The organism is Nocardia sp. NPDC059195 (assembly GCF_042754695.1).
Taxonomy (GTDB): Bacteria; Actinomycetota; Actinomycetes; order Mycobacteriales; family Mycobacteriaceae; genus Nocardia.
In genome coordinates, this window is sequence record NZ_JBHZBG010000005.1 from 115,344 (window position 1) to 173,014 (window position 57,671).

A 57,671-nucleotide genomic window follows, 5' to 3' on the forward strand; every position below is an offset into this window, starting at 1 on the left:
AAGCCTGTCACGGCCATGGTGACCATGGCCGCGACGACCGCCCCGAGGGCGCCTATCAGCAGCCCCCAACGCAGTTTCGTCGCGGACAGGTGCAGGGCGCCGCCGCGATTGGGCGCGGCGGGTCCCTCGGCTGGGTTGCTCTGCTTCTTCGACATCGACGACGAGTGTATTTGTCGTGGCGGACTGCCGGGTCAGCCCCGCAGAGCTGACACGAAGATGCCCGGAATGCGGCGCAGTTTGCCGTCGCCGTAGAAATCGGTCAGTTTGCGGCCGGTGGCGGTGCCGGTCTTGTTCGAGACGAACCACGGCGGCTTCGGGGTGAGGGCGAATTCGCCGCGCAGAATCGAGCGCGGAGCGGGGCGGAAGGGCCCGCGGACCACCGTGCGTTCGACGTCGTCGAGGAGGAAGGCGTTGTGCACGACGCCGATGCCGCTCTGGATGTCGTCGATGGTGTGGCCGGGGTAGGCGCCCCAGCTGGCACGCGGTGTCAGGAACGCGAGACCGGTCCACGCGTTGAGGGCGACGGTGCCGTACCGCAGGTTCTCGATCGCGGTGTCGAGCTTCGCGCCGAGCTCGGCGATGGTCGCGGGAGCGGCGACGATGTTGGCGCCCAGGGTGCCCATCAGCTCGTCATTGGCGAAGTCGACCGCGTTGCTGAGGAATTCGGCCCCGGTGCCGGGCAGTTCGACCACGCCGAGAACGGGCGAGAAGTACTCGGTGCGCAGCAGGGGAGTGTCGCCGGCGGGCAGGTTCTCGACCAGGAGGCGGCCGTTGGCGCGGGCGGCGTCGGGGTAGGACTCGAGTGCGCCCGCCACGCGGTTGTCGCTGCCCGGGTAGTAGGCGGTGCGCGCGGGAGCGTTGTCGATCGCGGCGCGCAGTTCGGTGAGGAACTGCTCCTTGAGCGGCCAGTCCGCGGCGAGCACCACGGTCTGCGCGGCGACACAGTTGTAGCCACCGTTGTGCAGGCGCTGGGTGGCCACGTGCTCGGCCTGGAACTTCAGATCGGCGGCCGCCCAGTCACCGGGAACCACGATGCACGGCGCGACTCCGCCGAGTTCGCTGGTGATCGGCTTGTCCAGGATGGGCTCGCCGGTCTTGTCGGCACCAGGGCCCCACACGATCGCGTCGTGGGTCGGCGCGCCGCCGGTCATGTGCACGTGCGCCACCAGCGGATGGTTCACCAGGTAGCCGCCCTCGGGGGCACCGCCGGTGAGGATGCGCACCACGCCGAGCTCGATGAACGGCGCGAAGATCGCCTGGAACACCGGCAGCAGCGGATCGGTGATCGGGTTGAGCTTGAGCGCGACGACCCGGTTGTTGGCGTAGAGCTCGTAGAGGGTGTCCAGCGGCGCGATCGACATGATGTTGCCCGCGCCGAGTACCGCGCCGACACCATTGGTCTTCGCGGGGTCGCGCTGGGCCAGGCCCGCCTTGCGACGCGCGGTCGCGGCGTCGACACCGGGCTTCAGCCACACATCGGCGCTGAACCCGCTCAGCAGCAGCTTGTCGTAGATGCCGTGCGGCAGCGCGGGCACCGCTACCCGGCCGCCGGGCGCGGTGGTGAGTTCGACGCCGTCGAGCGGGCTCGCGCCCTTTTCGAGCGCGGCCATCGACTCGCTCAGCGCCTGCGCGCCCGCGAGCATCGTCATCGGGCCCGACATCCACTCCTCGCCGAGCAGCGGGCTGTCGGCATCGAGCTTCTTGATGGTGCGGGCGGCGGCGACCCAGGCCTCGGCATCGCGGGCGGTGAGCGCGTGCAGTTCGTCGAGCAGTTCGCGGCGGCGACGCAGGTCTGTCGCGGCCCAGGTCTTTTCCCCTTGGGTGAGATCGTCGAGCGCGGTATCGATGACGGCGGTGTCGAAAGAGGTACTCACACCGTAACTATGCCCCTGTGATGCCCGATTGGCATAGGCCGAGAGATGAAGACTTGCGTAAACAACTAGGCTGTTTTCTCATGATCGACCTCCGATTCCTGCGCGAGAACCCGGAAGCTGTCCGTGCCTCGCAGCGGACCCGCGGTGAGGACCCCGCACTCGTCGACGCCCTACTCGAAGCCGACGCCGCGCGCCGGGCCGCCGTGGCCACCGCCGACAACCTGCGCGCCGAGCACAAGGCCATGGGCAAGGTGATCGGCAAGGCGAGTAAAGAGGAGCGCCCCGCGCTGCTGGCCGCCGCCACCGACATGTCCGCCAAGGTCAAAGAGGCCGAACTCGCCCAGCACGCCGCCGACGCCGATCTCGACGCCGCCCAGCGCGCGATCTCCAACGTGGTCCAGGAAGGCGCGCCCGCGGGTGGCGAGGACGATTACGTCGTGCTCGAAACCGTCGGCACCCCACGGGTTTTCGACTTCGAGCCCAAGGATCACCTCGAGCTCGGCGAGGCGCTGCACCTGATCGACATGGAGCGCGGCGCGAAGGTGTCGGGCTCGCGGTTCTACTTCATGACCGGTTACGGCGCGCTGCTGCAGCTGGGCCTGTTGCAGCTGGCTGCGCAGAAGGCCGTCGCCAACGGCTTCACCATGATGATTCCGCCGGTGCTTGTTCGCCCGGAAATCATGGCGGGTACCGGTTTCCTCGGCCAGCATTCGGCCGAGGTCTATCACCTCGAAGAAGATGATCTCTACCTCGTCGGTACCTCGGAGGTGCCGCTGGCCGGCTACCACTCGGAGGAGATCCTCGATCTGAGCGGCGGCCCGAAGCGCTACGCGGGCTGGTCGTCGTGCTTCCGCCGCGAGGCCGGGAGCTACGGCAAGGACACCCGCGGCATCATCCGCGTGCACCAGTTCGACAAGGTGGAGATGTTCGTCTACACCACCCCTGACCAGGCCGAAGCCGAGCATCAGCGGCTGCTGGCGTGGGAACGCGAGATGCTGGACGCGATCGATGTGCCCTACCGGGTGATCGATGTAGCCGGTGGCGATCTGGGTAGCTCGGCGGCGCGCAAGTTCGACTGCGAGGCCTGGGTGCCCACCCAGCAGACCTACCGCGAGCTCACCTCCACCTCGAACTGCACCACCTTCCAGGCCCGCAGGCTCTCGGTCCGCTACCGCGACGAGAATGGAAAAGCGCAGGTCGCGGCCACATTGAACGGCACGCTGGCCACCACGCGCTGGATCGTGGCGATCCTGGAGAACCATCAGCAGGCCGATGGTTCGGTGCGCGTGCCCGCGGCGCTGGTCCCGTTCGTCGGCACGGATGTACTGACGCCGTAGGATGCTCATTGTTTGCTGAGATCCATTTGTCGGATGTGGCAAACACCCTGACCCATCAACATCTAGGCTGGTGCTCGTGCGAGGAATCGGGGCGCGCGGCGATACCCGAACCCGGGTACGGGCGGCATCGGCGTTGGCGACGGCAAAGGTCATGGCCAGGACAACGGGGGCGTTCTACGTTCTCGGTGGTGTCCTCGGCCTGACGATCACTGCCGTCGCGCCGGGCGAGGACGGTAATCGCGCTGTGGTCGGCACCGCGGCGGCCATCTCGGTTCTGCTCGGGCTCACGATGCTCGCGTGGGGCCCGCGGATGCCGCACCGCCTGCACCACGCCTACCTCGCCACCGCGGCCGTGCTCGTCGCGATCGCGGTCTACGACTTCCCCGATGTGGTCGGCGCCATCACCCTGGCCTCGTTCTTCGTGTTCGTCGCCTGTGACGCGGCGCTGTTCTTCGCCTGGCCCCAGGCCGCCGCGCACATCGGTTTCGCGATGGTGCTGTGTTTGCTGGTGTTGCCGACGCGCGGGTTGCCGTGGTGGTCCGGGTTGATCCCGGCGGGTGTCACCTTCGGCGCAGGCGTAGTGGTCGGCATCCTGACCAGGATGGCGTCGGAAGCCGATATCGATGTGCTCACCGGCCTGCTCAACCGTCGCGGTTTCGAGAAGCAGCTCAATCCGGCGATCGATGCGGCCGGTCGTGGCGGTCAGGGCATGGCCCTGGTGCTGGTCGACCTCGACCGATTCCAGAAGATCAACGACCACCTCGGCCACCGCGCGGGCGACGCCGTCCTCCAGCGGGTCGCCGATACCTGGCTCGACCTGCTCGCTCCCGGCCAGGCGCTGGCCCGTTTCGGCGGCGATGTGTTCGCGCTGCTGTTGCCGGGGACCACCGAGCAGGCCGCGATCCTGCTCACCGAGCAACTGCGCGCCGCGGTGACCATGGGCTGTTCGGCCGGTGTCACCTCCTGGCAGCCGGGCGAGTCCGGTTCGCTACTGGTCAGCCGTGCCGATGTGGGCCTGTACCGGGCCAAGCAGGCGGGTCGCAACCGCACGGTGCTCGAATCGTCGCGTCAGCTCCCGCTGGCGGTGGAGCTGCGCGAGGCCATCGACCGCGGCGCGCTCGACGTGCACTACCAGCCGATCGTCAGCCTGACCGAGGACGGCGGCCAGGCGGTCGGCGTCGAGGCGCTGCTGCGCTGGTCGTCGAGCGCGCAACCCGAGGTCACCACCGAGGGCCTGATCCGCGTCGCCGAGGAATACGACCTCATCTCCGACCTGGACGAGCTGGTCCTGCGCCGCGCCTGCGCCGACGCCGCGCGCCTCCAGGAGAGCTTCGCCTCGCTGAACCTCACCCTCAACGTGAACGTCTCCGGCCTCGAACTGGCCGAAACCGAATACGCCGAGCGGGTCGCGACCATCCTGTCCGATACCGGCTGGCCCGCCGACCAGCTCGTCCTCGAGGTGACCGAAAGCGAACTGGCCGCGGAATCCCAGACCGCGATCACCAACCTGCACACCCTGCGCGACCGTGGCGTGCGCATCGCCATCGACGATTTCGGCACCGGCTACTCCTCGCTGAGCCGCCTGGCCACCATCCCCAGCGACATCCTCAAGGTCGACCAGTCCTTCGTCGCCGCCATCCGCTCCGATTCCCCCGCCCCGCCGCTGCTGAGCGTCATCGCCGCACTCAGCAAATCGCTCGACCTGCAGGTCATCGCCGAGGGCGTGGAAACCGAATACCAGGCCGCCGTCCTCACCGAACTCGGCTTCGCCCTGGCTCAGGGCTACCACTACAGCGACTCCCATCCGGTGTCCGAACTCATCAACGACCTCAACGACGGCCGCCCCCTGGTTGGCGCCACCGACGAAGACGATTCCCTCGCCGCCAACGGCTGGATCCCGCTCGGATAGCCGGATGCTCGCCGTACAGTAAACCTGTACAGTTTGTACTTATGAGGCAGATCAGCTACACCGAAGCACGTGCGACTCTGGCCAGCGTGCTCGACGCTGCCACCGATGACCTCGAGGAGGTCGTCGTCACCCGAGCGGGCCACGAGGCGGCGGTGGTGGTGTCGCTGCGTGAGTACGAAGCGTTGAAGGAGACCGCGCATCTGCTCGGCACGCCCGCGAATGCCCGACACCTTCAGCGTGGCTTGGAAGAGTTCGCGGCCGGTGGTTTCGCTCCGCGGGAGCAACTCGAAATCCCTGACGACGACGGGACCGGCGAGACGGCCGGTGTGGCGTGAAACTGGACTTCTCCAGCGAGGCATGGTCCGACTACGCCTGGACGGTCACCAACGACCGTGCGGCCGCTCGAAAGATCAACCGCCTGTTCGATGACATCGCGGTCAACGGGCAAGCGGGCGGAATCGGCAAACCCGAGCCCTTGCTGCACAACCTCGCCGGCTGGTGGTCACGCCGGATTACGCAGGAACACCGGTTGGTCTACCGCGTCGACGAGGGGGTCATCCGCGTACTGTCGTGCCGTTTCCACTACGAGTGATCGCGTGCGGATAATCGCTTGACGATGGCTCGTGCGCGGCGAAATATTGGCTGCATGCGGATGCTCTACTACGGCTGTTGACCTTCCCCGCTCCGGCACGCGGTGGCCTGGTTGAGGCGTGAACCGACCGGTGTCCGCGACCTCACGGTGCGCGCGGTCCTGTTCAAGGGCACGCGCGACCTGTTACCGATCTATGCGCTCTACGGCGTTCTCTTCGCCGACCACGGGCTGAGTACCGCACAGATCTCGCTGCTGCTGGCGATCTGGTCGGTGACCGCGTTCCTGCTCGAGGTGCCATCGGGTGCTTGGGCCGACACAGTGTCCCGCCGCCGCCTGCTTTTCCTGAGCTCGCTGTTGCAGACCGCGTGTTTCGTCCTGTGGATGCTGGCACCGTCATTCGCCGGCTTCGCGCTCGGCTTCCTCGTCTGGGGTATCGCGGGCGCCCTGGAATCGGGGACCTTCGAAGCGTTGATCTACGACGATCTGGTCGCGCGTGGTGAACCGTCCGCCTATGCGCGAATCATGGGCTGGGCGCGCGGTGCGCAGGAGAGCACCGTCCTCGTGGCGATCCTCGCCGCCGCACCGCTGTTCGCCGTCGGTGGCTATGCGCTGGTCGGTTGGGTCAGCGTCGGTGTCGGTCTCCTGCACGCGCTCACCGCGCTGGCTCTGCCCAGCGCGCCGGTCGCTATCTCCGCCACCGCCGTCGACGATCTGGACGATGAGCCCACCCCCGGACCGTTGGGTCCGCACGTCAAGTCAGGAGCGGTGTCGGGCGTCGACCCGGGAACCAGCGGTTCCACACCGTCCCGATACCTGTCGATGCTCAAAACCGGTATCTCGGAGGCATTCCACGTCCGCCGGGTCCGCCGCGGTGTGCTGCTCGGCGCTCTCCTCTACGGCGTCACCGCCTTCGACGAGTACTTCGGGCTGCTCGCAGTGTCCGGTGGAGCGTCTACCAGCACCTCGGCCCTGCTGGTCGGCGTCACCGTCGCGGGATCGCTGATCGGTTCGCTGCTGGCGGGCCGCACCGAATCCCTCTCGTCCCGAACCCTGGCAGCCGCCCTGTTCCTGGCCGGAATCCTTTTCATCGCAGGTGCACTCGCCGTCGGTGCGACTGGGGGACCGGCCATGATATGGATCGGATTCATCAGCATCGGCGTCGCCTACGGAATCGACTTCAACGCTGAAGTCGTCGCGGGCGCGCGCCTCCAAGACGCCATCGAAGGACCAGCCCGAGCCACCGTGACCTCGGTCTCCGGCTTGCTCTCCGAGATCGTCGCCCTAGCTGTCTTCGCGTTCGTAGCGGCTGCGACCCACTACCTTTCGATGTCCACCACCATCGCCCTGCTCGGCACGGTCCTACTCGCGGCCGCTCTACTGACCCCCACCTGGATGCCGCCGCGGCGACCCGAGTAGCGGGGTCCGGTGTTAGATTCGGGACGCACGGCCGGTGAGCGGTAACCCTGCCGTGGTGAGCGCGATCGGGGGAGTCGGACAGCAGTGATCAAGGCGCTATCTGTCGATGACCCGAATACGGTGTCCCACTACCGGATTCTCGGATTGTTGGGTGCGGGCGGAATGGGGCGCGTGTTACTCGGCCTCGGTCCGGACGGTCGCTTCGTCGCGATCAAGCAGATCCATTCGAGACTGCTCGACGACGGCGACTACCGGGCCCGATTCCATCGCGAGGTCGCCATCTCGACGCGGGTTTCCGGTGCGTTCACCGCCGCTGTGGTTGATTTCGACACGACCGGCGAAATTCCCTGGCTCGCTTCGGTATTCATTGCCGGCGTACCCCTCGAAAGTGCGATTCAGCAGTACGGTGCGCTGCCCGTCGCCAGCGTACGAATCCTGGCCTCCGGGCTCGCTTCGGCGCTGCATTCGATTCATACGACAGGCCTGATACACCGAGACCTCAAGCCCGCCAACGTCATTCTCGCGAAAGACGGCCCTCGGGTGATCGATTTCGGCATCGCGCGAGCCGCGGAATCGGATGAGTCGCTCACCGAGGTAGGCAGCGTCCTCGGTTCTCCGGCGTTCATGTCGCCAGAGCAAGCGGGCGCCGACTCCATCACCGCCGCCAGCGACGTCTTCTCCCTCGGTTCGCTGCTCTACATGGCGGCAACCGGCGTGAGTCCCTTCGCCGCGGCCTCGGCGCCGTTCACCCTGTTCAACATTGTTCATGCCGAACCCGACCTCGCACCGGTTCCCGAGCCACTGCGAGAGCTCATCGCGGGCTGCCTGCGCAAGGACCCCCGCAATCGTCCGACCGCTGCTCAAATCCTGGATTATCTAGGCGTTCTCGCCATCCACGCCACCCCGTGGCCGGTGCCGATACATCGGGACATCGAGGCGCAGGTAGCAAGGATGCGGGAGCTGACCGCCGATCCGGAACGCACCCAGATAATCTTGGCCGGACCGCGACGTGGTGGGGTGCCAGTCGATCAGCCGAAACGCCGCCGTGGACTCGTCATCGGCACGGCTTGCGCTGTCGTCATGATGATTCTCGCCGCCTCCGTGGCGGTGGTGCTGTTTCGCGGCACCACACCCGCATCACCGAAGGTGGCAGGCCCGGCGGCGGTCATGCCCACGTTGGCGCAATTGCGTGAAGTCGATGCCTGTGCGTGGTTGCGACAATCGCTCGGCCCGACACTGCCTGAAGCGGTCGCCACCGGTGTTCGCCGGGAAACCAGCGCTTGGATGTGGACGACGACATCGTCATGGGGATGTGATGGCAGTTCGGGGACGGGTCGAATGACCATCGAGATAGGTCGAACCCTCACGGGGTTCCTGTCGACACAGCGCGAAGTCGGCCAACTCGACCTACTCAGACGCGGTCGCGACTGCGCGTTCGCCGTCGCCGGAAGCGGGCCCGCGTCATGGGGAATCAGTGTCGATACCGGCGTGGCCGTCGACTGCGCACTGGCTGAATACTCCATCGAGCGCCTGGTCGCGGCACTGCCAGCTCTTGTTGTGGATCAGGCCACCGCACGCTCGTTGGCATCGGTCGACCCCTGCGCCCTCGTCACCGAAGACGAGATCAGGGCCGCAGGCTCATCGGGGCCGGGCGTGCCGACGGCGCATAGCTGTACGTGGGGCGGGGCTGGGCGAGTCCAGGTGGACCTCGGTCGGCCGAATGACATGGACTCCGGCACGATTTCGTCCCACAATGCGGTCGATATCGGCGATGGCACAGTGGTTTACAACGCGGACCTATACCAGGCAGGCAGTGATCGAGGCTGTGCCAGCACCTACCGGTTCCGCGCGGTCGACTCGAACCATCACGAGTCGGTCACCGTGCAGGTATCCGGTGCCCTGCCCAAGGACCGTCGGTGCCCGGCGGGTGAGGCGATCATCGCGGCATTGATCACCCGGCTGCCGAATCGGTAGCCGGCTCCGGCGCGAGATGCTAACTTTCGCAACAGGTTTGACATGGCCAGTTACGTTTGACCACTGGTTATAGGGGGAGCGATCGTGCGGTTCGAGCTGCACCGCACAGCGGTGCTGTCACTACTCGTGGTCGGCTTGCTTGTCGGGTGTGGTGACGCTCCCGTCCAGCCGGATCATGGCAGTTACTCGACGGAACATATCCCGGCTGACTACGACGCGGGCACGAGCCGTGCCCGCGGAATCTTGGTGGAGTCGCTGCGACTGGGTGAGCGAGTGAGCTTCGCCGACCGGATAGATCCCGACCTCACCTGGACGCGTGGTGGTGGGGTGCTGGGCGATCACCGAGGCCTGGTGCCCGGCATGAACATTCTCTCCGGTGTCCAGAGCAATGCGGCGGGCAAGCACGGCGTACTCGCCTCGTTCGGTGCGATCGCCAGCAACGGTCAAGCGGCAGGTATGAACGAGAAGCTCGTCTCGATTTCGCTGCTGGCCTTTTCGAGTGAGGACGTCGCACGAGCAGCCGCAGCGGACATGGCCCGCGCGGACTTCGAGCAGGGCACCGATAATGTTCCGATCGCGGTTCCGGATTACCCCGGGGCACTGAGTCATTGGCGTCCATCGGTGCCGACCGTCGGCAGCTGGCTGACGTGGAAGAACCTGGTGATCCGCGTGTATGCCAAGGTCCTCGAACCACGCGCCGAGCTCCTGGTCGACGTATTGACCAGGACCTACCGGACCCAACTCGCCGATCTCGAAGGGTTCGTCCCCACCGCCGAGGCAGATCTGCCGAATCTGCACATCGATCCGGACAAGCTGCTCACCCGAATCGTGCAGACCGGGGAACCACAACTCGATGGCAAAACCGGACCCGACACCTTCTCGGTCTACGGTCCGCGCGCGTTCGCGTTGCTATCGGAACGCCCGGCCGCGTTCTTGGCGGCGCTGCGTGCCGCCTCGGTGTCGCAGATCGCGGTGGCACACAACCAGTACCTGCGTCGCACGGCCAGCGCTGAGGCCGCGGCAGCGGAAGCTGGCCGACTGGCCAGCGAAGGTGAACGCGACTACGCCTCGATACCAGGCATAGCCTCGCTGCCGAAAGTCTCCTGTTGGCAGGCGAAACTTCCGAACGCCCGCGGTGTTCTCCCGGACCGCTTCAAATGCATTGTCTATCGCGGCGCTGACGTGGTTGTCGTATTCAGCTACTTGGAAGCCGACGTCCGACACCTCGCCGCGGCTCAATACGCGCTACTCGCCCAGGATCGGTGACCGGCCATGCAACTTCGCGATCGGACAGACCCCGAGCTGCTCGGCCGGTATCGCATCCTCGCGGTGATCGGCAGCGGCGGGATGGGTCGAGTGTTTCTCGGTCAGGCACCCGACGGCCGACTCGTCGCGGTGAAGCAGGTCCATGCCGATTTGACCGACGACGCGGAGTTCCGGGCTAGGTTCGAACGCGAAGTCCTCGCCACCGGTAGGGTGACCGGCGCCTACACCGCCGGCGTCGTCGGTCATGATGTCGCTACCGAAAAACCCTGGCTGGCTTCGGAATACGTGCCCGGTCCGTCGCTGCAGGAGGTGATGAACGACTTCGGGCGACTCACCCCGAGCGGACTCAAACTGCTGGCCATCGGGCTGGCGATGGCTCTGCTCGAGATCCATCGCACAGGGTTGGTACACCGTGACCTCACACCGAGCAATGTGTTGCTCACCAACGAGGGGCCACGACTCATCGACTTCGGCATCGCGCGTGCCCTCGATGACGACATCGGCTTGACGGCCACCGGTGCGGTGATCGGATCACCGGCCTATATGTCACCGGAGCAGGCCGAGTGTCGCACGCTGACAACGGCATCCGATGTGTTCTCGGCGGGTGCGGTCCTCGCGATGGCCGCGACGGGGTTCAGTCCGTTCGCGGCGGGGTCGACCCCGCAGACGCTGTACAACGTGCTGTACATCGAGCCGGATACCAGCGCGGTGCCACAGCCGATTCGCGGCATCGTCGATGCCTGTCTGGCCAAGGATCCGGCCGAGCGCCCGACCCCGAGCGAATTGCTGGCCGCGGCGCAGCAGCTCGAGACCGAACCGGTGTGGCCGGTGCGGGTACGTCGGCGGGTGGCCGAGTACGAGCGCGATGCGATCGCCTGGGCCGCGGGCAACGCCGTGCTGACACCGGAGTTGCCGCAGAAGCCTCAGCGCGACAAACGCGCGAGGGGGATCCTGGCAACCGCTGCCGTCGCGATGGTTTCAGTAGCGATATTGATCGGTTCGATGCTGGTTGGCATCGGCGTGCGGGGGAACGCGGTCGCGATGGCCGATCCGCCCCTCGCGCTCACCGAGCGGGAGTCGATGCTGCTCGACATGTGCGCGCTGTTGGGCCCCGAAGTGTTGGGCGACCTCGGGACGTATCGGTCGGCCCCGAATGGGATCTATGAGAGCACTTGCTCGGTGGGGATGACCGATCCCGCCGGAATGAAACTGAGTCTCGAGCTGTCCATCGGGTACGGGTGGGCATTCGACGACCCGTCTCCGATGGGGAGCACGATCGCGTGGCTGCCGGTTCAAGGAAACCGTAAGGAGGGCAAGTCGTGTGACCGCTTCGTCGAGACGCAGGTCGGCCTGCGGATGCCGCTGAACATGCAGGCATCAGGCCTGACCGACAGTTGCCCGCTGGCGGAGCGCGCACTGGCCGCGGTCGTCCGCCGCCTCTCGGTCAACCCACCGCTGCGGAAGGTCGCTGCCGGCTCCATCCACCTGCTGAACGCCTGCGCGATCATGGACCGCGACACGAACCTCCGGATCGTCGGTGACCCCGCGAAGAAGAACCCAACCGGCAGTAGTAGTTGCTGGGTCAGCGGGGCCAACGGAGAATTCCACCTGAACCTGCACGAACAGACTCGAAACGACAACCAGATGCCGAACAACAGGTTCGAGAAGCTGACCACCATCGACGGTTGGCCAGGCACCATCGACGACCGTGACGGCTGGTGCGAGTTCACGCTCACGATTCGGCCGACACGTGACGACCTGGCCGAGGTGGCCCGCGCTACCTACATCCCTTACGACAAAACAGCGACCGGCGGCTGTGACCGTCTACGGACTCTGCTGACCCCGGTCCTCGCGAAGTTGCCGAAACCATGACCCGGCCGTCGTCGACCGATCCAACCCAATTGGGCCGCTACCGAGTGCTCGGCCTGCTCGATCCGCAGCCGAACTTCCGCCTGCTGTTGGCCGCCGCGCCGGACAATTCGCTGCGGGTGGTCGAGCAGTCGTTGCCGCGCTTGCTCGAATTGCCCGATCTGCGGCTGCGCCTTCGACACGGTGCGGTATCGGCGATGCGGGTCAGCGGTGCAGGTAATGCCACGGTGCTCGACGTCGATGCCGACGACGAATTACCTTGGCTGGCACGCACGTACGAGCCGTCATTGCGGCTCGACCGTGCTGTCGCGGATTTCGGTCCGCTCCCGATCGAGGCCGTTCGCGGGCTGGCGACGGCGCTCGCACATGCGCTGCAAGGCGTGCACGCGGCCGGACTTGTCCATCAGCGGGTGCGACCCGACACGGTGGCACTGACCAAGGACGGCATCGAGCTGGCCGGAATCGATGTCCTCGCCGGTGAGCGCGGCACACTGCTGGCGCCACCCGACTACTTGTCGCCCGAACAGTCCGTGCACGGTGAGTTGACTGTCGCGTCGGATATTTTCTCGCTCGGATCGGTGCTCGCCTTCGCCGCGGGCGCGAGCGCACCGTTCGCTGCCCCGTCGGTTCCGTACACGCTGTTCAATATCGCGCAACGGGACCCGGATCTGTCCGCGGTCCCCCAGGCGTTGCGCGAACTGATCGCAGCGTGTCTGCGCCGGGACCCGGCCGCGCGACCCTCGCCCGCGCAGATCGTCGCCTACGTCGGTGCTCGGCGCCAGCCCTGGCCCCCGGCAATCGTGGACGAGATCGACCGTACGGAACGGGCAGCGGCGGCACTGCTCGCGGCTGCCCCCGCCGCTGCCTCCGTCGCACCCGTGCGCCCGCCTTCAGTCGGTTCCGCGCTCGCGGTGGCGGCCAGGTTCGGTCGCGACCGGTGGATGGGCCTGCGTAGCCGGGTCGAGGGTTCCTCGGTGCGGACTCGTGGAGTGTTCGCGGCGGCGCTCGCCGTTGCCGTGGTCGCGTCGGGATCATTGTGGTTGTCGAGAACCGGCGACCTCGTCGACACGGCGCAACCGAAGGCCCTTTCGCCGGCCGAGATCCGCCAACTCGATTCCTGTGCGTGGCTGCGGTCGGCACTGGGCGAGAGCGTCGCATGGCGAGAAGGGCCGACTCGGACCGAATCGTGGCAGTTCGAGCTCGATAAGAACTGGAATTGCGAGGCGGATCAGCAACAACAGGTCTACGGCGACGGAATCCGGCTGAGCCTCGGCGTCGACCTGGGGGAAATCCCACCCAATCGCAAGCTCGTCGAGGGAATCGCTGTGCTCGAAGGCGATGCCGAACACTGCCGCCGGGCGATCGCGAGTGCCGACAGTGGCGGCAGAACCGGAATTCTGATCGAGTTCGACACCGGCCTCGCCGAAAAGCAAGGGTGCGCCGTCGCGGATCACGTGGTCGCGCAGCTCGCTCGGACTCTCCATACCGCACCGCGCAGGCCGGACGCCGCGATCTCGCTCTCGTCGATAGACCCGTGCGCGATCTTGGTCCGCGCCGAATTATCGGCGGCGGTCGCTCGATTGACCCCGGAACCGGCCACCCCGGAATACACGCACGCCTGTGAGTGGTACGGCAGCGCGCGAGTGACATTGCAGGTCGTGCGGACGTCCTTCGAGCCGGTGAGGTCTGTCACCGTAGACGGCATAACGCTGCTCACGGGAAAGGAACCAGATGGTCCGGTACTGGGGTGTTCGCGGATCTATCGACACCGAACGATCGATGAAAAGATTTATGAAGCAATGGAGTTGGTGATTCAGGGCCCACATGTCGACAGTGACTCGATCTGTCGGACCGTGGAATCGCTGATCGTGAAGGCGGTGCGGCAACTGCCCGAGGCGTGAGGCGCGGCTGGCATGCTCTTACCGACATGCGGGACGTGGATCGGGGTGAGGAGCGGGCAATCGGGCGCAGTGGTGTCGGGCTGGTGTTCGGGTTCTGTATCGGGGCAGGTGTCGCGGTGCAGGGTCGGATCAATGGGGCGTTGGGGGCCCGACTGGCTGATGGGATCGCGGCAGCGACCATCAGTTTCGGTACGGGTCTCATCGTCTTGCTGGTTGCGTTCGCTCTCAGCCCCGCGCTGCGAGCGGGTGTCACGAAGGTGCGTTCCGCGGTGTCAGAGCGCAGGTTGCCGCCGTGGCAGTTGCTCGGCGGGTTGTGCGGCGCGTTCTTCGTGGCGGCGCAGGGGCTCACGATCGCCGCGATCGGTGTCACCGCCTTCACTGTCGCGGTGGTCGCGGGTCAACTGCTGAGCAGCCTCGTTGTCGACCGTCTCGGCCTCGCTCCGAACGGCCGAACCCCGATCACCGGGTGGCGGATCTTCGCGGCTGCCCTCGGCATCACCGGGGTCGTGCTCTCGGCCGGCGGCAGTTCGATCCCGACCACGGTCGCCACCGGCGTCCCGGACATCCCCGCCCTGCTCATCGTCCTTCCTGCCCTCGCGGGTATCGGCCTGGCCTGGCAACAAGCGATCAACGGCCGCGTCGGCGCAACCGGCGGTCCCTTCACCGCCACCCTGATCAACTTCGCGGTGGGCCTGACAGCCCTGCTCCTCCTCGACCTCTACACCCTGTTCACCACGGGCCTGCCCACCGAATTCCCCACCGACCCTTGGCTTTACACCGGCGGCCTGATCGGCGTGGCTTTCATCGCCCTGGCTGCCGTCACAGTCGGCATGATCGGCGTTCTGCTACTCGGCCTCACCTCGGTGGCGGGCCAGCTCGTCGCGGCGATGCTGCTCGACGCGGTCGACGCAAAGCTCTCGCCCATTGCGATGATCAGCTGTGCGATCGTGCTGTGCGCTGTGGTCGTAGCGAGCAGAGCGGGCCGCTAGCGCCTTCCCGCCAATCGGGAGACCGCGCCCGCTCGTCGCCGACCGAGTACGGAGACGTCGACCGGCAACCGGAACCGGGATGCTAGGTTGCTGGCGGACCGGGCGCTCGTCGGATGAGCGTCTCGGGCACGCCCGCCGTGGTGGGTATGGACCGGGGGAGTACCGCATTGATCGAGCCGCTGTCGACGAGTGACGCGCCGATGATCGGGCGCTACCGGGTGCACGGTGTGCTCGGTGCGGGCGGGATGGGCCGGGTTGTGCTGGCCACCGGGCCCGACGGGCGGTTCGTCGCGATCAAGCAGATTCATTCGCATCTGCTCGACGATCGGGAATTCCGGGCCAGGTTCGAGCGTGAGGTGGCCATCTCCGCCCGGGTGTCGGGGGCGTTCACCGCGGCGGTGGTCGACTTCGAGACTACTGGCGAAACGCCCTGGCTCGCTTCGGTATTCATTGCGGGGGTTGAGCTGGACAAGGCGGTGCGCGAGCTGGGTCCGCTGCCGATGCCCGCGCTGCGCACACTGGCCTCGGGAATGGCCTCGGCACTGCATTCGATCCACAGCACCGGCCTGGTACATCGAGATCTCAAGCCCGCCAACGTGATTCTGGCCGCCGACGGGCCGCGCGTGATCGACTTCGGTATCGCGCAGGCAATCGGCACCGGTGCGCAGCTCACCGAAGTGGGTGCCGTGGTCGGCTCGCCCGCGTACATGTCACCGGAACAGGCGAACGGCCAACCGGTGACCTCGGCGAGCGACGTTTTCTCCCTCGGCTCGCTGCTGTGCATGGCCGCGACGGGAACTGCCCCGTTCGCGGCCTCCTCCGCGCCTTACACCCTGTTCAATATCGTCCACAGTGAGCCGCAACTCGATCAGGTCCCCGCACCGCTGCGCGATCTGATCGCGGGCTGTCTGCGCAAGGATCCGATGGCCAGGCCCACACCCGCGCAGATCCTGGACTACCTGGGGGTTCTGCCCGTTCAGTCGCAGCCGTGGCCCGCACCGGTGCACGCCGAAATCGCCGACCAGACCCGGAAACTTGTCGCGCTGACCTCGGATCCTGAAGCGACGCAGATTATTCCAGCGCACACCCCGATCGCAGCGCCGCCCGCCGGAGCGCCGGTCGAGAAACGGCGGACCGCGCTCCGGGTGGGGATCGCCGCGGCGACCGCGGTGGTGATCGCGGGAGCGCTCACGGCCGTTGTGTTGCGCGGCGGCGAGTCCGCGACAGGACCTGAGGACACCCCGCAGGCGATCCCGACCGCGACCCTCCCCGGTCTGGACCGGATGCGTGGCACCGACGGATGTACCTGGGTGCCAAAGGCTCTCGGCGAGACACTACCCACCGAGGTCGCTGAGAAGGCATCGACGGACGTCTCGTCCTGGCGCTGGCAGCCGACCTCGAGCTGGGGGTGTGACGGCAGCTCGGGTGGCGCGCGCGTCGTCGTCGAAATCGGCACCGCGCTGGATGGATTCGAGTCCGGCAAGCAGGTCGTCAACGGCTATGCGGTCGCGCGCCGCGGCGATGACTGTGCATTCGCTATCGAGGGCGGCGACCAGGGTAGCCGCTGGGGGATCATCGTTGACACCTTCTCCCGCGCCGAGTGCCCGCTCGCCGATCACGTCGTCGAACGGCTCACCACCGCACTCGACGACCTGCGCCCCGACCCCGCCGCACAGCAGTCCCTGTCGTCGGTAGATCCCTGTGCCCTGGGGGACAATTCGGCCTTCGCTGCCCTCGGCCCAGCCGTCGCGAAGTCCGCGCACACCTGCGAATGGGCGGGAGATTCCACCGTGCGGATCACCTTGTCGCAGCCACGGCAGCGGGCGACCTCCGCGTACCAGAAGATGATCGACATCGGCGATGGCGTGATGGTCGAGGAACTCGGTATCGGCATGGTGGGAGCGCACGAATGCCGCCGGGTGTATTGGTTCCGTAAGGTGGGCGAGACGTATCGCGAGGAGGTCGAAGTGCTCGTCAGCAACCCAGCACAGCGCGAAGACCAACTGTGCGCGATCGCCGATCCGCTCGTGAAACAGGCGGTCGCACGATTGCCCGCGCGGTAGCGGCGCCGAACAGGCAGGTGATAGTTTCACGGCAGAGTTCGGGAGGGGCCCGGCGTTTCACGCCGTGGTCGGAGGGGAATGTTCGTGCGTAACCGGTTGTGTTGGCTGGCGGCGTTGGTGTCGCTCACCCTGCTCACCGCGGCATGTGGTGACAGCGCCGCCCTCGATCACGGCGACTATGCCCTCGAACCGGTGGCGGGCGATTACGACGACGCACCGAACCGGGTGCGGGGAACGCTGGCGGAATCGGTGCGCATCGGCGAGCGGTTGCTGTTCGCCGACCGCATCGACCCGGAGCTCACCGAGGGCAACGGCGGCGGCCTGATCGTCGGGGTGCGTGGCGTCGACGACATGCTCTCCGGCGTACAGCGGACCGCGCTCGCGCCGTTCGACGTGCTGGCAGGCTACGGCGCGATCGCCGGCAACGGCCAGCAGGACAACGAGCCCAAGTACAAGCTCCTGTCGATCTCGATCCTGTCGTTGCCCGATGAGGCGCAGGCGACGGCCGCCGCGCAGGCGATGGCTGCCGCCGACTTCACCGCCAACACCGAGAACGCGCCCCTGGCGATCCTGGAATACCCTGCGGCGCTGACACATTGGCGACCCGGCGTGCCGACGGTCGGGAGCTGGCTGGTGTGGAAGAACCTGGTGATCAGGTTGTACGCGAAGATCATCGATCCGCGCCCTGAACTGTTGACCGATCTGCTCGCGCGCACCTACCGCGCGCAACTGGCCGAACTGGATACCTTCGTTCCCACGCCCGCCGCCGACCTGCCGAAGTTGAAACTCGACAGCGACAAGCTGCTCACCCGCGTGGTGAAGACCGGCGACTACTGGCCGGACAAGTGGGATTTCATGGTCTACGGCCCCCGTTCCTTTGCCCTGCTGCGCGATAAGCCCTCGGTCGACATGCGCGAGTTCGAAGCGAGCTCGATCGATGCGATCGCGGTGTCGTACAACAAGTTCCTGTACCGCGCGGGTAACCACGATGCTGCGCGGATCTTCGCCGACGCCGAGGAAAAGCTGTCGCTGGCAGCGGATTACACGCCGATGACGGGAGCACCGGAACTCGCCGGTGTTTCCTGCTATCGCGCGGCCAGGCCGAACAACACGTCGGTTCCCGCCCGGCGGTTCTCCTGCCTGGTCCGCCACAACGAATTCGTGGTCCGCCTCTACAGCAACCAGGAAATCGATATCCGCCAGCAGGCGGTCGCGCAGCATGCGCTGCTGAGTGGGTCACAGTGAGTGCGGGAGACGCGACGATGAAACCGCTTGGTCCGCAGGATCCCGATCAGCTGGGCCGCTATCGCCTGCTGGCAGTGATCGGCCGCGGCGGAATGGGGCAGGTGCTGCTCGGCCAGGGGCCCGACGGCCGGCTGGTCGCGGTGAAGCAGATCCACCGCCAGTTCACCGGAAACCCGGAGTTCCGCGCGAGGTTCCGGCGGGAGGTGCTGGCATCACAGCAGGTCACCGGTGCCTACACCGCGGGTGTGGTCGACCATGACGCGGAATCCGAAACACCCTGGCTGGCCTCGGAATACATCGCAGGCCCCGGCCTGCAGGACATGATCGGCGAGTTCGGGCGCCTGAATCTGAACGGGCTGAAACTACTCGCCACCGGCTTGGCGATGGCGCTGCTCGAGATCCACCGCACCGGCCTGGTGCACCGCGACCTCAAGCCGAGCAACATCCTGCTCACCAATGACGGTCCACGGGTGATCGACTTCGGTATCGCCAGGGCGCTCGAGGACGACGTCGCCCTCACCGCGACCGGCACCGTGATCGGCTCGCCCGCGTACATGTCGCCGGAACAGGCCGAATGCCGCACGCTCACACCGGCTTCCGATGTCTTCGCGGTCGGCGCGATCCTCGCGATGGCGGCTACCGGAGCGAGTCCGTTCGACGCCGCGTCCACCCCGCAAGTCCTCTACAACGTGCTCTACAGCGCCCCGAACACCACCGGCATTCCCGAGCCGATCCGCACTCTGGTCGATGCCTGCCTGGCGAAGGACCCGTCGGCCCGCCCGACTCCGGAACAGCTGCTCGATGCGGCGAGCCGGATCCAGGCCGAACCCGTCTGGCCGGTCCGCATCCGCAGGCGCATCGCCGAGTGCCGTGCCGAGGCGGGTCGCTGGGCCGACGGGACTGCCTCGGCCGCACCGGCGGTCGTGCCCGAGCGGCCGAAGAGTCTGTGGTCGCGCCTGATTCCCGCCGCCGCGGTCACCTCGACGCTGGTGCTGGCCGCTATCGCGTGCTGGGGGATCGGTGTCGAGGGCAATGCGGTGGCGATGGACGACCCGCCACTCGCGCTGACCGACGACGAATCCCGCCGACTCGACATCTGCGCCTTGCTCGATCCCGCGGTGCTCGGCGAGCTGGGCACCGCGACAGCTGAATTCGTGCCGGGCGGGGTCGGCGGTTGCGCCATCGCCTACCGCGATCGGGCGGGTCGCAAGGTGTCTTTCAACTTGGACACGAGTTCGACGGTCGCCGAGATACGTGATGACAAACTGCCGTTGGGCAGCACCATCAACTGGATGCCGGTGCTCGGCACGTACAAAGAGGCCGACTCCTGTGACCGCATGGTGGTGACGCAGAGCGGCCTGCCGATGGTGGTGAAGATGAATGCGAGCGCCTTCCCGCAGGTGGGCGACCTCTGCCCGTTGTCCGAGCGCGCACTCGCCGCGGTGGTCCGGCGGCTGTCGGTCAACCCGCCACTGCGAACCTTCCAGCAAGGCTCACTGCTCGGGCTCGACCCCTGCACGCTGATCGACGTCGCTGCCACTCGTTCGGTGGTCGGCGACCCGGTGCGCTCCTCGAGGCCACACGGCTGTGCGTTGACCGGTGCCGATGGTTCGTACACGATCGATATCGACGAGCGCATCCGGCCGGACAGCCTGGCGGGCGGAAAGATCCGCCCGACGAGGAAGGTCGCGGATCGCACCGTCTACCTCGACGGCAGCGGCCCCAACTACTGCACATTCGTCGTCATGGTCCAGCCGACCGTCGACGACGAGGCCGAGCAGGTGCGGGCCACGTACTTCTCGGGCCGACCGCAGGCCCGTGACCACTGCGACACCGCAGCCACTCTGCTCGAACCCGTACTCGAGAAGTTGCCCCCATCATGACGATCCATCCGCCCGGTCCCGGCGATCCGTCTACCATCGGCCGCTACCGGGTGATCGGTACGCTCGAAGCCGAGGCCGGATTCCAGTCGGTGCTCGCCATCGGCCCCGATGACTCGTTGGTCGTGGTGCGGCAGCCGCAGCCGGAACTACTCGACGAGCCGGAGTTCCGGATCAGGATGCGGCACAGCGCGATTGCCGCGATGCGCGTCTCCGGTTCTGCCAACACCACCGTGATCGATGTCGATGCTGACGCCGAAAGGCCTTGGCTGGCTTCGGTATTCGTGCCGAGCGTGCGACTCGACGTCGCGGTAGCCGAACACGGACCACTGCCCGGGCCGGCCGTTCGCGCCCTCGCCGCGGCACTGGCCTCCGCGCTGCGGACCGTGCACGGTGCGGGTCTCGTGCATCAGCGCCTGCGCGCCGACAGCGTGCTGTTGGCAAGGGACAGTGGCCGTCTCGGCGAAATCGGTATCACGCCGGTCGCCGGACCCGCGACCACCGGCACCGCGGCAACCCTCGGCACGCCGGACTTCCTGTCACCGGAACAGTCGCTCGGGCACACTGTGACGGCGGCTTCGGATGTGTTCTCCCTCGGTTCCGTTCTGGCCTTCGCCGCCTCCGGCGTCGCACCGTTCGCCGCGCCGTCGGTGCCGTACACGCTGTTCAACATCGCCCAGCGCGAACCAGACCTGAGCCGGGTGCCCGAGCCGCTGTTCGAGATGCTCGCCGCCTGCCTGCGCAAAGATCCGGCCGCTCGCCCGACGCCCGGGCAGATCCTGGACTATCTCGGTGCCCAGCCGAGCGGACCGCCGCCGTGGCCCGCCCCGGTGCTCGACGACATCGGACGGCAGCAGCACGAGGTCTCGGCGCTGCTCGCCGCCCTGCCCGCGGTCACCGCGCCCGCGCCAACGCCCGGACGCCCGTTACCGGAGGTCGTTGCCGCGGCTGGGCGAACGGCGATCGAATATGGCAGGCGCACACTGGAGTCCGGCCGCAGTCGGTGGAGCGCGGCGAGCCCGCGGGCACAGCGCGGCCTGGCGGGTGGACTGGCGGCGTTGCTCCTGGCGCTCGCGGGCATCACCTACTTCGCGACGCGTGCGGGAACCGAGCCCGAACCGGTCACCGGGTTGACGCTCGCCCAGTTGCGGCAGCTCGACGCTTGCGCCTGGCTCACCTCGGCCATCGGCGACGCGGTGCCCGTCGCCCCGGCACCGCTGGCCGCCGATACTTGGAAGTTCAATCCGTCCCTGAACTGGGGTTGTATTGCCAGCTCCAAGAAGTACAGCATCAGGTTGAGCCTGGGGGAGGAATACGAATACCTGACCCCGAATCGCACGATGGTCGACGGCGTCCCGGTCATCGACGGCAGCTCCGCGGGCTGTACGAGGGCCATCGCCAGTCCGGGCGCCGAGCGTGACGCAGGCATTGTCGTTGTCCTCAGCAACCCGTCCGAGGTGAAGGAATGCGCGGGCCTCGACTACCTCGCGGCCAACCTCGCCCGCTCGCTGACTACCGCCCCACGCGCCGAGCGCCGGGAGTCTTCGCTGGCATTGCTGGAACCGTGCGCACTGCTCGACCGCACTGCTGTCGCCGAGAAGATCGGCGTACTGGCGCCCGAACCAACGATCGCCGACGCACATACCTGTCAGTGGGACGCCCGCGTGCGATTGAGCGTGAAACTGGTGCGGACCAGCACGGTCACCCAGGGAAAAGACCTGGAGATCGTCACCGTCGACGGGATTCAGATTCACCTCGGCAAGAACGGTTCGAAGGCGATATGCACCCGCGCCTACCTGATGCCCGATGAAGGGGAGGAGACCATCGAGGTCGAAGTGCATGGCTCCGAGGGCGCCCGCGACGAGAACTGCGCCATCGCCTCGGCCCTGCTGCGCCATGCGGTCGGGAACCTGCCCAACAGCTGACCGGCTACGGAGCGAGCGCCTCGACCTGCACGGCGACCACACCGGTGAGGATCGCCCTGGCCACCGCGAGCAGTTCGGCGACCTGCGGCGAGGTGAGCGCATAGGTCACCGCGAGCCCTTCCCGGCGGGCGGTGACCAATCCGGCCCGGCGCAGCACCGCCAGCTGCTGGGAAAGGTTCGCCGCCTCCACGCCCACCTCGGGCAGGATCTCCGAGACCGCGTGTTCTCGCTGGCTCAACAGCTCCAGTACCCGGATACGCACGGGGTGCCCGAGGGTTTTGAAGAAGTCGGCCTTCATGTGATAGAGCGGCTGCTGTGTCCCCGGCATTCCGGCTGGCACTTCCCTTCCCCGACTTCACTTCTCGCATCGACATCGGTGGCGGGACCGGCCGAGTGCGACCGAGCCTAGTTGAAACCCCGTGCGGGAAGAGATGATACGAGCGTCTAGATTTCCAGCTGGGCGTCGATGTCGGCGAGGCGGCGGCGCGCGAGCGCGAGATTGCCGCGAGTGCGGTCCAGCGCGAGGTAGAGGAACAAGCCCTTGGCCCGGCGGGCCTGGGCGGGCCGGATCAGGTGGTACTGCTGGCCCAGGGTGATCAGCATGTCCTCGATGTTCTCTTCGAGTCCGAGCTGCTCCATGGTGCGCATCTTGGCCCGCAGCACCTCGGTATTGCCCGCGGCGGCGATCTGCAGGTCCAGATTCTTCGACCCGCCGATCGCGCCGAGCGTCATTCCGCTGGTGTAGTCGACGATGCAGGCCCCCAGCGCGCCGTCCAGCAACATCATTTCCTTCAGCGCGATATCCATGTCCGCCATGGGTTTTCCTCTCGAGTTCAGATCCCGTTGATCGTCGATCGTGAGGTTACCGAGCGCGATGGTCCCCATCGCCGGAATCGATCCGGAATTCTCCGAAGATTGGCAATTTGCAAGTTATGCAAACAGTGAAGACGAAAAAACGGCCGGTACGAAAGGCGTACCGGCCGTTCTATTTTGGGTGTCAGAGCTTGCGCGAGCGCAGCTCGTGTCCCTTGGACGTCTTGCAGCGACCCGATTCCAGGTCCCACTGCCAGCCGTGCAGGTTGCAGGTGAGGTTATTGCCTTCCACCACACCGAATGTGGAGAGGTCGGCCTTGAGGTGGGGGCAGCGGCGCTGGACTTCCCAGCCGTCGAGTTCGGTGACGGCGGAGTCGTCGTGTGCCTCGGAGAACCAGCCGTCGGCGTAGGCGATCCGCTCGTCGGTGAGGCACTTGAAGAAGGTGTAGAGGAACTCGTTGTAGCCGCCGATGCGCCATGCCTGGAAGCGGGTGGACAGGAAGATCGTGTTCACCCAGTCCGGCTCGTCGTCACGCAGCACGGTGCGCACCAGTTCCGGGGCGATCCGGAAGCCGTAGCGGTAGCGGCCTTCGCTCTCCAGCGGCGCGCGCACGGTGCGGTGCGGGAAGTCGAGAACGATGGTCTCCTCGCCGATCACCAGGCCAACCGGGTAGCCGATGCCGTCGCTGATCAGCGCGCTCTGCTTCATGATCGGCTCGAACAGCTCACGCAGCGGCTCGAGCAGCGAACCCTCGCCGATCTCCCACGATGCCTTCTCCGCGGCGAGCACCGGCGCGAAACGCTGCGCCATCTCCTCGATGTAGGCGGCCTTGTCGCCGTAGATCCGATCCGGGTCGAACGGGTGCGCGAGATCGAGCTGCTTGCCACGCACGTCGGCGACCGAACCGGGGATCATCAGGATCCCGCCTTCGTTGCCGTGGATGTTCATCTGGTCGAGGAACACCATCTGATCAGGGAAGATATTGCCTTCGTCGCCGCGATCGTCGTTGAGATAGCGCAGTTCGGCGTCGAGGAACACCGGCGGACCGGCCGAGGGCACCACCCAGGTCGCGCCGACCTGCTCGATGTAGGAGCGCGCGCGATCCATCCCGCGCTGACGCTTCTGCTTGCCGAAGTTGGCCTTGGTCCGGGCCGGGATGTCGTACACCGCCGGGTACCAGATCGCGCCCGAGTACTGCAGCAGATGGATGTCGATATCGCCGAACGCGTCGTGGATGACGTCCATATCCACCGGTCGGGCGTCGTTCATGTTGAAACAGGTGGTCTCACCGTCGGAGATGAGAATGCCGGAGTCGCCGATCGGACCGTCGGCGGGCGCGCGCAACGCCACGATCATGATGTCGACGGACCCCTTCGGCCCGGTGATCGTGTGCTTGACCGAGTCCTCGGTCTCGAAGAACTTGGTGAACCCCAGCGCCTCGAGCTCACGGCGCAGGTCGAGCACCGGGTAGTCGGGCAGCAGGATGGTCGCGTCCTTGTTGACGTACTTCGCCAGGTGCGCGGCGTCGAAGTGATCGCGGTGCAGGTGCGAGACGTACAGGTAGTCGACATCGCCGAGGGACTCCCAGTCGAGCTGAGAGTTGTCCGGGAACGGGAACCACGACGCGAAGTACGCGGGGTTGACCCAGGGATCGCACAGGATCGTCCCGGCCTCGGTTCGGATATGGAAGCCGGCATGTCCGACGCTGGTGATCTGCACGAGCTGTTTCCTCCTACCAGGATCTGATTCGCCGGATCAATGGCGAGCTACCGCCTCAGGCCCCCTGACTGCTTCGGCGTACCAGCCAACCAGGGTAGTGGCTAAATCGTTACGTCACCGATGCAATAGCCCTCAGCGGTCGCGACAACCGTGAAAGTGCGTGTCCGCGTGCCCCCCGGTGAGGTGGTCACCGGGACGTGAACTGCCAGGTAGTCGCCACGAACCTGCTCGGATCGTAGCTCCTCGCCGGTGTAGGAGGTGACATTGCCTACTTTGCCCGAGTCGCCTGTCAAGGGGGCTGCTGTGGGGTTGCCGGTGCCCTCTGGGTCCCAGTTGGCGGGCGAGGCCTTGCAGGTCAGTGGATGGTCTGCTTCGATGTCGGCCGGGTCGAGGGGTTTGCCGGTGGCGCGGGCGAGGTAGCGGCGGACGGTGTGGCGCGCGTCCGCGTCGTCGTAACCGGGCTCGACGCCCGCCGCGGACACCCGTCCGCAGGCATATCCGGACGCGACGGACTCACGGTCGACGGTGACAGCGACGGTTCGGTTACGCCAGGTCACGGTGTCGGCGGTCGCGGTGCCCGGCGCGGTGAGGGCGGCCAGCACCGACTGCGGATCGGCGTACATCTCGGCGACGGTGGCCGGTGGGATGGTCCAGCATTTCGCTTGGAGTTCGGCGGTGGTGCCGGTGGCTAGGTCGGCGGCCCAGCGGCGCACGGCGGTGACGGCGTCGGCATGCCCCGCGACTGTGCCGACCTGCGGTGCGTCGGCGGGGAGCGGGCTGGTCGGTGCCGGTTCGCCCGGTGCGATGGCCTGGGTCGCCGTAGTCGTCGGCGCGGTCGTCGTGGTCGGCGCGGCGGTGGTCGCCTCGACCGGATCTCCCGGGATGCCCGACACCGAGTCACACCCGGTGACCAGGGCCGCGGTCACGGTGAGTCCGGCAACCAGCGCGTAGGCGCGGCGCGGACGAGCCGCGGCGATCGGGGTCGACTGAGCGCGTTCCACTTCGACGTTCCTCAATTCCTAGGTCGTGGCACCCGCGGGCGATGCGGGCGGTGACTGTCGGGGCGAGCGGACTCGCCGGGTGTAGACCGGTGTGCGCGAAGCGGATTGGCTGCGCGGGCGAACGCCGCGATTCTACGGTGACCGCGCCCACCGGGCGCACCCCTGCCGACGAGGGGATCTAGGACTACGCTTGCGTAATTGTGGAACCCCTCTACTTCTCGATCATCGGCGTGGCCCGAACCCTGTTCTTCCTCGAAGGTCTGAAGTTCACCGTCAAGGGAGCGGAAAACATCCCCGCCACCGGCGGTGCCGTGCTGGCGGTCAACCACACCGGCTACATGGACTTCACCTACGCGGGTCTGCCCGTTCGCACCCCTCGTCGCTACATCAGGTTCATGGCCAAGCAGGAGGTGTTCGACAACAGCATCTCCGGCCCGATCATGCGCACCCTCAAGCACATCCCGGTCGACCGCACCGCGGGCGCCGACTCCTACCAGTCGGCGGTGCAATACCTGCGCGACGGCGAGCTGGTCGGCGTGTACCCCGAGGCCACGATCAGCCGCAGCTTCGAGATCAAGGAATTCAAGTCCGGCGCTGCCCGCATGGCGCTGGAAGCCGATGTCCCGATCATCCCGATCACCATCTGGGGCGCCCAGCGTGTCTGGACCAAGGGCTTCCCGAAGCGCCTCGGCCGCACCAACACCCCCATCTCGATCGCCGTCGGCACCCCCATCCAGCCCTACGAACCCGCCACCGACCTCACCGCACAGCTCCGCTCCACCATGCAGGAAATGCTCGCCGACCTCCAGGAATCCTACGAACACGAGCCCGGCGCCTACTGGGTCCCGAAGCGGCTCGGCGGCAGTGCCCCGTCTCTCGAGGAAGCAACTGCGCTCGACGAAGCCGAAGCCGCCGAGCGTTTCGCCCGTAAGGCCGAGAAAACCCAGGAGACCGAGGGCTGACTCCGGCAGCATTTGCACGGTGCGGATCTTCGCGGGGCGGGTTCGTGCCCGCGAAGGTCCGCCGCTGTCCCGGGCGGCCGATCGCTGAGCTCCTACTCAGCGTGGCAGCCGGCAGCGGGTCGGTGCGGGCAGCTTGCCGCGGAGGTAGGCGGCGGGTGGGACGCCCATGAGGGTGCGGAAGTCGGCGGTGAGGTGGGATTGGTCGTAGTAGCCGGTGTTCGCGGCCAGGTGCGACCACGGGCTGTTGCCCGCGTACGCCAGGACGCGGCGCAGGCGTTGGATGCGGGCGAAATGCTTGGGGGACAGGCCGATTCCCGCGGTGAACAGGTTGCGTAGCTGGCGTTCGCTGACGGCGAGGCGAGCGGTGAGTTCGGGGAGTGACGGGGCGTTGTCGGCGGTGAGCGCGGTGATCGCTTCGCGCAGCACGATCCGGTGCGCGCGATCGGTGTCGGTCTCGGAAAGGCGCTGCGGCAGTTCGTTATCCAGGTAGCCGATCGCCTGTTCGGCGGGGAGCTGGGTGAGTTCGGATGCGAAAGTTCCCAGTGGGCCGGGCAATTCGTCGAGGCGGACTGCGCGGTCGGTGAGTTCGGCCGCGGCCACACCGAGAAGTTGGCGTGTCACACCGGGTTCCAGTCGCAGTCGCACGCATCCGGCGGGCTGGTCTGGCCGCGAATAGGACGCCTTGGTCTGCGCGCCGACGACGAATGCCCTACTCCTGCCTGACTGTTCGGTGCGCAGCACCACCGTGGTCGTCGCCATGGGTGGGTGTGCGAACGGTTGCGCGAGGTCGTCGAACACCGGTGTGCTGGTGAGTTCGGTGAGCCATGGGCGCAACGATTCCGGCGTCGTCATGGGAGTCTCGAGCTGCGCCGAGGTCAGGTACCGCACCCGATCAACAGTAGGCGTCGCGGGCCGCGGTGTCCGTGCCGATTTCTCCTATATTCGCAGGCAGCGCGCGGACAATGCTCGTTGCATGATCCTGATCACCGGTGCGACAGGCACCATCGGAAGCGACATCGTTCGACAGCTGGTAGCCGAGGGCATCGCCGTCCGCGCGGCCACCCGCGACCCCCGGCAGGCCGAGTTTCCGGCCGACGTGGAGGTGGTCCGGGTGGACTACCGTGACCCGACCACCTTCGGGCCCGCGATGGCTGGGATCGAGGCCGCGTTCCTGGTCGGCATTCCCGGCCCGGACGACACCGGCACCGACGCCGCGTTGGTCGCTGCCGCGCGGGCAGCCGGGGTGCGACGCGTGGTGAAGCTGTCCGCCGTCGGTACCGGCGACCCGCGTTTGGGCGTGCCGGGTTCCTGGCATGTGCCGGGGGAACAGGCTGTGCGCGACTCGGGCCTGGAGTGGACGATCTTGCGCCCCAACACTTTCGCCTCGAACACGTTCAGCTGGATCGAACCGCTCAGCAGCGGACACCCCGTCCCGAACCTCACCGGCGACGGCAGACAGGCCGTGGTCGACCCGCGCGATGTCTCGTCGGTCGCCGTAGCGGCGCTGCGCTCCAACGACCACCACGGCCGCACCTACACCCTGACCGGCCCCGATCTGCAAACCGGCCGCGACCAAGCCGCCGTCCTCGCCGAGGTCATCGAACGGCCGATCGCCGTCACCGACATCGCCGAAGCCGACGCCCGCACCTTCATGGTCGCCGCGGGCCTTCCGCCCGCCTTCGTCGACGGCTCGCTGACCGGCCAGGCCTTCATCCGCGGCGGCCACAACGAACTGATCACCGACGACGTCGCACGCGTCCTCGGCCGCCCACCCCGCAGCTACGCCACCTGGGCCGCCGACCACCGCGCCGCCTTCGGCTGAAGTCGGCCCAGCTGACCGTGGGTCCGGCGCGTGGCGGCGCACCGGACCCGACCGGCTCAGTTCATCGTCAGCACCCACGACCCGTTGCAACCCCGGCGGGTGTTCATGTTGGCGTCATAGACCCAGTTGAACCTGATCGGCGGGTTCGTCCGCACGTTCCAGTTGCCGGACGGCGAGGTCACCACCTTGCCGTTGCGCGTGAGCACACCGACCTGGTCGTGGTTGAACTGCCACTTTCCGCCGCTGGTCGGGTAGTTCAACCGCAGCGTCACCCGACCGCCTGTGTGGTTCTGCACCACCAGGCACGACCTCGGTTCGGCCCGGTTGACCGCGTACTCCCCGAACCCGTCGTCTTCCACGTTCTCCCCGCTGTCGGTGAACTCCACCGGATCGGTGAAGTCGCCATGCGCGGGGCCTGCCCCCAGGACGGTCATCGCCGTTACCGCAACGCCTGCCGCGATCATCCCCAGAGTCTTCACGTAGTTCCTCCCGTAGTCCCTGCGGCTGCAACCGCTCTATGAAAGACCCTCTCCCGCAGCCACTTACGCAACCTTGTCGCCCGCTTAACGGCGCTCGTCACCGCCGCGTCTCACCGCGGTCGCGGTCGGTCGGTGAGCGCGGATTTCGTAGTTCGGGAGTTTCGCGCTAGAGTTCCTACTCGCACGACGAAGTCACCGGCGGTCGCCGGATCGGCCTCGGAAGGCACGCGGATGTGGCGCAGTGGTAGCGCATCACCTTGCCAAGGTGAGGGTCGCGAGTTCGAATCTCGTCATCCGCTCAACGAAAAGCTCGGCCGACACTATGTCGCGCCGGGCTTTTCTCGTTGTCAGCGACGTTTGACCTGTTCGCGCGTCAGCGGCGGCAGGAATTCGCCGACCAGGGTGCGGCGCCACCATATTCGCTCGTGGAACAGCTCGTGGGGCGTGCTGAAGTGGTATTCGTACAGGCGGGCGCGCAGGTAGTGCGGCGGTGCGTCGGGGAAGGGGCAGTGCCGCAGCAGGCGCAGCGTATCGGGGTCGTTGCGGAGCAGGCGCGCGACCAGCGGCAATGCCCACCCCCGCGCGTAGGAAGGCGATAGCGCCGCGAACCACATCAGCCAGTCCAGCCGCAGGTGGTAGGGCGCCCACTGGCGTGGGCGGTACCGGGGGTCGCCCGGTTTGCCTTTGAACTCGTATTCGCGCCACCTCGTCTCGCCGGTGAGGTGGGTGTCGTCGGTGCCCTCGATCACGATCTCCTGGCGGACCCGGGTGATACTGCCGAAGGCGCCGTAGGTGTTTACCAGGTGCAGCGGGTCGAACGAGGCATTCATCGCCTGACGTGACGAGAGCAGGTTGCTGACCGGCCCGTAGCTCAGCGCGGTGACCAGCGCGATGTAGGCGATCACCGCCCCGATGAACCACACCGGTGGCGCGGACACCGTCGGCGCCGCGGGCAGCACCGCGTAGGTCCTGGTATCGACGGCGGTGGTGGCGAGCAATAGCGTCACCCAGTTCAACCAGGCGAAATTCCCGGAGAACACCAGCCACAGCTGGGTGGCGATGATGATGGCCGCGGCCACGCTTGCCACTGGCTGCGGCGCGAACAGGCCGAACGGAACGACGAGCTGAGCGAAATGGTTGGCGGCGACCTCCACCCGGTGCAGCGGCCGGGGCAGCTGGTGGAAGAACCAGCTCAGCGGGCCGGGCATCGGCTGGGTCTCGTGGTGGTAGTACAGGCAGGTCAGGTCACGCCAGCACCGATCGCCGCGCATCTTGATCAGCCCGGCCCCGAACTCCACCCGGAACAGCAGCCAGCGCGCGGCCAGCAGCACCAGCAGCGGTGGCGCGACCGTGTCGTTGCCGAGGAAGATCGCCAGAAATCCCGCCTCGAGCAGCAGCGATTCCCAGCCGAACGAATACCACGTCTGCCCGACATTGACGATCGACAGATACAACACCCACAGCACGAACCACAGCAGCATCGATGCCCACAGCGGCACCAGATCCGCGACCCCCAGCGCGATGGCCACCGCTAGTACCGCCCCCGACCAGGCCAGGACGGCGTAGAACCGATCGGAGTAGTGCAGGTGGAACAGGCTCGGTGACCGGCGGAACGAGGTCCGGGCGAGGTAGCGCGGCACGGGCAGCATTCCCCGCTCGCCGAGCAGCGCGCGGAATTGCCGGGCGGCGGTCAGGAATGCGAGCGCGTAGACCACCGCCAGACCACGCTGGAAGATCAGCCTGCCCTGCCAGTACTCCGGTGCCGTGAACCACTCCATGCCTGTGCTCCCGGTGGTCGACGCCCCGCAACGAAGGGGTACCCGCGATCGCCCGACGAAATCTAGGGTTGCTCGAGTCCGGTGCCACCGAGCAGCGCGCCACGCAGGTCGGCCTCATCCCAGTGCCCGGCGATCCCGGGCCGCCCACGCAGGTACTCGACGACGCGATCTGGATCCCAGCCGTGTGATTCACGCAGCCCGGCGCCGATCATCGTCAGGTATCGCGCTGAGGGGCGTTGCAGAACAACGGTTTCCGGGTCCCATGGCGAGGTGAAGGTGAGGACGGGGATCCCGTCGCGCGTACCCGCGTGCACCACCGTCTCGTAGCGCCCGGGCCCGAGCCGCACCGAACCGCGGGCGAGGACCGGCGCCGGATCGAAGTCGGTCGCCGGCGTCCGGTACATCTCCTGAGCCAGCAGATCACCGAACTGACCGACGGTCAGCAGATACCCCCGCGCCGCCGCGCCGATCGGCCAGCCCGCCGCCGGACGCGCGGCATAGAACCCGACCCCACCCGTCCAGACCGGGCTCTGCCAGGCGAAATACAGGCTTCCGGGCAGGACGAGCGCGGCGACGGCGGCCGGTGCGGAGGGGTCACGGAATCCCGGATAGGTGTGGTCGGTTCCGGGCGGGGTGCCGCCCTCGCGGTAATAGGCGAACCGCTGCGCGTGCATGTTGGAGCCGTACGCGGCGTACCAGACGTGCTGAGCTGTGGTCACGGGCTCACCTCGGGTGGGTCACGGTTCATGAGCGCGGGAAACGATATCGCTCGTACTCGCGATTGTGATTCGACGGTCGGGTGGATACAGAGGGGACGAACTCATGAGATCAGCGATCATGGTGGCCGCGCTGGTGGCGCTCGCGGGAGGACTCGCGGCGTGTGACAGCTCCGGCAGCCCGGCTTCGAGCGGACCGACGGGCCCCACCCAAGCGGCCGGGACATCAGTACGCCAGAGCGACGAACCGACGGTCGTGCCCGGCCTCGACACTACGGACCCGACGCCCGCTCCCGGTCCCAGCCCGACCGGCCTGCCATCCCGCGACGACGCCACCGTCGACGCCCGCGACTATCAGCAGCGCGACAGCTTCTACTTCCAGTCGCCCACCGGCAACATCATGTGCGGGATCGTCAGCGCGACCACACTCGGTGTCGGTTGCCAGCTCGGCCACGCGAATGTCATTCCACCTCAGCTGCCCGACTGCACCGACGCCCCCGATCGCAAGGTCGCCGTGCACGTCTACGGCAGCAAAGCTGAGTTCCTGTGCACCAGCCAGGGCATCTTCGTCGGTGAATCGGTCGACGGCACGCGCAAGGGTGGCGGCAAGATCCTGAACTACGGCGACACCATCATCGCCCTCGGCGCCGCCTGCACCTCCACCCCGCAGGGCATGCGCTGCGACGCGGGCGGCCACGGCTTCACCATCTCCGCCGACGGCCAGACCCTGTTCTAAGTGGGCGTCAGTGCTCGCTGCGCGGAGTCAACTCCACGCAGCGAGCACGTCGTGCGCATCCCAGGTCACGTCGACCAGGTCAGCGCAGGACCCCTGCACACCGCCCAGCGACACCACCACCAGGGCGGATTCCTGCGGAATGAAGCCGGGAACCATACCTGCACCGCGAGTCAGGTCGGCAAGATCGTGCCGGTCGAACGCGCTTCCCAGCCATTTGATCGAACCGGCGAACGCGATCCGGTGGGCGACGGGGGAGCGGTCTGCGCCGATCAGATCGATTTCAGGATCGAACGCACGGTTCCACCAGCTCCCCACCGCGGCGACATTGTCGAACGGCAGCGAGCCCGCCAGCGCTGCCAGCTCGAGCGCCTCGCGCACGAGCGGCTCCACGGCTTTGCCGCGCCAGGTTGTCCATCGACGAGTGAACAACGCGTAAGCGGTATCCGGCCGACCGCGTCGAGTCAGCTCCTGAACGGAACGTAATGCGGCGAGATAGAGCCGCAGGTTGCTGTCTGCAACTCGATACAGCGCTGGCTTTCCCGATTTGATGGAAAGCGGAACATCCATGGCGAGGACGCGCTTCTCGGTGGTCAGCCGGTGCAACAAGGGCGATAACGTACCGGAAGGCAGCGCGCCACTACGACTTCCGGCTGCCGCCGCAATGGTGGCATTCGTTCGCTCGCCACTGCCGACCGCTTCGAGAACGCGCCGGGAGTGGTCGGGCGCCGGAAATTCGGCGAGCAGAGTCGATTCGGGCACGCTGAACAATGGCGCGGCCGGATCGTCGCACTCGCGTCGCACGAAGTCCAGCGGTGCCATTCCCTGCGGCCAGCTTCGCAGGATGCCGGGCAGTCCGCCGGTGATCAGGTGAGCGTCGATACCTGCCGCGGCGTCGAGGCCGAGCGACTGGCCGACCTCGGCGGGGTTCAGTGGGCCGAGGACGAGATTGTCGGCACGGCCGTAAAATGGCCGGTCGTATGCGGTGAGGCGCTCCATCATGTGGATATCGCTGCCGAGCAGCAGCAGTAATACGGGTCGTTGCTGCAGCAACCGATCCCATGCTGTCTGCAGTGCCCCGTCGAAGATCTCGTCCTGTTCGGTGAGCCAGGGAACTTCGTCGATGACGACGACGGTCGGCTCATCGCCGATCGCCTGGGCGAGCACTCGGAACGCATCCGGCCAGCTGCTGATGCTCTCGGGCACTGCTTCCGCCTCGCGGGCAATCCCTGACCTGCGGAGTTCCGAGAGGAAAGCCGGAAGCGAGTCGTTGACCGACATTCCCTTGGTGGCGGCGAAATAGAAGTACCGAACGTTCGCCCGATCGCAGAACTCCTGCACCAGCCGCGACTTTCCGACCTGCCTGCGACCGCGCAGTGCGACCGCGATGCCTCGCCCTGATTCGATGATCCGATCGAGGCGGGTCCTCAGCAGGCTGAGCTCGGTACCACGACCGACGAACCCGGAAGCCACAAGCCCTCCAAAAAGTAGAGGTGATCTACGTAGATTCAGTCTACATAGATCACCTCTACTCGATTGGCTACTGCGCCGTCGACTTGAACCGACGCAACCGCAGGCTGTTGCTCACCACGAAGACCGAGCTGAACGCCATGGCGGCGCCGGCCAGCATCGGGTTGAGCAGACCTGCCATGGCCAGCGGGATGGCGGCCACGTTGTAGGCGAAGGCCCAGAACAGGTTGCCCTTGATCGTGGCCAGGGTGCGCCGCGACAGGCGGATCGCGTCGGCGGCGGCGCGGAGGTCGCCGCGGACGAGAGTGAGGTCGCTGGCCTCGATGGCGACGTCGGTGCCGGTGCCCATGGACAGGCCGAGGTCGGCCTGGGCCAGGGCGGCCGCGTCGTTCACGCCGTCACCGACCATCGCGACGACCTTGCCCTCGGCCTGCAGCCGCTTGACGGTGTCGACCTTGTCCTGCGGCAGCACCTCGGCGATAACGTTGTCGATGCCGACCTCGTCGCCGATGGTGCGGGCCGCGCGGGCATTGTCACCGGTGAGCAGGATCGGGGTCAGGCCGAGTGCGCGGAACTGGGCGATGGCTTGGGCCGAGGTCGGTTTCACCGCGTCGGCGACCACGAGCACGCCGCGCGCCTTGCCGTCCCAGCCGATGGCCACCGCGGTCTTACCCGCCGATTCCGCTTCCGCCATCGCGGTTTCCAGCTTCTCGTCGAGCGGCTGTGACCAGTCGGCCAGCAGTCGCGCCCGGCCGACGATCACCGCGTGCCCGTCGACCACACCCTGCACGCCGAGGCCCTCGACATTCGCGAAACCCTCCACCGGCAGCAGCGTGCCGGACTTGTCCCGCGCACCCTTCGCGATCGCCTGCGCGATCGGGTGCTCCGACGAATCCTCCAGCGCACCAGCCAGTTCGAGAACCCGAGCATCCAGTTCACCCTCGGCCGGGATCACCTCGAGCAGCGTCATCTTGCCGGTGGTGACGGTACCGGTCTTGTCCAGCACGATGGTGTCGACCTTGCGGGTCGATTCCAGCACCTCGGGGCCCTTGATCAGGATGCCGAGCTGCGCGCCGCGTCCGGTGCCGACCATCAGCGCGGTCGGGGTGGCCAGGCCGAGGGCGCAGGGGCAGGCGATGATCAGCACCGCGACGCCCGCGGTGAAGGCCGCGGCGATGGAACCGCCTGTGCCGAGCCAGAATCCGAGCGTGGCAACGGCGAGCGCGATGACGATCGGGACGAAGATGCCGGAGATCCTGTCGGCCAGCCGCTGGGCCTGCGCCTTGCCGGTCTGCGCGTCTTCGACCAGCTGTGCCATCTGGGCGAGCTGGGTATCGGCGCCGATCCTGGTGGCGCGCACCACGAGTCGGCCGCCGACGTTCACGGTGGCACCGGTGACCGCGTCGTCGACGCCGACCTCCACCGGCACCGACTCACCGGTCAGCATGGACGCGTCGACTGCCGACGTGCCCTCGGTGATCACACCATCGGTAGCGATCTTCTCGCCGGGACGAACGATGAACTCGTCGCCGACGACCAACTGCTCCACCGGAATTCGAGTCTCGACTCCGTCGCGTACCACCGCGACTTCCTTGGCACCCAGCTCGAGCAGCGCCCGCAACGCGGCGCCTGCCCGTCGCTTCGACCGTGCCTCGAAATACCGCCCGGCCAGGATGAACGTGGTTACGCCCGCCGCGGCTTCGAGGTAGATGCTGCCCGTGCCGTCCATCCGCGCGATGGTCAATTCGAACGGGTGCTTCATCCCCGGCGTGCCCGCCGTGCCCCAGAACAGCGCGAACAGCGACCAGCCGAACGCGGCGAGGGTGCCGATCGACACGAGCGTGTCCATGGTCGCCGTGCCGTGCTTGAGGTTGGTCCACGCCGCCTTGTGGAACGGCAGCGCGCCCCAGATCACGACCGGTGCCGCCAGCGTCAGCGAGAGCCACTGCCAGTTGGTGAACTGCAGTGCCGGGATCATCGCCATCGCGATCACCGGAACGGTGAGCACCAGCGAGACCAGCAGACGGGTGCGCAGCGAGGCCGTGGGGTCGGATTCCGCGGGGGCGTCCGCGGCAGGCTCGGCCTGCTTCGGCGCGGGCAGTGCCGCGGTGTAGCCGGCTTGCTCGACGGTGGCGATGAGTTCCTCGGGGGAGACGTCACCGGTGAAGTCGACGCGCGCCTTCTCGGTGGCGTAGTTGACCGTGGCGGTGACCCCGTCGAGCTTGTTGAGCTTCTTCTCGATCCGGTTCGCGCAGGAAGCGCAGGTCATGCCACCGATCATCAGTTCTACCTGGCCGGTGCCCGGTGGGTGTGTCACGGTGGTCATGGGCTGCTCCTTTGTTCCTGATAGCAATTCTTGCTGAGAGTTCGCGGGCGGGCTAGGCGGGTGTTCGGCGCTGGTCAGTGGCCGTGGCCGGGAGTGCCGTGATCGGCGGGTGCGCTGGTCGGGGCGGGGTTGCTCGCGCCGGTGGCGTTCGGCGTGGCGACCCGCACCGTGAACTCGGCCGTGCGCACCACGCCCTGGTGCTGGAAGTCGAGGAACAGGCGGTAGTCGCCCGTGCTCGGCGCGTTCACCACGAAGTCGATGCCAGGCCCGGCGGGGGTGACCCCGTCGCCGGGCGTGCCCTCGGGGTGAACGTGCAGGTAGGCGAGGTCGGCGGCCCGAAGTGCGACCAGGTGACCGTAGGCGCCGAGGTAAGGCTGGAGGTCGGTGACCGGGGTGCCGTTGCGGCTGACCGAGAGTGTCACCTTTGACGCGGTACCTGGGCTGACCGTGCCGTTCAGCGCCACCGTGTACTCGCCGACCTGCGCGGTGGCGGCCGGGGCGGGCAGGGCCTGCACGTCGTAGTTGCCCGCGACGCGTAGGTCCGTGCCGAGGGTCAGGTTCGACCCGCCCGCCGGGGTGAAGTCGGCGAAGACCCGGTAGTCACCGGCCCGGCTCAGATTCAGCGGGACGGTCCAGGTTCCGGCCGGATCCAGCACCGGGTGCACGTGCTGGAATCCGGCCATATCGCGCCGGACCACGATCAGGTGCAGGTCTTTGTCGTGGCTGGTCTGGTATTTCGTCACCGGGGCGCCGGTGACGTCGAGGATGCGGAAGGCGATCTGCGATTGCGCCGCGGTGGTGGTGTTCGTCTTGTCCAGCGCCAAGGTGTAGCCCTGATCGGTGACCAGGAGGCCACCGGGCAGATCGGCGGACGGTGCCGCCGCGGTCGAGTGCTCGCCGTGCCCGGCCGGTTCGGAAGGTTCCGGACCGATCAGGGCGCCTGCGGCCAGAGCGATCCCGAAGACCGCCGCGAGGCCGAGGGTGAATCCGGCGAACTTGCCTGTTGCGTTCATCGGGATGCTCCGATCCGGTTCAGTCTGCGAGTTGGAAGCCGGCCGCGGTGACGGCGTCGGCGAGGGCGGTGCGTTCTGGTGCGGTTCCTGCGATGGCCACGGTGCCCGCGGCCAGGTCGACATCGACGCCGGTGACGCCGGGCAGGGTGCCTACCTTGTCGCGGACCTTGTTGACGCAGCAGCCGCAGGTCATGCCGTTGACGCTGACAGTGGTTGTGCTCATAGGACTCTCCTCGTTTCGCTCTTGGTCATTACCATACCCCCCTAGGGTACTTTGTCAAACGGTCGCGCCGGTCTTGTCCGCAGCCGGTGTGCGCATGGTCGCCGCGGTGATGCCCGCGCCAGCCAGTGCCAGTACGCCCGCACCGAGGAAGGCGGCGGAATAGCCGTCGGTCAGCGCCGAGGCGTCGCCGAGTTGACTCGCGCCGAACGCGGCGGCCACCGCCGTCATGGCGGCCAGGCCGAGCGCGGATCCCACCTGGTAGCTGACGTTGACGATGCCCGAGGCCAGCCCGCCTTCCTCGGGACGCGCCGCCGAGATGGCGGTGCCGAGTGAGGGGATGAAGGCCAGCGACATACCCCCCGCCGCGATCAGCGAGGCGGGCAGCACGTCGACCCAGAAATTGCCGGTCGGCCGCACCAGCGACATCACCGCGAGGCCGAGGCCGAGCACGATCAGGCCGGTGACGATCATCGGCTTCGCGCCGAACCGCTGCATCGCCTTCGGTGCCAGCACCACCATGCCGAGCATGATCAGCGTGGTCATCGGCAGCAGCGCGGCACCCGATGGGAAGGCGCTGTAGCCGAGCACCTGCTGCAGGTACAGGTTGAGGAAGAACCACATCGGCACCCACGCAGCGGCCAGTGCGAACTGGGCGAAGTTGGCGGCGGCCAGGTTCGGTGCGCGGAAGATGCTCAGCCGCATCAGCGGTTCGCGGCGCCGGGACTGGATGGCGACGAAGCCGGCCAAGAGCGCGGCGGCCAGTGCCAGCACACCCCAGGTCTCACCCGACGCCCAGCCGACCTCCGGTGCCTGCACGATCGCGTATACCGCGGCAGCCAAACCGGCTGTCACAGTGACAGATCCGGCGATATCGATGGATCCCTTACGCGCCGGGGCGGCGGGCATCAGCAGCGGCACGGCGATCAGCGCGAGCACGGCGATCGGAATGTTGATGTAGAAAACCCAAGGCCAGCTGATGTATTCGGTGATCACACCACCGAGAAACACGCCCGCGGTACCACCGGCGGGTGCGGCCGCGCCATAGACGGCGAGCGCCTTGGTGAGTTCCTGTGGCGAGCCGCCGAACAACATCATCAGCAGCGTGAGTGCCGAAGGCGCGATCAGGGCGGCACCGCCACCTTGGATCGCCCGGCCCGCCAGCTCGACGCCGACATTGCCTGCGGCACCGGCGATTACGGAGCCGATGCCGAGCACCACCCAGCCCGCGGCGAATACCCGGCGAGCGCCGAGCAGGTCGGAGAGCCTGCCGCCGAGCAGCAGCAGACCGCCGAAGGCGACCACGTAGGCGTTGAACACCCACGTCAGATTGCCCGGCGTGAACCCGAGTTCGGCCTGCATCTTGGGCAGCGCGATCCCGATGATCGAGGTGTCCATGATGACCATGAACTGCGCGGCGGCGATCACCGCCAGCGCCCACCACTTCCGGGTGGATTGCGATTGCGTAGTCACGACTTTCGTCCTTTCGAGCGGAGTGCATCTCGTGCTCGATACCATACCCCCCTAGGGTATAAATCTGTCAAGCCTTCGGCCGGAAAGGATTTTCGTCGGTGGACATGCGAAAGCCCGGCTCGCGTGACGATGCGAGCCGGGCCTGCGTTCTTCGGATCTAGTCGGCGTGGAGGTTGCGCGCCGTGGGAGATGTCGGCGTGGTGGCCGGATCGGGAGCGGTGCCGAGTAGTCGGTCGGCGGTGCCGGTCGTGGTCACGGTGAACCAGTAGTGCTCGTTCTTGTAGTGGTGGTGGCGGTGGTTGCGCCAAATTGCCCGGTAGAGAGCATGTTTCGGCTTGTAGTCGGTGTGGATGAGGTAGTGGGTCCACTCGTAGAGCAGGCCGAGCGTGGTGATGGTCAGCAGGAAGGTGAGGCCGAGGCCGGTGCGGGGGAAGGCGAGCAGGGCGATTGCGACCAGGGTCACGATCGTGAGCAACAGCGACTTCGGCGGGATGAAGATCAGCGGGATGTCGCGCGGGTCGACGTGATGCTCGCGGTGTTTGCGCGCCAGCTCACTGTCGAGGGTCAGCGGGCCGAGATGCCTTGGGCGCCAATGCAGCACAGTGACGTGAATGATCCACTCGACAACCGGGAATACGGCCAGAATCAGCACGGGGACAAGGGCGTCGGTGAGTTGCCAGTCGCCGATCACGAAGCGGGCTGCCAGCGTGGCGACGAATACCGTGGCGATCATCCATGGGGACGGGTGCCGGAGGAATTCGTGCGCCGCCGCAGGCAATGTCAAGCTGCGGCGCATCGGGCGGGGAGAACGGGTGGCATGGGTTGGTGCGGGAGCGGCTGAGCGCGCGGCCTCGGCGTGCGTGGGGTCGGTAGTCACCTGGTCGGTGGTCTGCGGGTGCTCGTCGGCAGCGTCAGGCGCGGCGGTGTCGTGCGACGTCGTTGTCGGACGGTCATTCATCATGGTGCTTCCTCGGGTGGATCACGCCCCGTTCAGGGCATGGATCAGGGCGGTGGTCGCCGGCTCGAGCAGTGCTCGCGCGGTCTCGGCGGCCCGTTCCGGCTCGCCCGCGGCGATCGCGGCGGCCAGGTCTCGATAGGCGTCGGCATTGCCCACCTCGGCGGACATGATCGGCGCCAGCGCGGCCAAGGCGGGTTCGTAGGCGGCGCGCAGCATGGAATACATCAACCGGAAGGCGATCGAATCGGCGAGATCGAGGATGTGGTCCCAGAATTCGAGCGCTATCCGTTGCTGGGCGAGTGGATCCGATTCGGCGACAAGGGAATCGACGGATTCGTGCAACAGCGCCAATTCGCCGTCGATCCGCGGATCGACCGTCCCTCGCACCCGCGCTGCGGCAAGCTCGGCGATCTTCGGCCCGTTGTGCAGCCGCGCCTCGAGAATGCTGCGAGCGACCGCGGGATCGATGGAATCGCCCCGAAGCAACAGCCGCGGAAGCACTTCCAGCCCCGCACTCCGCCGATAATCGAGCACAGTCGTCGCCTCACCTTGCCGAACGGCAACCAGCCCCGCCGCGGCCAACCGCTGCAACGCCTCCCGCACCGCGGGCCGCGAAACCCCCAACGCCTCGGCCAACTGCCGCTCACCCGGCAACGTGCTCCCCGCCGCCAACTCCCCACCCAGCACCTCGGCGGCGATCTGCTCGAACACATCACCGGAAACCGAGCGCTTCACCACAGGAGTCCATGCCATACCCCTGATGATGCGCCCTGAGTGGTAAGAGGTCAAGTGGTCAGACCAGCCGATTTTGAGCTGGACAATTGATGGCAGATGCCTGGTGATCGACTGCCCAGGTCAGCTGGGGTCGGAGCCTCGGATGGCGGAGAGCCAGGTAAAGGTGGTGGCGGCGACCGTGGTGGTGGCGACGAACGCGCCGAGGGCGCCGTTCATGACGTAGACCCAGAGCAGGCCGACGAGGGGAGCGCCGATCGCGGGTTGGCTGTCGAGGATCAGCCGGCGGGGGATGCCGTACGCGGGTGGATCCGTGGGGCGCGAGGGGTTATCGATGAGCTTGCCCGGCGGCTCGACCGTACGGACCCGGCCCGAGGGATAGAAACGCGTGTTCCCATCATCGATGGATCGGCCGGTCAGCTCCAGATCGGTCGGGATGAGCGCCGACAGCGCCGGGTCATAGAACACCGGCTGCCACACCACGCGGTCCCCACTGCTGATCTCCAACCACGACCGGCTGACCAGTCGATGCTGCTGCCGAACCCGCCTACCGCGCACCGTGCCGGTCGCGACCAGCCCGCTCGGAAGAACACCGAAGGCAAGGCCCAATTGGTAAGCGGTGTAAGCGAGTACGGCAAGAGCGACCACGGCGAGCGCACTCAGCTGATCGATATCGGCGAACGGCACCCACGCGGCGATGATCGCGAGGGTGCCGCTCGTGACGAGCAGCGGATAGGTGAGCGCGCGCGCCGGGCCGGTACTCACTGTTCGAAGCCGACCTTCGGGCTCACTTCAGGAAACCGATCTTGGTGTAGTCGTAGGAAGCGAGGCCTGCCGCACCGAAGTTGGCGAGGTTGTCGCGAACTCCGAGATTGCCGGCGGACTGCATGAGCGGCAGGGAATGTCCCTCCTCGAATACCTTTCGATCGATCTGGTTGGCCAACTCCTTGGCCTTGACCGGATCGAGTTCAGAGATGGCCTGCTCGATGAGGGCGTTGAGTTCAGGAGAGCCGATGCGACCGTAATTGCCCTGGATGTCATCGGGGTACAAGCCGTAGATCTGCGTCAGGCTGCTGAGCGGGAAGGCATCGCCAGCATAGAACCACTGTCCTACATCGAAATTTCCCGGCTTGAGGACATCGGGGAACAGACCGGCGCCTGCCTTTGTCTCGATGGTCAACTTGACGCCGATCTGCGCGAGGTTCTGCTGGATGATCTGCGCGGTCTGAATATTGATCGGGTCGTTGTACATCACATCGCGGATCTCGAGCTTCCGGCCGTCCTTTTCGCGCACATCCCCGTTGAGCTTCCAGCCGAGGGCGTCGAGCTCTTTTGCCGCGGCCGTCGGGTCGAACCCGAGGCTGTTGTCCTGGTAGCCGTCCTGGCCCTGCAGGTAGACATGATTGTTCAGCGGTTCGGGGTCGAGGACGAGCCCGTTCTGGATCGCGTTGGCGATACCCTGCCGGTCGATCGCTTTCGAGATCGCGACTCGTACACCCTGGTCGGCGAGGATGGAACCGGGCGCACCATTGAAGGTGAAGTGACCCCAACCGTTACCGGGTGCTCGGCGGATCGCGATGCCGGGCGTATTGCTCACCGCCTTCAAATCGTCGCGGCTGGCTATTCCTACCGCATCGATCTCGTTGTTCAGGAGTGCGGGAGTGAACGCTGCACTATCCAGCACACTGAAGGTCATGGTGTCGAGTTTCGGTGTGTCACCCCACCATCGGGGATTGCGGCCGAGGACGACCCGGCCTTGTCCTCGGTCGACGGACTGGACGATGAACGGGCCGGACGACAGCGTGAGCGCCTCGACCTGGCTGTTGTTGAATGCTTCGGCGCTCGATGTGACGGACTTCGGAAAGAGCACCGAGTTACCCGCGAATTGTCCGCGCCACTCGGCGTAGTGCTGCTTGAAGGTGATAACAGCCTGCTTGTCATCGACACCGCGTTCGACCTTGTCGACCCGATCGAAGCCGCTGTTGTTGGCGATCAGGAACGCCTTGTCGGCACCGCTGAGCGCCGCGGCCTGGGACCGAATATCCTCCCAGGAAATCGGCGTGCCATCGGACCAGACCGCCTTGGGGTTGATCGTGTAGGTGACCTGCTGCGGCTCGGTGTTGGTCAACGCGACGTCGGTGAAGAAATCGGTGTTCACCGAGAGATTCGCCGCTGCATCGGTTTTGAACGCACGCGGCATCACCGGACGCAGCATCGAGCCGGTGTTTCCGGTATTGCCGTCGGTGTGCAGGCCGTTCCAGTTCTCCGGCAGCGAGGTAATCGCCAGTCGGAGATTGCCACCGTCGCGCAGTTCGCTGACGTCGCGCGGGTTGATGTCGTTGGTGGTGCCGAGCGCGGCTTCGCCCTCCGCCGCGATGTCGTCGCCCGAGCCACACCCGGCAGCGATCAAACTGACGATGACGAGGGGGATTGCCAGGCGGGTGGTCATCGAACGAATTCGCATTGACCGCTCCTTTCCTCAGATTCGCTGCACGAGTGTGGTACTACGGTTGTCTATTTGACGAATCCGACTTTGGTCAGGTCGGAAGACGCCAAACCGAATGCTCCGTAGTTGGCAACCGTAGAGCGCACCGCCACGGCGCCGGGGGACTGCACGATGGGGAGCGAGAACCCTTCTTCGAAGATCATCCGGTCGGCCTTGTTAGCCAGCTCGATGGCCTTTTCCGGATCCAGTTCGGAGATGGTCTCTTCGATCAGTGCGTTGAGCTCGGGGCTGCCGATGCGGCCCTTGTTGCTCAGGCGGTTGTTCGGATCGTAGGCGTAGATCTGTGGCAACGCGCCGAGCGGAAGAATGCCGCCGGACCAGGTGAACTGAACGATGTCGAAGTTGCCGGGGTCGACGACATCCTTGAAGAGACCATTGCCCGGTACGGGTTGGATGGTCAGCTTGACGCCGATCGCGGCAAGGTTCTGCTGAGCGATCTGGGCCATCTGGACCCACGCGTCCTGCTGGTACATCACATCGCGCAGTTCGAGCTTGCGCCCGTCCTTCTCCCGGACATCACCGTTGAGCTTCCAGCCGAGGTCATCGAGCATCTTGGCGGCTGCCTGCGGGTCGTAGGAGACTGCCGCTGAATTGTCCTGGTAGCCCTTCTGGCCCTTCACGTAGATGTGATTGTTCAGCGGTTCCGGGTTTGCGACCACGCCGTGCTGCGTGGCGTTGGCGATGCCCTGCCGATCGATCGCCTTCGAAATGGCAATGCGCAGCTGCGGGTCTTCGAGCAGCGCACCGGGAGCGCCGTTGAAGGTGAAGTGCGAGAACCTCGGCGAAGGGGCGCGCCGTACGTCGAGGCCCGGTGATCCGGCGGCGGTGGAGATCTCGTCGATGCCCGAGACGGTGGCGGCGTCGAGCTCGTTGTTCTGCAGCGCGGAAATACGCGCTGAATAGTCGAGTACCGCGAAGGTGACCGAATCCAGCTTCGGAGTGTTACCCCACCACTTCGGATTCCGGTTCAGTGTGATGCGTTGCTGCGCGCGATCGATCGAGCTGATGACAAACGGGCCCGCCGACAACGGAAGGCTGTTGCGTGCCCAGTTCTCGAATGCTGTCGGCGATTCAGTGGATGCTTTCGGGTAGAAGGGGTTGAACATGCCTTGCCACTCGGCGTAGTGCTTCGCGAACGTGACAACGGCCTGACGATCATCGACACCGCGTTCGACCTTTTCCACACGGTCGAATCCGTCGGTACCGCGAACCTGGTACGCGACGTCCTTGCCGCTCAGCGCCTGAGCCTGGGAACGCATGTCCTCCCAGGTAATCGGGGAGCCGTCGGACCAGACCGCCTTGGGGTTGATCGTGTACGTCACCTGTTGGGGCTCTGTGCCGGTGAGCTGAATATCCGTGAAGTAGTCGTGATCGACCGACAATTCGCCCGCGGCGTTCGCGGTAACCGTGCCCGGCAGCGTCCATCCGACGACATCGGACACGTCGCTGCTCGCATCGACGTGGTCTGAGTTGAAGGTCTCCGGGAAGGAGGTCAGTGCCAGACGAAAATTGCCGCCATCCTGGAGTTCGCTCACATCCTTGGGATTGATGTCGTTCACCGTGCCGACGGAGCTTGCCCCGATCTGCGAACTGTCATCGGACCCACAACCACCAAGCACCAACGTCAAAGCGAAAACAGGCACCGCGATGCGGAAACCGGCCCGGCGCAACCGCCTGGCGTAAGTAGCTGTGGTCATTTCGTGAATCCGATCTTCGTGTAGTCGTACGTTGCCAAACCGGGGGAACCGATGTTGGCGAGGGTGGTGCGGGCGCCGACGCTGCCGTCGGACTGCATCAGGGGGAGCGAGTGTCCTTCTTCGAATACCTTGCGGTCGACCTGGTTGGCGAGGTCGATGGACTTCGCGGGGTCCAGTTCGGTGAGGGTTCGTTCGATGAGGGCGTTGAGTTCGGGAGAGCCGATCCGGCCGAAGTTGGACTGGAGGTCGGTCGGGTCGTAGTAGTAGATCTGGCGAATGCTGCTCAAGGGGAAGGGGTCGCCCTGGTAGACGTATTGGGCGGCGTCGAAGTCGCCGGGCTGGATCACGTCGGTGAAAAGGCCTGCGGCGGGCTTGGTGTCGATGGTGAGCTGAACGCCGATGGCGGCCAGGTTCTGCTGGATGATCTGGGCAATCTGGACCCAGGTGGGGTCGTTGTACATGACGTCGCGAATGACCAGTTTGCGGCCGTCCTTCTCGCGCACCTCGCCGTTGAGTTTCCAGCCGAGATCGTCGAGTTGCTTGGCTGCGGCGGTGGGGTCGAAGCCGAGACTGTTGTCCTGGTAGCCCTTTTGGCCCTGGAGGAAGACGTGGTTGTTCAACGGTTTCGGGTCCTCGACCAGCCCGTTCTGCATCGCGTTGACGATCCCGATGCGGTCGATCGCCTTCGAGATAGCCACGCGCACACCCTCTTCGGCCAGGATCGAGCCGGGCGCGCCATTGAAGGTGATGTGGCGCCATCGATTACCGGGAGCACGGCGCACTACGAGCCCTTCGGTTCCGCGCACCGTTTTCACGTCGTCGAGGGTGGTCAGGCGAACGAGGTCGAGTTCGTTGTTCTGCAACGCCTGGACCCACGATGAGTGGTCGAGCACGCTGTAGGTGATGGTGTCGAGAACGGGTTTGTCGCCCCACCATTTCGGGTTGCGGCCCAAGGTGATCCGACCCTGAGCGCGGTCGGTGTCGCTGACGAGGAACGGGCCCGCGGTGAGGGTGATCGCGTCGGCGAGGCTGGTGTTGAAGGCCTCCGGTGTGCTGGTCACCGACTTCGGGTAGAGGGCGGAGTTGCCGGAGAACTGGCCGCGCCAGTCGGCGTAGGGCTTGCTGAAAGTGAGGACGGCCTGCTGGTCGTCGGTACCTCGCTCCACCTTGTCGACGAATTCGAAACCGTTGGTGATCGCGATCAGATAGCTCTTGTCGCGGCCGCTCAGCGCGTGCGCTTGCGAGGCGAGGTCTTCCCAGGTGATCGGCGAACCGTCCGACCAGACAGCTTTCGGGTTGATCGAATACGTCACCTGCATCGGATCCGTGCCGGTCAGCTGGATATCGGTGAAGAAATCGGTGTCGACGCTGAGCTGGCCCGCGGCGTCGATTTCGAAGGAGCGCGGCAGCATCGCGCGCACGATTTCGCCGATCTCACCGTTGTTGCCGTCATTGGACAGGATGTTCCAGTTGGCGGGGTAGTCGGTGGTCGCCAGGCGCAGGTTCCCGCCCTCACGCAACTCCTCGACACCCTTGGGGTTGACGTCGCTGGTGGCGCCGATCGCATTGCTCAACCCGGCCGCCGACTCGTCACCACCCCCACAGCCCGCCACGATCATCCCGGCCGCCACCACTACGGCGGCACAGCGCAATCGGGTACTACGGCCTGCTTGCATTCGACGGGTTCGCATGGCGCCTCCTGTTTCGGCTCGTGATCAGCCGCTGACGACGGGTTCCGGTACGGCCGCGATGAGCGAGCGCGTGTATTCGTGCTGAGGATCGGCGAAAATCTGCTCGGCCGGACCGGATTCGACGATCTTGCCCTGCAGCATCACCGCGATGTCGTGGGCGAGATTGCGCACCACCGACAGGTCGTGGGAGACGAACAGGTAAGACAGTCCGTGCTCGGCCTGTAGGTCGCGCAGCAGGTTGAGCACGCCCGCCTGGATCGACACGTCCAACGACGAGACGGGTTCGTCGAGAACCAACAGCTGGGTGTCGAGCGCCAGCGCGCGGGCGATGCTGATGCGCTGCTTCTGGCCGCCGGAGAAGTCCGAGGGGTAGCGATCGGCGTGCTCGGGACGCAATCCCACCTGCCGCAACAACTCTGGCACCCGCCGGTTGACCTCTTCGCGCGACCGGCCGTCGATGCGCAGCGGCTCGGCGAGCACGTCGAAGATCGGCAGGCGCGGGTCGAGGGAGGAGCTGGGGTCCTGGAAGACGATCTGCATCTTGCGGCGGATCTCGCGGGTGCGCGCCTTGGTGAGGGTGGCGACGTCGTTGCCGAGCACTTCGATGCTGCCCGACTGTGGGCGGGCCAGGTCCATGATCTGCGACAGCGTGGTCGACTTGCCCGAACCGGATTCGCCGACCAGTGCGAGGGTGCGGCCCGCGCGCACCGAGAAGCTGATGCCGTCGACCGCGCGGACCTCGCCGGTGCGGCGGCGCAGCAGCACCCCTGAGGTGAGCGGGAAGGTTTTCACCAGGTCGGTGACGCGCAGGACCACGTTCTCGTCGGTGCGGTCGGGGTGTGCCGGGGTGGGGATGTCCTTGCGGTAGGCCTCGAAGAGTTGCTTGGAACTGACCTCGGCCGTGCGGATGCAGGCGGCCGAGTGGCCGGGGCTCACCTTCTCCAGCGGGGGTTCGGCGGCGGTGCAGTCGCCGATCGCGACCGGGCAGCGCGGCGCGAACGAGCAGCCGGGCGGCAGGGCGTGCATGGCGGGCGGGGCGCCGAGGATCGGGATCAGCGGCGTGCGTGGCGGGCCGTCCATACGCGGAATGGAGCCGAGCAAGCCGACGGTGTACGGCATCCGGGGAGCGGCGAAAAGTTCGGCGACAGGCGCGGTTTCGACGATCTTGCCCGCGTACATCACCGCGACCCGGTCGGCGACGGTGGCCGCGATACCCATGTCGTGGGTGATCATGATGACGCCCGCGCCGGTGATATCGCGTGCCTTACGCAGCAACGCGAGGATCTGGGCCTGCACGGTCACGTCGAGCGCGGTGGTCGGTTCGTCGCAGATGATCAGGGCTGGGTCGTTGGCGATGGCCATGGCGATCACCACGCGCTGGCGCATACCGCCGGAGAACTCGTGCGGGAAGGCCCTGGAACGAGCCCTCGCATCGGTGATGCCGACCAGTTCGAGCAGCTCGACGGCCCGCTCACCGGCTTGTTTGCGGCCCATCTTGCCGTGTGCGAGAAGGGCTTCCGCGATCTGGTCACCCACCCGGTACACCGGGGTCAGCGCGGAGAGCGGATCCTGGAAGACCATGCTGATCGAGGAACCGCGCAGCTTCGACATCTGCTTGTCACCGAGGCCGAGCAGTTCGCGGCCGCGCAGGCGCACCGATCCGTGCACCCGCGCCTGCTCGGGCAGCAGGCCGATCACCGCGAGCGAGGACACCGACTTGCCCGATCCGGACTCGCCGACGATGGCGAGTACCTCGCCGTCGGCAACGGTGTAGTTCACCCCGCGTACGGCGTCGACGCGGCCTTCCTCGCCGGGGAACGAGACTCGCAGGTCGGTGACCTCGAGCAGGGGTGCGGTCGACGCGGTCATCGCTTCTCGGCTTTCTTCAGCTCCACCTGCGCCTCGTCCTTGTGCTCGGCGACCTCCTTGCGGGCCTTGCGCGCGCCACGGGCGCCGGGGTCGAACGCGTCGCGCAGACCGTCGCCGACCAGGTTGGCGCACAACACGATCGTGATCAGCAGGCCACCAGCGAACAGGAACAACCACGGGTAGGTGAGCGCCGATTTGGTGCCCGCCGCGATCAGCGAACCCAGCGACACATCCGGCGGCTGCACACCGAAACCGAGGAAGCTCAAACCGGTTTCGGCCATGATCGCCGAGCCGACGGCCAGTGTGGTGTCGATGATCAGGATCGAGGCGATGTTCGGGACGATATGACTGAGAATCACGGTGCGAGTCGGCGCGCCCATATACCGTGCGGCGCGGACGAATTCGCGGTCACGCAGGCTCAGAGTGAGGCCGCGGATGATGCGGGCGGCAATCATCCAGCCGAACACGCTGAGCAGCACGATCAGGATGGCGATCGACCCGGAACCCTTGGTGCGCGGCGCGAACAGCGCGATGATGATGAAGCTGGGGACCACGAGCAGCAGGTCGACGAACCACATGATGGCGCGATCGGTCCAACCGCCGAGCAGCCCGGCCACCGCACCCGCGGTCGCGGCGATGACACTGGAGAACAGCGCCACACAGAAGCCGATGATCAGCGACTTCTGTAGGCCGCGCAGGGTCTGGGCGAGGACGTCCTGGCCGATCTGGGTGGTGCCGAACGGGTGCTCGAGGCTCGGCGGCTGCATCAGCGCCTTGTAATCCATCTGCTGGTAATCCCACGGCAGCAGTGGCGGCAACGCGAAACTGGCCACGAGCAGCACCAACAGGATCACCGCGCCGACCACGGCGGGTTTGTTGCGCAGGAAACGGCGCCACACCAGTTTGCGGCGCCCGGCGGCGATGGCCTCCGGTGCGCCGACGACGATGAGTTCGGTTTCGGTCATGAGACACGCACCCTCGGGTCGAGCAGGGCAAGGACGACATCGGAGAGCAGGCCGGAGACCAGCACGACCAAACCGGCGAACGCCGTCACCGTCACCACGACATAGAGGTCCTGGGCATTGATCGCATCGATCAGCCATTCACCTACGCCGTGCCAGCCGAAGATCTTCTCCACGAAGGTGGCGCCGGTGATCAATCCGCCGAGGCTGTAGGCGAACAGGGTGGCCATCGGGATCAGCGCGGTGCGCAGGCCGTGCTTGTAGAGGGCCCGATTGCGCGTCAGGCCCTTGGCTCTCGCTGTTCGGATGAAATCGCTCTGCAGCACATCGAGCATGGCGTTGCGCTGGTAGCGGCTGTAGCCGGCCATGCCGCCCAGGGCGAGTGCCAGGGTCGGCAGGACCAAATGCTGTGCGCGATCGACCATCTGGTTCCAGAACCCGGTGATCTGAGTGGCCGAGGTCTCGCCGGTGTAGAGGAAGATCTGTGTGCCGGTCATCGTATTGATTTGCAGCGCACCGTATTTCAACAGCGTCGCCAGCAAGAAGATCGGCGTCGACAGGATCAGCAGCGACAGCACCGTCGAGAAATAGTCGCTGAACTTGTACTGCCTGATCGCGCCGGCGGCACCGATCAGCACGCCGAGCACGGTGCCGATGACCGAACCGAGAATCAGCAGCCGCAGACTCACCGCCACCCGCCTGCCCAGTTCCTCGCTCACCGGCTGCCCGGCCAGGGTGGTTCCGAAATCCCCTTGCACGACGCCGCCGAGCCAGGTGAGATAGCGCTGTGGGATCGGCTCGTCGAGATGCAACTGCTCGGCCTTCGCGTCGATCACCGACTGCGGCGGGCGCGGATTGCGCTGCTCGAGGCTTTCGAGGGGGTTGAACGTGAGGGATGCGAGGCTGAACGTCAGAAACGATGCCAGCAGAAGGAGCACAACGTAGTTGAGTGTGCGCCGCAACAAAAAGCCGGTCATCAGTCCCCTCTGGATCGGTATTCAGGCCCTGATCATAGGGACAGTCCGGCGTCCCCGTGTGGCGACGTGCGGCAGGATAGATGGGATGACGCACCTGCACCCGAAACCGCAGCTGGTGGCCAGCGACGTCGACGGCACGCTGATCGACGATTCCGACAAGGTCTCGGCGCGCACCAAGGCCGCCGTCGGGGCGCTCGTCGCCGACGGCGCCACCTTCGTGCTCGCCACCGGCCGCCCGCCGCGCTGGATCGAACCGGTCGTCAGCGAACTCGGGTACGCACCGCTCGCGATCTGCGGAAACGGCGCGGTTATCTACGACAGCGCCACCGACCGGGTGCTGTCCAGCCACACACTCGATACCGAGACCCTGAGCTGGTTGGCCGAGGTCGCCGAACACGCGTTACCCGGTTGTGGGCTGGCGACCGAGCGGGTCGGGGCCAGCGCGCACGACGCCGTGACCCAGCAGTTCGTGAGCTCGCCGACCTACGAACATGCCTGGCTCAACCCCGACGACACCGTCGTCTCGCACGCCGAGGTCATCGACTCTCCCGCGATCAAGATGCTCATCCGGCTCAGCACGGCCCGCAGTTCCGAGATGCGCGCCGCCCTCGCCCCCCTCATCGGCGACCGCGCCGAGATCACCTACTCCACCGAGAGCGGGCTGATCGAGCTGGCGGTGCCGCAGGTGACGAAGGCGTCCGGGCTGGCCGAGGTCGCCCGACGCATCGGCGTAGAGAATTCCTCGATCGTCGCCTTCGGAGATATGCCGAACGACGTGCCGATGCTGGCGATGGCCGGGCACGGAGTCGCGATGGGGAACGCCCACCCGGAAGCTCGGGCGGCCGCCGATGAGGTGACAGGCAGCAACATAGACGACGGCGTCGCGATGGTCCTCGAGCGCTGGTGGCGATAGGCCCGACCACCCTGGGCCCGGTTTAGCTGAGCAGCAAGGTATACCGCCCGGACCCGGTAGAACCTCGCATGCCCCGCGAATAAAACAGCCGGTGCCCTCACTCGGAGGTGCACCGGCTGTTCTTCGCCGTGACCGGGGGTTAGCCGGTCGGGGCGGGTTCGGGGACAGGCGGGTCGGCCGGGGCCTGTTCGACGGGGACCGGTTCGGCAGGGATCGGCTGTGCCGTCGGGTCGGCCGGAATCGCGAGCCCGAGCGTCGGCGCGGTCTGCGTCTGGCCAGGCTTCGGCTGTCCGTTCATTTCCTGCTTGTAGGTCTCGTCGTAGGTCTTCCAGAACGTCGTGACGATGCCCGTGAGCTCGTTGAGCACCAGTGAACCGTGCTCGAAATCGGTGCGCGAACCGTTCGGGACCAGGTACGAGCCCGTGGTCGGCAGGCCGAGCACGCCCGAGTCGGCGCCCAGGCTCAGATAGCGGTCGAGAATCGTGCCGATCACCTCGAACACCTCACCGCCCTCGCCCGAATAGACGAAACCGTTGGCGAACTTCGCGTACTGACGGCCCTGCGCGCCCGAGATCAGGTCCGACTGCGGCGCGCCGAGCGGCCCGTCGACCCCGCCTTTGGCGACCCAGTGTTTGGCGATCGCGTTGTCGCCGGCCAAGCCCAGGAACTTGTCGACCATCGCGCCGAGTTCGGCCATATTGCCCTGCGGCGCGCGGGCCTGCTGACTCGGCGGACGATTCACCGTCGGGGGCGAGGTGTAGGTGTTGGAGTTACCCGCCGCGATCCCGCGGATGCGGTCCATCAGCGCGTAGGCGGCATCGCCGGGGCAGTCGGTGTTGCCGACATCGCGGTGCGCGAACACCACCGGCAGGTCGACCGCTTCGTCGTAGGCGTACGGGGTGAACTCGGTGCCCTCGGAGTACATCGTGGTCGTGCCCTTGGGATTGATCCCGGCGAGCTTGGACCGCCAGCCGATGAACTTGCCGATCGCGTTGATCGCCTCGTTGCTCGGCTCCTCCGTCTCGTAGTTGCCCATCAGCGCCACACCGGCAGTGTTCTCGTTGAAACCGCCCGCGTGCGCGCCCTGAACCGCCCGGTCGAGGCCGCCGTAGCGGCCCTCGAAAATCTGGCCGTACTGGTCGACCATGGCGTTGTAGCCGACATCGCACCAGCCGAGCGTTTCGGCGTGATAGGCGTAGATCGCGCGGACGATGCCCGCCGATTCGGAACGGCTGTAGTCGTTGCGACCGGCCGTGTGATGCACGGTGATACCGCCGAGGCCGTCGTCGTAGGTGGGTTCCTGGCAGCGGATCGATTCGTCGGCACCCCACTGCGCGCGGGTGATGACCTTCGGTCCGCCACCGGGCAGCGCCGCGGCCACGTCAGTGAGCGCGGCATCGATCGCGGCCCGGCCCGGATTGATCAGGATGGCCTTGAGCGCGGCCTCGGTGAGGTGCGCCGGGTCGTGGTCGGGGCCCGCGGTGGGCTTGCGGGTGACCAGCATCTGCACCGCGGTGGTCTCGCCGACGTAGATCGGTTCGGTGCCGGTCGGTGCGCCCGCGGGGGTGTGATCGGTGGCCCTGGTGTCGAGCGGATCGGCGTCGTACCAGGGACCCCAGTTGCCGTCGAGCTGGCGGGCACGGAGTTTGGTTGTGGTGTTCGCCAGGTCGCGAGCGGTGATGGCGACCATGCTGAACGGGGTGTCCTGGGTGAGTTCCTTGACCTGCGCGCCCACCTGGTCGATGACGTCGGGGCCGACCGCGCCCGGAGAGAGGGCGGGGGTGTCGGGGGTGGTGCCGGGTTCGAGGTTCTCCGGGTCAGCGATGAATTTCGCGCCGGCGGACCGGCTTTGGGAGACCGGGGCGCCGGTGGGAGGTGCGGCCGCGGCGGGTGGCTGGGCTGTGGGCGCGGGAGTCGCGGGCGCCTCAGGGGCCGGGGGAGCCGGGGGCGCGGTGGGGACCGTCGTGCTCGGGACCGGTGGGCGCGCGGGCGGGGCGGCGGCCCCGGGGGCGCCAGGTGTCGCGGCGCCCGGTGTGGCCTGCTGCGTCGGGGTCGGCTGCGGCTTCGTCGGCAGTTGCGGCAGCTGGATCTCGGCGGGCAGCGCCACGCCCGGGGGTACCGGCAATCCCGGGGGGATCGGGATCGAGGCAGGCAGGCCCAACATGCGCAGGTCCGAGAGGTGCAGATCGGGGAGGTCGAGACCGGTCAGGTCACGCAGCGGGACCGTGATGTCGGGAACCGAGGTCAGCGCGACCTCGGCCAGCTGCGTCGGCACGGCCGTGACCTGGGAATCGTTGGCGCTGCGGTAGTCGGTCGAGTCGCTGAGAGCGAACGCGCCGACCGGTGCGGCGACAACGAGGGTGGTGACCACCGGGAGCACGTAGGAACGTTTCGGCTTTCGGTATCGCACGTGCGACTCCTATCAGGGTCGAGCTCGTGTTTTTCCGCGCATGTGATGCTTGCTTCCTCTAACCTCACGCATCACACTAGTTAACATACGTCACACATCTCAACCTCAACTTGAGGATTATGTGATTGCTCGAATGTAGCCCTCGGATCCCGCTCGGCGACGACGACATGCCGACGCGAGCTCCGCCGGTCGAACCGCGAAACCGTGGGAGCGCAGTATGAGAGCGGACACCTTGATCGCCCGCAGTAGCGGCCGTGGCACCCGTCGCCGGGTTGTGCCGGTCATCTGGACCGTGCCGCTGCCGGTGCTGGTCAGCGGCACCGTGCTGGCCTTGACCGGTGCGATCGGCCTGTGGCAGATCCTGCCGGGCCAGATCACCCCGACCGTCGGCGCGGGACACGGTCGCGGCATGAGCCAGGTCGGTGCCTTCGACAACGCGCGGGCGGGCTGGTCGGCCGAGGAGATTCTCGGTCACTACTACCCCGGCGCAGATCTCGGGCAAATCGGGCCGACAACGATCGGTGTCCGGCTCCAGGCCCAGGACGACGCCACCCTCGATACCTTCGCCGCCGCCGGCGCGCAGGTCGCGGGCCGCACGATCGGCCCCGGCGACGCCGCCCATCTCACACCGCTGCCCGACGGCGGGGCGAATGTGGTCGTGACCGCGGGCTGCGACGGAGAAGTGTTGTGGCAGGCCTCGACCGACGATCCGTTCGTCTATCCGGTCGGCCCCGGTGCGGGCAGGCCTGCCGAGGAACACCTGACCCTCTGCGGGGGCACCGCCTATCGCGGCGCGCTCGGCGTGGCGCTCGAAGGCGAGTCCTATCGCACCGTCAACCAGGTGGACCTCGACGACTATCTCGCCGGTGTCCTGCCCGCGGAAATGCAGGCCAACTGGGCCGACCAGGGCGCCTTCGAAGCCCTACGCGCACAAGCGATCGCGGCCCGTTCCTATGCTCTCGCCGAAAGCCGGTACGACTACGCGCAGACCTGCGATACCACCGACTGCCAGGCGTATCCCGGTACGGTGAAAGAGGATTCGCGCAGTACCGAGGCCGTCGCCGCCACCACGGGCACGGTGTTGTTGCGTGACGGGCAGATTCTGCGTTCGGAATACTCGGCTGCTCCGGATGGCGGTAGGCCCGCCGATATCGAGACCTTCGCGGTCGGCCCGGCGCCCAGCGAACTCGTCGAATCCGCCCCGGCCCCAGTGGTTCCCGCCGCACCGGTGCAGCCGGATCTGACCATCGAGGCGCTGGCGGGTGAGTCGGTGATCGACACCGAGTACCGGCGCATCGGCGGTGCGAGTAGCGCGGTGGGCGAGCCGATCGGCCCGGAAATGCTGCTGCCGCAACGGGCGGGCACGTACCGGATGTACACGAACGGTGTGATCGTCGCGACGCAGACGCTCGGCGCGCAGGTCGTCGACTTCTCCACGCTGCTGCAGCTCGTTCCGGATGCGGGTGATCAGTTGCCTGCGACGGCATCGGGTCGACCCAAGCTGAAGACGCCGGAAGGCAGTGTTCCCCAGGCTGTTTCGCCTGGAGGTCCGCATGGTTTGCAGATTCCCTCGGATGCCGAGGTCAGGGGCGAACCCGTCCACGGGCCGGTGAATCCCGCCGCGACGCCCGGCGCGCACGCCGAGTACGGCCCGGTGAACCCCGGCGCAGTACCTGGCGTGCACGACGGCGAGTGACTGGAAACAGGCCGATTGCACGATTACGCCGGATCCTTCAGTCGAGCTTCGTGTCATCCAACCCGATAGCCAGGGTGCGCAGCAGGTCGGCGAGCTGCTCGCGGTCCGTGCCGCCGAGCGAGGCGAGCAAGCGCTGCTCGTTGGCCATGTGGAGCGGCAGCAGCCGGTCGACGAGTTCGCGGCCCTCGGCGGTGAGCTGCACGAAGACTGAACGGCGATCGTCGGGGGAGGGGACGCGCCGAACCAGGTTCTTCGCGGCTAGGCGGTCGATGCGGTTGGTGATGGCGCCCGAGGTGACCATCGCGGCACGGTTGAGCGCACCCGCGGTGAGGCCGGTCTCGCCGCCGGAACGACGCAGCGTCGCCAGCACGTCGAACTCCCAGAATTCCAGGTCGTGACCTGCGAAGAAGCGCTTCAGATCCTGCTCGAGAACGCGCGCGAGCCGGGTGATCCGGCCGACGATCGCCATCGGTGATACGTCGACATCCGGGCGCTCGATGTTCCAGTGCTCGGTGATCAGATCGACCGCGTCGCGCATCTCTTCTCCCTCTCGGTTGAAACTCTTAACGTTCATCTACTTGACGCGGAGATATCTCTGCGGGTAGATATTTCAATGTTGAGATTATCAATCAGGAGTGAACATGACGACCACAACCCGCTCCACCGGCTACGTGGGCACCCTCGCGCTCACCGCTCTCACCCCGATCGTGTGGGGCTCGACCTACGCGGTGACCACGGAACTCCTGCCCCCTGACCGGCCGCTGTTCACCGCGCTCATGCGCGCGCTCCCCGCCGGATTGGTGCTGATCGCGCTGACCAGGGTGCTGCCGCACGGCCAATGGCTGGGCCGGACCGCGGTGCTTGGCGTGCTCAATATCGGCGCGTTCTTCCCGCTGTTGTTCCTGGCCGCGTACCGGCTGCCGGGTGGTGTCGCCGGGGTGCTCGGTGCGATCGCGCCGATGTTCGCGCTCGGGTTCGCGGCGGTGCTGCTGGCCGAAGTGCCGACCAGGCGAAAGGTGATCGCGGGTGTTGTCGGCGTGTTCGGTGTCTCGCTGGTCGTGCTCCGCGGCACCGCCGAACTCGATCTGATCGGCGTGGTCGCCGGTCTCGCCGGTGCGGCCTCGATGGCGGCGGGAACCGTGCTCACCAAGAAATGGGGACGCCCCGATGGTGTCGGCCCGCTGGCGATGACCGGCTGGCAGCTCACCGCGGGTGGGCTGTTCATCGCGCCCCTGGCCCTGCTGATCGAAGGTGCGCCGCCCGCGCTCGACGGACAGGCCATCGGCGGGTACCTGTACCTCGGCGTCATCGGCACCGCGCTGGCCTACTGGCTGTGGTTTCGCGGAATCTCGCGCGTACCAGCGACTTCGGTCGCCTTCCTCGGCCTGCTCAGCCCGGTGTCGGCCGCGGTGATCGGCTGGATCGCGTTGGGTCAGGCGCTGACCGCTCCGCAGATCATCGGCCTCGGCGTCGCTCTCGCGGCTACCGTCTTCGGGCAGCTGCCGACCAAGCCGGTCGATGGTTCCGAACCGGTTGCAGGAGAACAAGCGTCGCCCGTCAATGCCGGATCCAATTCAGTCGAACGGCACAGTGACGCCGAGTCGAAGATGAATTCGGGTGCGCCGGAATTGGTTTCGGCAACGAACCGAGTCTGATTCGCTGACCGGTCAGCCGCGCATCGCCTGCATCAGTGGTCCTCGGTGAGGGCCGGAATCGGCAGGGGGTGCGCGGCTGTGGCGGATGTACACCGAGCGCGACACGGTGGAGGTCGAATTCGGGTTCGCGTCTTGACATTGACGTAGCGTCAACTTGCAGAGTGGAGGTACCGACGAGAAAAGGAGCAGGTCATGGTGGGTGAATGGTCCATCCAGGACCTCGCGAAGGCCGCGGGAACCACCAGTCGTACGTTGCGCCACTACGGGCAGCTCGGGCTGTTGGAGCCGAGCCGGATCGGGGCCAACGGCTATCGCTATTACGACCAGACCTCTCTCGTTCGACTGCAGCGAATTCTGCTGCTGCGCGAACTCGGCCTCGGCCTTCCCGTGATCGCCGAAGTTCTCGCCGGTGAACAGGACACCGCCGGTGCGCTGCGGACCCACCTGGAACTGCTTCGCCAGCAGCAGGATCGGGTGGCGCGGCAGATCGAGTCGGTGTCGACCACTTTGCACAAGACTGAAAGAGGTGAACCGCTCATGGCCGCAGAGGTTTTCGACGGTTTCGACCACACCGAGTACAAGGACGAAGTCACCGAGCGCTGGGGCAAGGAGGCCTACGAGAGCGGTGATCGCTGGTGGCGCTCGATGACCGAAACCGACAAGCATGCCTTTTTCCAGGCGCATCTCGACATCGCCGCCGACTACGGGAAGGCCCGCGCCGCAGGACTGCCCGCGGATAGTGATGTTGCGCAAGCAATTGTCGTCCGGCACCGCGACTGGATCAGCGGCGGGACGCAGGGCAAGCCGGTGACCAGCGAGTACCTGCTCGGACTCGGCGA

General features: G+C 66.7%; 47 protein-coding genes and 1 tRNA gene (2 of these 48 cut by a window edge). 22 read left to right on the plus strand and 26 right to left on the minus strand.

The window, feature by feature from the left end; all coding sequences use genetic code 11:
* A protein-coding gene (locus ACFXKN_RS09505) for a septum formation family protein (protein WP_378946953.1) crosses the window boundary here: on the minus strand, positions 1–155 show its start. It extends 913 nt beyond the left edge of the window; the window shows 155 of its 1,068 coding nt (coding positions 1–155); the start codon lies at positions 153–155; its stop codon lies off the left edge, out of view.
* A 36-nt stretch (positions 156–191) separates the two neighbouring features.
* Positions 192–1,874: an aldehyde dehydrogenase family protein gene (locus tag ACFXKN_RS09510; RefSeq protein ID WP_378946949.1), complete on the minus strand. Its 1,683-nt coding sequence runs from the start codon at positions 1,872–1,874 to the stop codon at positions 192–194.
* Between the two features lie 80 nt (positions 1,875–1,954).
* On the opposite strand from ACFXKN_RS09510, the gene serS reads away from it, so the two are divergent.
* From serS to ACFXKN_RS09580, 14 genes are all read left to right on the plus strand, one after another.
* Positions 1,955–3,211: a serine--tRNA ligase gene (gene serS / locus ACFXKN_RS09515; RefSeq protein ID WP_378946946.1), complete on the plus strand. Its 1,257-nt coding sequence runs from the start codon at positions 1,955–1,957 to the stop codon at positions 3,209–3,211.
* A 76-nt stretch (positions 3,212–3,287) separates the two neighbouring features.
* Complete coding sequence (locus ACFXKN_RS09520; RefSeq protein WP_378946943.1) at positions 3,288–5,120, plus strand: putative bifunctional diguanylate cyclase/phosphodiesterase; 1,833 nt, start codon at positions 3,288–3,290, stop codon at positions 5,118–5,120.
* A 41-nt stretch (positions 5,121–5,161) separates the two neighbouring features.
* On the plus strand, positions 5,162–5,455 hold the full coding sequence (locus ACFXKN_RS09525; RefSeq protein WP_378946940.1) for a type II toxin-antitoxin system Phd/YefM family antitoxin: 294 nt from the start codon (positions 5,162–5,164) through the stop codon (positions 5,453–5,455).
* Positions 5,452–5,712: a Txe/YoeB family addiction module toxin gene (locus tag ACFXKN_RS09530; RefSeq protein WP_378946937.1), complete on the plus strand. Its 261-nt coding sequence runs from the start codon at positions 5,452–5,454 to the stop codon at positions 5,710–5,712. The genes ACFXKN_RS09525 and ACFXKN_RS09530 overlap by 4 nt, the downstream gene beginning before the upstream one ends.
* Before the next feature lie 102 nt (positions 5,713–5,814).
* Positions 5,815–7,128 (plus strand): MFS transporter, encoded by a 1,314-nt coding sequence (locus ACFXKN_RS09535; RefSeq protein ID WP_378946934.1) that lies wholly within the window; start codon positions 5,815–5,817, stop codon positions 7,126–7,128.
* A gap of 84 nt (positions 7,129–7,212) precedes the next feature.
* Positions 7,213–9,102, plus strand: coding sequence for a protein kinase (locus ACFXKN_RS09540; RefSeq protein ID WP_378946931.1), 1,890 nt, complete (start codon positions 7,213–7,215; stop codon positions 9,100–9,102).
* 84 nt (positions 9,103–9,186) lie between these two features.
* Complete coding sequence (locus ACFXKN_RS09545) at positions 9,187–10,368, plus strand: hypothetical protein (protein WP_378946926.1); 1,182 nt, start codon at positions 9,187–9,189, stop codon at positions 10,366–10,368.
* A 6-nt stretch (positions 10,369–10,374) separates the two neighbouring features.
* A complete protein-coding gene (locus ACFXKN_RS09550; protein ID WP_378946923.1) occupies positions 10,375–12,240 on the plus strand; it encodes a serine/threonine-protein kinase in 1,866 nt (621 codons plus the stop codon).
* Positions 12,237–14,138 (plus strand): hypothetical protein, encoded by a 1,902-nt coding sequence (locus tag ACFXKN_RS09555; protein WP_378946920.1) that lies wholly within the window; start codon positions 12,237–12,239, stop codon positions 14,136–14,138. The genes ACFXKN_RS09550 and ACFXKN_RS09555 overlap by 4 nt, the downstream gene beginning before the upstream one ends.
* A gap of 26 nt (positions 14,139–14,164) precedes the next feature.
* Complete coding sequence (locus tag ACFXKN_RS09560; protein WP_378946917.1) at positions 14,165–15,127, plus strand: DMT family transporter; 963 nt, start codon at positions 14,165–14,167, stop codon at positions 15,125–15,127.
* Between the two features lie 113 nt (positions 15,128–15,240).
* On the plus strand, positions 15,241–17,190 hold the full coding sequence (locus tag ACFXKN_RS09565; RefSeq protein WP_378946913.1) for a protein kinase: 1,950 nt from the start codon (positions 15,241–15,243) through the stop codon (positions 17,188–17,190).
* A gap of 78 nt (positions 17,191–17,268) precedes the next feature.
* Positions 17,269–18,435 (plus strand): hypothetical protein, encoded by a 1,167-nt coding sequence (locus tag ACFXKN_RS09570; RefSeq protein ID WP_378946910.1) that lies wholly within the window; start codon positions 17,269–17,271, stop codon positions 18,433–18,435.
* A 17-nt stretch (positions 18,436–18,452) separates the two neighbouring features.
* Positions 18,453–20,318: a serine/threonine-protein kinase gene (locus ACFXKN_RS09575; RefSeq protein ID WP_378946906.1), complete on the plus strand. Its 1,866-nt coding sequence runs from the start codon at positions 18,453–18,455 to the stop codon at positions 20,316–20,318.
* Complete coding sequence (locus ACFXKN_RS09580; RefSeq protein WP_379432837.1) at positions 20,315–22,240, plus strand: protein kinase; 1,926 nt, start codon at positions 20,315–20,317, stop codon at positions 22,238–22,240. The genes ACFXKN_RS09575 and ACFXKN_RS09580 overlap by 4 nt, the downstream gene beginning before the upstream one ends.
* Before the next feature lie 4 nt (positions 22,241–22,244).
* On the opposite strand, the gene ACFXKN_RS09585 is transcribed toward ACFXKN_RS09580, so the two are convergent.
* The 4 genes from ACFXKN_RS09585 to ACFXKN_RS09600 form a co-directional block, all read right to left on the minus strand.
* The gene (locus ACFXKN_RS09585; protein ID WP_378946898.1) at positions 22,245–22,568 is read right to left on the minus strand and encodes an ArsR/SmtB family transcription factor; all 324 of its coding nucleotides are present in this window, start codon (positions 22,566–22,568) and stop codon (positions 22,245–22,247) included.
* Between the two features lie 116 nt (positions 22,569–22,684).
* A complete protein-coding gene (locus ACFXKN_RS09590; protein ID WP_378946895.1) occupies positions 22,685–23,056 on the minus strand; it encodes a hypothetical protein in 372 nt (123 codons plus the stop codon).
* Positions 23,057–23,237: 181 nt separating this feature from the next.
* Positions 23,238–24,773 carry a Rieske 2Fe-2S domain-containing protein gene (locus ACFXKN_RS09595; protein WP_379432838.1) on the minus strand — a complete coding sequence of 512 codons (1,536 nt, stop codon included), beginning with the start codon at positions 24,771–24,773 and terminating at the stop codon, positions 23,238–23,240.
* A 101-nt stretch (positions 24,774–24,874) separates the two neighbouring features.
* A complete protein-coding gene (locus ACFXKN_RS09600) occupies positions 24,875–25,774 on the minus strand; it encodes a hypothetical protein (RefSeq protein ID WP_379432839.1) in 900 nt (299 codons plus the stop codon).
* Positions 25,775–25,974: 200 nt separating this feature from the next.
* On the opposite strand from ACFXKN_RS09600, the gene ACFXKN_RS09605 reads away from it, so the two are divergent.
* Positions 25,975–26,736 carry a lysophospholipid acyltransferase family protein gene (locus ACFXKN_RS09605; RefSeq protein ID WP_379432840.1) on the plus strand — a complete coding sequence of 254 codons (762 nt, stop codon included), beginning with the start codon at positions 25,975–25,977 and terminating at the stop codon, positions 26,734–26,736.
* A 96-nt stretch (positions 26,737–26,832) separates the two neighbouring features.
* Here the strand turns inward: ACFXKN_RS09605 and ACFXKN_RS09610 are convergent, their stop codons facing one another.
* Positions 26,833–27,624: a helix-turn-helix domain-containing protein gene (locus tag ACFXKN_RS09610; RefSeq protein WP_379432841.1), complete on the minus strand. Its 792-nt coding sequence runs from the start codon at positions 27,622–27,624 to the stop codon at positions 26,833–26,835.
* 85 nt (positions 27,625–27,709) lie between these two features.
* Between ACFXKN_RS09610 and ACFXKN_RS09615 the strand changes: the two genes are divergently transcribed.
* Complete coding sequence (locus tag ACFXKN_RS09615) at positions 27,710–28,558, plus strand: NAD(P)H-binding protein (protein WP_379432842.1); 849 nt, start codon at positions 27,710–27,712, stop codon at positions 28,556–28,558.
* Positions 28,559–28,614: 56 nt separating this feature from the next.
* On the opposite strand, the gene ACFXKN_RS09620 is transcribed toward ACFXKN_RS09615, so the two are convergent.
* A complete protein-coding gene (locus tag ACFXKN_RS09620; RefSeq protein ID WP_379432843.1) occupies positions 28,615–29,037 on the minus strand; it encodes a hypothetical protein in 423 nt (140 codons plus the stop codon).
* A 227-nt stretch (positions 29,038–29,264) separates the two neighbouring features.
* On the opposite strand from ACFXKN_RS09620, the gene ACFXKN_RS09625 reads away from it, so the two are divergent.
* Positions 29,265–29,336 (plus strand) — tRNA-Gly (locus ACFXKN_RS09625).
* Positions 29,337–29,384: 48 nt separating this feature from the next.
* Here the strand turns inward: ACFXKN_RS09625 and ACFXKN_RS09630 are convergent.
* Together ACFXKN_RS09630 and ACFXKN_RS09635 are read right to left on the minus strand one after the other, a co-directional pair.
* The gene (locus ACFXKN_RS09630) at positions 29,385–30,815 is read right to left on the minus strand and encodes a lipase maturation factor family protein (RefSeq protein ID WP_379432844.1); all 1,431 of its coding nucleotides are present in this window, start codon (positions 30,813–30,815) and stop codon (positions 29,385–29,387) included.
* A gap of 62 nt (positions 30,816–30,877) precedes the next feature.
* Positions 30,878–31,534: a histone deacetylase gene (locus ACFXKN_RS09635; protein WP_378946871.1), complete on the minus strand. Its 657-nt coding sequence runs from the start codon at positions 31,532–31,534 to the stop codon at positions 30,878–30,880.
* A 103-nt stretch (positions 31,535–31,637) separates the two neighbouring features.
* On the opposite strand from ACFXKN_RS09635, the gene ACFXKN_RS09640 reads away from it, so the two are divergent.
* Positions 31,638–32,267, plus strand: coding sequence for a DUF6636 domain-containing protein (locus ACFXKN_RS09640; protein WP_378946868.1), 630 nt, complete (start codon positions 31,638–31,640; stop codon positions 32,265–32,267).
* Positions 32,268–32,294: 27 nt separating this feature from the next.
* Here ACFXKN_RS09640 and ACFXKN_RS09645 read toward each other — a convergent pair whose 3' ends face one another.
* The 14 genes from ACFXKN_RS09645 to ACFXKN_RS09710 all read right to left on the minus strand — a co-directional run bounded on the left by ACFXKN_RS09645 (position 32,295) and on the right by ACFXKN_RS09710 (position 50,158).
* A complete protein-coding gene (locus ACFXKN_RS09645) occupies positions 32,295–33,737 on the minus strand; it encodes an ATP-binding protein (RefSeq protein WP_379432845.1) in 1,443 nt (480 codons plus the stop codon).
* 67 nt (positions 33,738–33,804) lie between these two features.
* Positions 33,805–36,060, minus strand: coding sequence for a heavy metal translocating P-type ATPase (locus ACFXKN_RS09650; protein ID WP_379432846.1), 2,256 nt, complete (start codon positions 36,058–36,060; stop codon positions 33,805–33,807).
* A 74-nt stretch (positions 36,061–36,134) separates the two neighbouring features.
* Positions 36,135–37,073: a hypothetical protein gene (locus tag ACFXKN_RS09655; RefSeq protein ID WP_379432847.1), complete on the minus strand. Its 939-nt coding sequence runs from the start codon at positions 37,071–37,073 to the stop codon at positions 36,135–36,137.
* Positions 37,074–37,092: 19 nt separating this feature from the next.
* Complete coding sequence (locus tag ACFXKN_RS09660) at positions 37,093–37,296, minus strand: heavy-metal-associated domain-containing protein (protein WP_379432848.1); 204 nt, start codon at positions 37,294–37,296, stop codon at positions 37,093–37,095.
* A 54-nt stretch (positions 37,297–37,350) separates the two neighbouring features.
* Positions 37,351–38,766 carry an MFS transporter gene (locus tag ACFXKN_RS09665; RefSeq protein ID WP_378946853.1) on the minus strand — a complete coding sequence of 472 codons (1,416 nt, stop codon included), beginning with the start codon at positions 38,764–38,766 and terminating at the stop codon, positions 37,351–37,353.
* Between the two features lie 157 nt (positions 38,767–38,923).
* Positions 38,924–39,562 carry a sterol desaturase family protein gene (locus ACFXKN_RS09670; RefSeq protein WP_379432891.1) on the minus strand — a complete coding sequence of 213 codons (639 nt, stop codon included), beginning with the start codon at positions 39,560–39,562 and terminating at the stop codon, positions 38,924–38,926.
* A 183-nt stretch (positions 39,563–39,745) separates the two neighbouring features.
* Positions 39,746–40,477, minus strand: a complete 732-nt coding sequence (locus ACFXKN_RS09675; RefSeq protein ID WP_379432849.1) for a FadR/GntR family transcriptional regulator — start codon at positions 40,475–40,477, stop codon at positions 39,746–39,748.
* Positions 40,478–40,579: 102 nt separating this feature from the next.
* Positions 40,580–41,221 (minus strand): hypothetical protein, encoded by a 642-nt coding sequence (locus tag ACFXKN_RS09680; protein ID WP_379432850.1) that lies wholly within the window; start codon positions 41,219–41,221, stop codon positions 40,580–40,582.
* Between the two features lie 22 nt (positions 41,222–41,243).
* A complete protein-coding gene (locus ACFXKN_RS09685) occupies positions 41,244–42,920 on the minus strand; it encodes an ABC transporter family substrate-binding protein (protein ID WP_379432851.1) in 1,677 nt (558 codons plus the stop codon).
* A gap of 50 nt (positions 42,921–42,970) precedes the next feature.
* A complete protein-coding gene (locus ACFXKN_RS09690; protein ID WP_379432852.1) occupies positions 42,971–44,659 on the minus strand; it encodes an ABC transporter family substrate-binding protein in 1,689 nt (562 codons plus the stop codon).
* Positions 44,656–46,350: an ABC transporter family substrate-binding protein gene (locus ACFXKN_RS09695; protein WP_379432853.1), complete on the minus strand. Its 1,695-nt coding sequence runs from the start codon at positions 46,348–46,350 to the stop codon at positions 44,656–44,658. Before ACFXKN_RS09695 ends, ACFXKN_RS09690 begins: the two co-directional genes overlap by 4 nt.
* Positions 46,351–46,374: 24 nt before the next feature.
* Positions 46,375–48,219, minus strand: coding sequence for an ABC transporter ATP-binding protein (locus ACFXKN_RS09700; protein ID WP_379432854.1), 1,845 nt, complete (start codon positions 48,217–48,219; stop codon positions 46,375–46,377).
* Positions 48,216–49,184: an ABC transporter permease subunit gene (locus ACFXKN_RS09705; RefSeq protein ID WP_378946829.1), complete on the minus strand. Its 969-nt coding sequence runs from the start codon at positions 49,182–49,184 to the stop codon at positions 48,216–48,218. The genes ACFXKN_RS09700 and ACFXKN_RS09705 overlap by 4 nt, the downstream gene beginning before the upstream one ends.
* On the minus strand, positions 49,181–50,158 hold the full coding sequence (locus ACFXKN_RS09710; RefSeq protein WP_378920022.1) for an ABC transporter permease: 978 nt from the start codon (positions 50,156–50,158) through the stop codon (positions 49,181–49,183). Before ACFXKN_RS09710 ends, ACFXKN_RS09705 begins: the two co-directional genes overlap by 4 nt.
* An 85-nt stretch (positions 50,159–50,243) precedes the next feature.
* Here ACFXKN_RS09710 and ACFXKN_RS09715 point away from each other — a divergent pair, with 85 nt between their 5' ends.
* Positions 50,244–51,071 carry an HAD family hydrolase gene (locus ACFXKN_RS09715; protein WP_378946825.1) on the plus strand — a complete coding sequence of 276 codons (828 nt, stop codon included), beginning with the start codon at positions 50,244–50,246 and terminating at the stop codon, positions 51,069–51,071.
* A 139-nt stretch (positions 51,072–51,210) separates the two neighbouring features.
* Here the strand turns inward: ACFXKN_RS09715 and ACFXKN_RS09720 are convergent, their stop codons facing one another.
* Positions 51,211–53,481 carry an N-acetylmuramoyl-L-alanine amidase gene (locus ACFXKN_RS09720; protein WP_379432855.1) on the minus strand — a complete coding sequence of 757 codons (2,271 nt, stop codon included), beginning with the start codon at positions 53,479–53,481 and terminating at the stop codon, positions 51,211–51,213.
* 217 nt (positions 53,482–53,698) lie between these two features.
* Between ACFXKN_RS09720 and ACFXKN_RS09725 the strand changes: the two genes are divergently transcribed.
* Positions 53,699–55,177: a SpoIID/LytB domain-containing protein gene (locus tag ACFXKN_RS09725; RefSeq protein ID WP_378946816.1), complete on the plus strand. Its 1,479-nt coding sequence runs from the start codon at positions 53,699–53,701 to the stop codon at positions 55,175–55,177.
* A 37-nt stretch (positions 55,178–55,214) separates the two neighbouring features.
* On the opposite strand, the gene ACFXKN_RS09730 is transcribed toward ACFXKN_RS09725, so the two are convergent.
* Positions 55,215–55,715 carry a MarR family winged helix-turn-helix transcriptional regulator gene (locus ACFXKN_RS09730; RefSeq protein ID WP_378946813.1) on the minus strand — a complete coding sequence of 167 codons (501 nt, stop codon included), beginning with the start codon at positions 55,713–55,715 and terminating at the stop codon, positions 55,215–55,217.
* 103 nt (positions 55,716–55,818) lie between these two features.
* On the opposite strand from ACFXKN_RS09730, the gene ACFXKN_RS09735 reads away from it, so the two are divergent.
* Entirely contained in the window at positions 55,819–56,832 is a 1,014-nt protein-coding gene (locus ACFXKN_RS09735) for a DMT family transporter (RefSeq protein ID WP_378946806.1), read from the plus strand.
* Between the two features lie 192 nt (positions 56,833–57,024).
* Positions 57,025–57,671: the 5' portion of a MerR family transcriptional regulator gene (locus ACFXKN_RS09740; RefSeq protein WP_378946803.1), read on the plus strand. 112 nt of this gene lie beyond the right edge of the window; only the first 647 of its 759 coding nucleotides appear in the window; it begins with the start codon at positions 57,025–57,027; its stop codon lies beyond the right edge, outside the window.

Bases quoted from the DNA above. Each gene is read 5' to 3' on its own strand.
- serS (WP_378946946.1), top strand. From the start codon at position 1,955: ATGATCGACCTCCGATTCCTGCGCGAGAACCCGGAAGCTGTCCGTGCC.
- ACFXKN_RS09525 (WP_378946940.1), top strand. From the start codon at position 5,162: ATGAGGCAGATCAGCTACACCGAAGCACGTGCGACTCTGGCCAGCGTG.
- ACFXKN_RS09550 (WP_378946923.1), top strand. From the start codon at position 10,375: ATGCAACTTCGCGATCGGACAGACCCCGAGCTGCTCGGCCGGTATCGC.
- ACFXKN_RS09555 (WP_378946920.1), top strand. From the start codon at position 12,237: ATGACCCGGCCGTCGTCGACCGATCCAACCCAATTGGGCCGCTACCGA.
- ACFXKN_RS09560 (WP_378946917.1), top strand. From the start codon at position 14,165: ATGCGGGACGTGGATCGGGGTGAGGAGCGGGCAATCGGGCGCAGTGGT.
- ACFXKN_RS09565 (WP_378946913.1), top strand. From the start codon at position 15,241: ATGAGCGTCTCGGGCACGCCCGCCGTGGTGGGTATGGACCGGGGGAGT.
- ACFXKN_RS09570 (WP_378946910.1), top strand. From the start codon at position 17,269: ATGTTCGTGCGTAACCGGTTGTGTTGGCTGGCGGCGTTGGTGTCGCTC.
- ACFXKN_RS09575 (WP_378946906.1), top strand. From the start codon at position 18,453: ATGAAACCGCTTGGTCCGCAGGATCCCGATCAGCTGGGCCGCTATCGC.
- ACFXKN_RS09580 (WP_379432837.1), top strand. From the start codon at position 20,315: ATGACGATCCATCCGCCCGGTCCCGGCGATCCGTCTACCATCGGCCGC.
- ACFXKN_RS09585 (WP_378946898.1), bottom strand. From the start codon at position 22,568: ATGCCGGGGACACAGCAGCCGCTCTATCACATGAAGGCCGACTTCTTC.
- ACFXKN_RS09590 (WP_378946895.1), bottom strand. From the start codon at position 23,056: ATGGCGGACATGGATATCGCGCTGAAGGAAATGATGTTGCTGGACGGC.
- ACFXKN_RS09615 (WP_379432842.1), top strand. From the start codon at position 27,710: ATGATCCTGATCACCGGTGCGACAGGCACCATCGGAAGCGACATCGTT.
- ACFXKN_RS09630 (WP_379432844.1), bottom strand. From the start codon at position 30,815: ATGGAGTGGTTCACGGCACCGGAGTACTGGCAGGGCAGGCTGATCTTC.
- ACFXKN_RS09640 (WP_378946868.1), top strand. From the start codon at position 31,638: ATGAGATCAGCGATCATGGTGGCCGCGCTGGTGGCGCTCGCGGGAGGA.
- ACFXKN_RS09650 (WP_379432846.1), bottom strand. From the start codon at position 36,060: ATGACCACCGTGACACACCCACCGGGCACCGGCCAGGTAGAACTGATG.
- ACFXKN_RS09655 (WP_379432847.1), bottom strand. From the start codon at position 37,073: ATGAACGCAACAGGCAAGTTCGCCGGATTCACCCTCGGCCTCGCGGCG.
- ACFXKN_RS09660 (WP_379432848.1), bottom strand. From the start codon at position 37,296: ATGAGCACAACCACTGTCAGCGTCAACGGCATGACCTGCGGCTGCTGC.
- ACFXKN_RS09670 (WP_379432891.1), bottom strand. From the start codon at position 39,562: ATGCGCCGCAGCTTGACATTGCCTGCGGCGGCGCACGAATTCCTCCGG.
- ACFXKN_RS09675 (WP_379432849.1), bottom strand. From the start codon at position 40,477: ATGGCATGGACTCCTGTGGTGAAGCGCTCGGTTTCCGGTGATGTGTTC.
- ACFXKN_RS09685 (WP_379432851.1), bottom strand. From the start codon at position 42,920: ATGCGAATTCGTTCGATGACCACCCGCCTGGCAATCCCCCTCGTCATC.
- ACFXKN_RS09690 (WP_379432852.1), bottom strand. From the start codon at position 44,659: ATGACCACAGCTACTTACGCCAGGCGGTTGCGCCGGGCCGGTTTCCGC.
- ACFXKN_RS09695 (WP_379432853.1), bottom strand. From the start codon at position 46,350: ATGCGAACCCGTCGAATGCAAGCAGGCCGTAGTACCCGATTGCGCTGT.
- ACFXKN_RS09700 (WP_379432854.1), bottom strand. From the start codon at position 48,219: ATGACCGCGTCGACCGCACCCCTGCTCGAGGTCACCGACCTGCGAGTC.
- ACFXKN_RS09705 (WP_378946829.1), bottom strand. From the start codon at position 49,184: ATGACCGAAACCGAACTCATCGTCGTCGGCGCACCGGAGGCCATCGCC.
- ACFXKN_RS09710 (WP_378920022.1), bottom strand. From the start codon at position 50,158: ATGACCGGCTTTTTGTTGCGGCGCACACTCAACTACGTTGTGCTCCTT.
- ACFXKN_RS09715 (WP_378946825.1), top strand. From the start codon at position 50,244: ATGACGCACCTGCACCCGAAACCGCAGCTGGTGGCCAGCGACGTCGAC.
- ACFXKN_RS09725 (WP_378946816.1), top strand. From the start codon at position 53,699: ATGAGAGCGGACACCTTGATCGCCCGCAGTAGCGGCCGTGGCACCCGT.
- ACFXKN_RS09730 (WP_378946813.1), bottom strand. From the start codon at position 55,715: ATGCGCGACGCGGTCGATCTGATCACCGAGCACTGGAACATCGAGCGC.
- ACFXKN_RS09735 (WP_378946806.1), top strand. From the start codon at position 55,819: ATGACGACCACAACCCGCTCCACCGGCTACGTGGGCACCCTCGCGCTC.